Source organism: Oleiagrimonas sp. C23AA (genome assembly GCF_011759385.1).
GTDB lineage: Bacteria > Pseudomonadota > Gammaproteobacteria > Xanthomonadales > Rhodanobacteraceae > Oleiagrimonas.
The window spans coordinates 1-57,671 of sequence record NZ_JAARLY010000002.1; the positions used below are offsets into that span (position 1 = coordinate 1).

Consider the following 57,671-nt stretch of genomic DNA (forward strand, 5'->3'; position numbering starts at 1 on the left):
CAGCAGTGAAACGTGTCCGCGCCGATGGTAGTGTGGCTCAAGCCATGCAAGAGTAGGTCACCGCCAGGGACCTTTTAAAGCAACACCCCCAAGCTCACGCTTGGGGGTGTTTTGCTATGCGCCAAGGGAAAACTCCCCCACCAGGTCACCGTGGCCCCGGCCGGCCACCGGTGGCCGTCACAGGCCAATGGTTTGGATCGCGGTGCATCCTTCGAGCCGAATCGTCTGACGGATGTTTGTTGGCGCCAGGGTGAGTGGTTGCGGGAGACGCCTCTCTAACGCCTTGAAAGATCGCCTAACAAGCCTTCATCGGCGGTCAATGTGTCGCCTTTGAGTTGCGAAAAGCCCTCAAAAGTGATTTCCCGCCCTGGCGCTGCGTCCCGCGGCAATGCGCTTCCGCGCGATGCACTACAAAGGCCGAACCCGTCCGTTGATGGGCGGCGACATCGCCGGGCCTGACGCTGCGGTGGGGCTCGTCTTGTGCTTGGATGATCGACGCGTCTCAATGTGTCGGCACCCGGCATGAGCCCGGGAGGTCGATACCGCACTTACAGCGTATTCGTCTACCCGCCTGCAGTCGTATAAGCGTCGACTACAACTCAGCGAGTTCGATAACCTCGGCTGTCGAGGTTTTGGCCAATGAGGCTGCTGACGCACCACTTTTCGATATGGCTCGATCTGCCAGCCAGGTGCCCACCCGATAGGCGACCCAACGCCTGCCATCCGGATGATGGAACAACCAAGGGCGGTAGTTGGTTGAGGCCGGCTGCGCGGCAAGTTCACCGAACCAGTTCTCGATTGCCACGTCTTGATAGACGCCCCACGCTGACGTTCGTCCACCGAAGTCGCGTTCGAAGACGGTCGCCAGACCTTCGGCTACCGCAACATCGAGCAGCGACTGGGGCCTGATACCACCTTGATGCACCCAGCCTCGCACAAGGTGGTGGCACTCGTGGCATAGCGTGGGAAACAGGTGCTTGCTGGCGACCCCGCAAAGGTCCATATCTGCCGCCCCGGACACCGTCCACCGGATGGTCGAGGTGCTCAGGGCTGAGCCATGCTCTGCGGAAGGAAGCGCCACGACGTCGGCGCGCATGACATGCAGCTCCACCTCAGATGGCAGTGCGGGAAGCTGTGCCCGTATGCGTGAAATCGAGCTCTGAGCCTAACCCAGAATCACTTGCCGCTGATCATCGTCGAAGCGTGTCGCCGGTTGGGTATCGAGAAACAGCACCGAAAGCATGGGCGAGGTCCCTGGTGGTCTGCTGCCACGGTAGCCCGTTGCTGGCGATCTTCCCAGCTGAATGGCTGGAAAGGCTTCACGCAGCTCGCATGGCCTGCGCTGCTAGGATGAAACGCATGCACGCGAACGCCCACATCGACCGCCATGCGTGATGGCTGGACACTTAGGGCATTGCCGCCCTTGCTCGCCTGCGTTGCTGGCAGCGTGGATGCCTCGACCTACATCAATCTGGGCAAGGTGTTTCCGGCCAACATGACCGGCAATACGGTGCTCATCGGCCTCGCCCTTGGCGCGGGGCATCTGCATGATCTGTGGCGAGGACTGGCGGCGCTGTTGGGCTTTGCCGTCGGCGTAATGTTGGCAGCGTTGTATCTGCGCCGACCGACGCCCGGCTGGGACCGTCGTCTCCGACATGGCTTTGTGGTCGAAACGCTGGTTCTGCTCGCCTTGTATCTGGGCGCGCCGCTGTATATGCATGAAGGCCACTGGGCGAAGCTTTTGGCCGGCAGCCTGGCCGCCATGGCCATGGGGCTGCAGGCCGCGTTGGTGCGGCATCTGCGCATGGGCCATCTGCGTACCACTTTCATTACCGGGCCGCTGGTGGAAGCGCTGGCGGTGCCGTTCGATCCGGCCGAGCGCAAGCGCGGCGCCGAGTCCCAATGGGGCGGCGAATACGTCTTGGTATTTCTGGCCTATGCCGCCGCCGCCGCCGTGGCAGCCTGGCTGGCACACACCCGCGGCGCTCTGGCGATGGCCATTCCCGCTGGCCTGATGCTGGCAACCTTGGTGGTGGTGTCGGTGCCTGATCCGGGGCGTGACGCGCAGCGCTGACAAATCCGGCCCGGCCCGGTGATTTCCTGACGGAGGCAAGCATGACCGAAGTGGACATTCTGGTCGTTGGCGGTGGCATCAACGGCGTGGGTATCGCGCGTGATGCGGCCGGCCGGGGGCTTTCCGTGTGCCTTTGCGAGCAGCACGATCTGGCCTCGCACACCTCCAGCGCCAGCACCAAGCTGATTCATGGCGGGCTGCGATATCTGGAGCAGTATGAGTTCGCGCTGGTCGGCAAGGCGCTCAGCGAGCGGCGCATTTTGCTCGAAGCGGTGCCTCACATCGCCTGGCCGCTGCGCTTCGTGTTGCCACATCAGCCGCACCTGCGTCCGGCCTGGATGATCCGGCTGGGCCTGTTTCTCTACGATCACCTGAGTCGTCAGCGCTCGTTGCCGGGCTCGCGTCGGATTTCATTGAAGGATGGCTGCATCGGCGCACCGCTGCGCAAGGACTACCCGGTCGGTTTCGTCTATTCCGATGCCTGGGTGCAGGACTCGCGGCTGGTGGTGCTCAACGCCATGGATGCCCAGCGTCGTGGCGCCAGCATCCTGACCCGCACGCGCTGTATCCAGGCCACCCGGGGCGATCAGCATTGGACGGCAACGCTGGCGCCGGAAAATGGCGCGCCAATCGACGTCAAAGCCCGAGCGCTGGTCAACGCGAGTGGTCCGTGGGCCACGCAGTTTCTGGACGAGGTGGCTCACGCCAAACATCAGCACAATCTGCGTTTGATCAAGGGCAGCCATATTGTGGTGCCGGCGCTGTTCGAGCACGATCATGCCTACATCTTCCAGCAGCCGGATCGACGCATCGTGTTCGCCATTCCGTACGAGGGCAAGTACACGCTGATCGGCACCACCGATGTGGAATTTCACGATGACCCCAGCGACCCGAAGATCAGCGACGACGAACTCGATTACCTGTGCGAGGCGGCCAATCGCTATTTCGAGAAACAGATTTCACCGGCTGACGTGGTCTGGAGTTACAGCGGCGTGCGCCCGCTGGTGGGCGATGAACATGGCAACGCCTCGGACGTGACGCGCGACTACCACTTGAGCGTGGATCGCCGTGGCGCGCTGCTACTGAACGTCTTCGGCGGCAAGCTGACCACCTTCCGGCGTCTGGGCGAAGACGCCATGGATCGGTTGGCGCCAGCGCTGGGATCGCAGGTCAAGGCCTGGACGGGCAAGGGCCACCCACTGCCGGGCGGCGAGCGCACCGATATTGCCGCGCTGATCGAGGAAGTGCATCAACGCTACGCCTTTTTGCCCGAGGCCACCGTGCGCCGGCTGGTGCGCGCCTATGGCACGTTGACCTTCGAGGTGCTGGGAGACGCCGGCAACATGCAGGCGCTGGGCGAGCATTTCGGCGCCGACCTTTATGCCCGCGAAGTGGATTATCTGCATCGTGCCGAATGGGCGCGCTACACCGAAGACATTCTCTGGCGGCGCAGCAAGCTGGGCCTGGCCTTCAATGAAGAACAGACGCAGGGTTTGGCCGCCTATCTGAAAACACTGTCCGCCTGAAGGCCCGTCGCCAGCGACGGAATTCCAAACGGAGGTTTGCATGGACAAGAAATACATTCTCGCCATCGACCAGGGCACCACCAGCTCGCGCGCCATCGTGTTCGATCGTGACGGTGCCATCGTCGCCTCCGCGCAGCGCGAGTTCGAGCAGGTGTTCCCCAGACCCGGCTGGGTCGAACACAAGCCGCGCGACATTCTCACCAGCGTGCTGGTCAGCATCAGCCAGGTGATGAACCAGGCCGACATCGACCCGGCCGCCGTGGCCGGCATCGGCATCACCAACCAGCGCGAAACCACCATCGTCTGGGACAAGGAAACCGGCGAGCCGGTGCACAACGCCATCGTCTGGCAGTCGCGCCATTCGGCGAGCGTCTGCGAGAAACTCAAGCAGGCCGGCCACGAGGACATGGTGCGCAAGAAGTCCGGCCTGTTGATCGATGCCTACTTCTCCGGCACCAAGCTCAAATGGTTGTTCGAGAACGTCGAGGGCGTGCACGAGCGCGCCAAGCGCGGTGAGCTGCTGTTCGGCACCGTGGACACCTGGCTGATCTGGAACCTCACCGGCGGCAAGGTGCATGTCACCGACATCACCAACGCCAGCCGCACCATGATGTTCAACATCCACGAGCACGACTGGGACGATGAACTGCTGAAGATGCTCGAGGTGCCGCGGGAGATGCTGCCCGAGGTGAAATCGTGCAGCGAGGTCTACGGACATATTTTGCCCAAGCACTTCATGAGCCAGTCGGACGTACCCATCTGCGGTATCGCCGGTGACCAGCATGCGGCGCTGTTTGGGCAAACCTGCTTCGAACCGGGCATGGCCAAGAGCACCTACGGCACCGGCTGCTTCGTGCTGATGCACACCGGTGAAAAGGCGGTCGCGTCCAAGCACGGCCTGCTCAGCACGGTGGCCTGGCAGCTGGGCGACACGGTCGAGTACGCGCTGGAAGGCTCCATCTTTGTCGCGGGTTCGGTGGTGCAGTGGCTGCGCGATGGGCTGCGCATGTTCGGCAAGTCGTCCGATTCGCAGGCCTATGCCGAGCGCGCCAAGGACAGCGATGGCGTCTATCTGGTGCCGGCCTTCACCGGGCTGGGCGCGCCGTACTGGGAGAGTGATGTGCGTGGGGCCATGTTTGGACTCTCGCGTGGCACCACCAAGGAACACTTCATCCGCGCGGCGCTGGAGTCGATGGCCTATCAGACCCGCGACGTGCTCGACGCCATGCAGGGCGATGCCGATATCGCGCTCAAGGAACTGCGTGCCGACGGCGGCGCCATTGCCAATGACTTCATGGCGCAATTTCAGGCCGACATTCTGGATGTGGCCGTGGAGCGGCCGACCATCAACGAGACCACGGCGCTGGGTGCGGCCTATCTGGCGGGCCTGGCGGTGGGCATGTGGGACGATCGTCAGGCACTGTCCAAACTGTGGACGCTGGACCAGCGTTTTGATCCGCAGATGGATGACAAGCACCGCCAGCGCCTGTACGCCGGCTGGCAAAAGGCGGTGGAAGCGACCATGGCCTACCGCGTCGATCATGATGACACCGACGACGACACCGATTGAGCACGCCGCCGATGCGCCGTTGCCTTTGACGCTTTAGGCCATGAAAAAGGGCGCCCGAAGGCGCCCTTTCTTTCAATCCGGCATCACGCTATGGATCAGTCCAGCGCGTAGCCGAACTGCTCTTCGAACTGGCTTGCGAACGTGGCGTAGTCAAAGCGCTGGTTCTGCGTGCCTGGATGCTCCACCTTCAGCGCCCCCATCAGCGAGGCCATGCGGCCAATGGTCGGCCAGTCCTTGCCGTTCATGATGCCGAAGATCAGGCCGGCGCGGTAAGCATCGCCGCAACCGGTCGGATCAACGGTCTGGCGTTCCCTGGCCGGCGGTACCTGCACCGCTTCGCCCCCAGTGTGGATGATCGAGCCGCGCGGACCCTGGGTGACGATATAGGCGTGAACGCGCGAGGCGATGTCGGCCGCGCTCCAGCCGGTGCGCTGCTGCAGCAGCTGCGACTCGTAGTCGTTGACGATGACGTAGGTGGCTTTCTCGATCATGGCGCGGAATTCCTCGCCATTGAACAGCGGCATGGCCTGGCCCGGATCGAAGATGAAGGGCACGCCGCGGGCGGCAAACTCTTCGGTGTGCTGCAGCATCGCCTCGCGGCTGTCGGGCGCGACGATGGCGAAGCTGATGTCATCGATGTCCTTCACATGCGTCTGGTGCGCGCTGGACATCGCGCCCGGATGGAAGGCGGTGATCTGGTTGTTGTCCAGATCGGTGGTGATGAAGCACTGCGGCGTGAACTGGTCGTCGTACACGCGCACGTGGTCCAGGCGGATGCCGAATGACTCCAGGTGCTCACGATAAGGCGCAAAGTCCTGGCCCACCGCGGCCACCGGGTAGGGATCGGCACCCAGCAGCTTCAGGTTGTAGGCGATGTTGCCGGCACAGCCGCCAAATTCGCGACGCATGCCCGGCACCAGGAACGAAACGTTCAGGATGTGCACCTGATCGGGCAGGATGTGATTCTTGAACTGATCCTGGAACACCATGATGGTGTCGTACGCCAGCGAACCGCAGACCAATGCAGACATGCGAAGTAACCCTTGTCGATCCGGTAATGAATGAAGACGCCTGGGCGCCAAACGGAGCCGCCGACCCGCCGTGCCTGCGACAAAACCCGTGAATGTTAGCGCGTCCGGCGTCGCCGCGCGAGTCGGGCGTGGCGATAATAGGGCATGGCCGACGGCCGCCAGTGCAGCGCATCCCCAAGCGAAACAAAGGCTTTCTTAACGTCGTTTCGCTTGCGCCGCCGGACCCCCCTCACTAGACTGACGCGCTCACTTATCCGTTTATCTGCACACGGCGTATCGCCACATGTTCAAGAAAGTTCGCGGGCTTTTCTCCAACGATATCTCAATCGATCTCGGTACGGCCAACACGCTGATTTACGTGCGTGGTCAGGGCATCGTGCTCAACGAACCCTCGGTGGTGGCGATCCGTCAGGAGCGCGGCCCGGGTGGCCCGCGAGCCGTGGCCGCCGTCGGTGGCGAGGCCAAGCGCATGCTGGGCCGTACGCCGGGCAACATCGTCACAGTGCGTCCGATGAAGGACGGCGTCATCGCCGACTTCACCATGACCGAGGCGATGCTGCAGCACTTCATCAAGCAGGTGCACAAGTCGCGCATGCTGCGCCCCAGCCCGCGTGTGCTGGTGTGCGTGCCGTGCGGCTCGACCCAGGTCGAGCGCCGCGCCATCAAGGAATCGGCCGAAGGTGCCGGTGCCCGCGACGTGTTCCTGATCGAAGAGCCGATGGCCGCCGCGATCGGCGCCGGCATTCCGGTACACGAGGCGCGTGGCTCGATGGTGCTGGACATTGGCGGCGGCACCTCGGAAGTGGCGGTGATCTCGCTCAACGGCATCGTCTACTCGCAGTCGGTGCGCGTCGGTGGCGACCGTTTCGACGAGTCCATCATCAACTACGTGCGCCGCAATCACGGCACGCTGATTGGTGAATCGACCGCCGAGCGCATCAAGCTGGAAATCGGCTGCGCGTATCCGCAGAGCGAAGTGCGCGAGATCGAGATCTCTGGCCGCAACCTGGCCGAGGGCGTGCCGCGCATGTTCACCATCAACTCCAACGAGGTGCTCGAGGCGCTGCACGAGCCGCTGTCGGGCATCTGCGCGGCGGTCAAGTCGGCGCTGGAGCAGACCCCGCCGGAGTTGTGCTCGGACGTGGCCGAGCGTGGCATCGTGCTGACCGGTGGTGGCGCGCTGCTGCGCGATCTGGATCGCCTGATCTCCGAGGAAACCGGCCTGCACGTGCAGGTGGCCGACGATCCGCTGACCTGCGTGGCGCGCGGTGGCGGCAAGGCCCTGGAACTGATCGACCAGCACGGTAGCGACTTCTTCTCCGGCGAGTGAGGCAGGTAGTGGCGTCTGGACCCACTCAGGGCACCGGCGCCGCGGAGTGGGCATGGCGCTGAACCGTGACGGGTCCTCGACGCTGTTTTCGGCCTCCATGGCCGGAACCCTGCGCCTTATCGTGTACCTGGCGCTGGCCTGCGTGCTGATGGTGATCGACCATCGCAACGGCTGGCTGGCCAAGGCGCGCTACGGCGCCAGTGTCGTCATCGAACCCTTGTACCGCCTGGCCGGCCTGCCGGCCGAGGGCGTGGATGCCGCGCGCGTGGCATTTGCCGATCGCACCAAGCTCAGCGACGAGAACCAGCGTCTGCGCGAGGCGCTGCTGCTGGCCAATGCGCGGCTCAATCGCATGCGTGCCGTGGCGCAGCAGAACGCGCGCCTGAAGCAATTGCTCGATACCCAGCACTCGCTGGGCATGAATGTGCAGTTGGCGCGGTTGATCGACGTGGACCTGGGTCCGTATCGCAACCGCGTAGTGCTCAACGTCGGCCAGCGCGAGGGCGTCAAGGCCGGGCAGGTGGTGATCGATGCGCACGGCGTGATGGGGCAGGTAATCCAGGTGATGCCGCATACCTGTGTGGCTATGCTGATCACCGATCCCAACAGTGCGGTGCCGGTCACTGTCGAGCGCACCGGTTTGCGCACCGTGGCCTACGGCACGCGTGGCGGCAGCGAGCTGTCGCTGCCGACCATTCCGGTGACTGCCGATGTGAAGGTGGGCGACAAGCTGGTCACCTCCGGCCTGGGTGGCGGTTTTCCGCAGGGCTTTCCGGTAGGCACGGTGCGTCGCGTGTCGCCGGATCTTTCCGGCATGTTCCTGTCCGCCCGCGCCGCACCGGCCGCGGCGTTGGAGCGCAGTGGCGATGTGCTGCTGCTGCGTGACCTGGCGCCGCCCATGGGGCCGCCGGCACCAGCGCCACAAGTCGGGCCGCCGGCCGATCTGGCGCCCGGTGCCGACACCAACGATGCGCACAAGCAGGGGGCAAGCCATTGAACCGTCAACGCGCACGCGCCCTGATGTTCTGGGCCACGCTGATACTGGCCCTGCTGCTGATGTTGCTGCCGCTGCCGGCGGCGATCGCGCCGTTCAAGCCGTACTGGCCGGCGCTGGTGCTGATCTACTGGGCGCTGGAGTCGGGCGACCGTGTCAACCTTGGATTGGCCTTCATGATCGGCCTGGGCGCCGACGTGGTCGACGGCGTGCTGCTGGGTGAGCAGGCGCTGCGCCTGACCGCGCTGGTATTCATCGTGCTCAGGTTCCGCTCGCGCCTGCGTTTCTTCCCGATGTGGCAGCAGGCCCTGGCGGTGCTGGCCCTGCTGCTGAACGATCGCATCCTGCAACTGGCGGTACGCGCCTTCGCCAGCGAGCCGCTGCCCACGTGGGGCTACTGGATTTCGCCGCTGGTCGGTGCCTTGCTGTGGCCGTTCGTGTTTCTGGTGCTGGATAACCTGCGCGCTCGCTGGCGCCTGCACGAAACATGAGCATGTCCCCGCCGCCGGCCCGCCGGCGTCGCGCTCGGCAGGCCTGAACCATGCCGCTGCGACGTCGCGCCATCAAGGACAACCGCCGCGAGGCGCATCTTTTCCGGGTGCGCGCCTACACCGGCTTTGCGCTGATTCTGCTCGGGCTGCTGGTGCTGGTCGGGCGTTTTTTCTACCTGCAGGTGATGCGCCATGACGAGTACGCGGTGCGCTCGGAGCAGAACCGTGTGCATTTGCGCCGCCTGCCGCCGGCGCGCGGACTGATCTACGACCGCAACGGCACCCTGCTGGCCGACAACGTGCCGGCGTTCCGGCTGGATGTGATCCCCGAGCGCGTCAAGCACATGGAGCGGATGCTCAAGCGCCTGGACACGGTGGTGCCTCTCTCAGCTGACGACCTGAAGGATTTTCATCGCCAGCTCAAGCAGCATCGCTCGTTCCAGAGCGTGCCGCTGAAACTGCACCTGACCGAGGACGAGATCGACCGTTTCGCGGTCAACCGCTGGCGTTTCCCTGGCGTGGACGTGGTGCCCTACCTGACCCGCCACTATCCGATGGGCGACATATTCGCGCATGTAGTCGGCTATGTCGGGCGCATCAATCAGCGCGAGCTTCAGCAGGTCAACCCCGAGCGGTACGACGGCACCACGCATATCGGCAAGACCGGCATCGAGAAGTACTACGAGAACAAACTGCACGGCGAGCCCGGCTATCAGGTGGTCGAGGTCAATGCCGACCAGCGTGTGCAGCGCATCCTGGAAACGCACCCGCCGACGCCGGGCGAAAACCTGTATCTGTCCATCGACGCCAACCTGCAGAAGGCCGCCTACAAGGCCTTCGCCGGACGCGCCGGTGCCGCGGTGGCGATCGACCCACGCAACGGCCAGGTGCTGGCCATGGTCAGCGTGCCGACCTACGACCCCAATTTGTTCGTCAATGGCATCAGCCAGACCGACTACGATGCGCTGCTGAACAATCCGCATCATCCGCTCCTGGATCGCGCCGCGGTCGGGCGCTATCCGCCGGGCTCCACCGTGAAGCCGTTCATCGGACTGGGCGGCCTTGAGCTGGGCCTGCGCACGCCGCAGGACACGGTCAACTCCACCGGCGTGTTCTACATTCCGGGGCAGTCGCGCGGCTATCGCGATGACCAGCGCGGCGGCGCCGGCATCACCGATCTTCGCAAGGCCATCGCGCAGTCGGTCAACACCTACTTCTACAAGCTGGCCCTGGACATGGGCATCGATCGCTTCAGCCACTGGATGGCGCGCTTCGGTTTTGGTCAGGAGCCGGGCATCGATCTGCCGCGCCAGGGCGAGGGCGTGCTGCCGTCTCGCGAATGGAAGCGCGGGCAGACGCATCAGCCGTGGTATCCGGGCGAGACGGTGATCGCCGGCATCGGCCAGGGCTACTGGGTGATCACGCCGCTGCAGCTGGCACACGCGTTGGCCACCCTGGCCGACAAGGGCGTGCCGCATACGCCGCGCCTGCTGATGGCTACGCAGGATGGCGTCGACGCCAAGGTCAAGCCAGTGTCGCCGCCGCCGGCCGGCGCCTCGGTCATCAAGAATCCGGCCGACTGGCAGGCCGTGGTCAACGGCATGATTGACGTGGTCAATGGCGGCCCCGGGACTACCGCGCGCGGGCTGGGCAAGGGCTTTCCCTATGTAATCGCCGGCAAGACCGGCACCGCCGAGCGCTACTCGCGCAAGACCAAGGCCTACACCAACCACTCGGACCTGGCTGCGCTGGCCAAGCTTCATCGCGCGCTGTTCGAGGCGTTCACGCCGGCCGAGAATCCGCGTATCGCGGTGGCGGTGGTGCTGGAAGAGGGCGCCTGGGGCGGCAGTTCAGCCGGCCCGATCGCGCGCAAGATTCTCGATGCCTGGGCCAAGGAGCAGGGACTGCCCGACGACACCAGCGACGAACCGAAGGACATGGCGCCATGATCGCTGCCTATCGACATCGCCTTGGTCGTCTCGTGCGCCGTCTCTGGTCACGGCCGCGCCTGGACCTGCCGCTGCTGGGCGCACTCACCGCGCTGGCCATGGTCGGTCTGGCCACGCTCTACAGCGCCGGTGACGAGAGCCTCTCGCTGGTCGGTAGCCAGGCCGGGCGCTTCGTGCTGGGCGCGATCATGCTGGTGCTGGTGTCGCGCATTTCGCCCACGCTGCTGCGTACCTGGACGCCGTGGTTGTATGCCTTTTCCACCGCGCTGCTGGTGGTGGTGGCGGTGATCGGCGAGGGCAAGGGCGCCTATCGCTGGCTGGATTTGGGCGTGGTGCGTTTCCAGCCTTCGGAGTTGTGCAAACTGACCATGCCGATGATGGTGGCCTGGTATCTGCACCCGCGCCAGCTGCCGCCGCGCTGGAAGGACATTTTCGCCGTCGGCATCCTGATCGCGGTGCCGGCCGCCCTGATCGCCGAGCAGCCGGACCTGGGCACCGCGCTGCTGGTGGCCGGCTCCGGAGCGTTCGCGCTGTTCCTGTCGGGCATGAGCTGGCGCCGCATTGCGCTGCTGCTGGGGCTGGTGGTGGCCGCCTTGCCGGTGGCCTGGCATTTCATGCACGGCTACCAGCGACAGCGCGTGATGACCTTCATCAATCCCGAATCCGATCCGCTGGGCACCGGCTGGCACATCATCCAGTCCAAGATCGCGGTGGGCTCGGGCGGCATTTTCGGCAAGGGCTGGCATCACGGCACGCAGTCGCGGCTGGAGTTTCTGCCCGAGCACACCACCGACTTCATCTTCGCCGTGTTTGGCGAGGAATTCGGCCTGGTCGGCGCCATCGTTTTGATTGCGCTGTACGCCTTCATCATCGGCCGCAGCCTGTGGATTGCGATGGAAGCGCGCGATACCTATTCGCGTCTGCTCACCGGCGCGATCGCGATGAGCTTTTTCGTCTATGTCATCGTCAACGGCGGCATGATCACCGGCCTGTTGCCGGTGGTCGGCGTGCCGTTGCCGCTGGTCAGCTACGGCGGCACCTCGGCGGTGAGTCTTCTCACCGGCTTTGGCGTGCTGATGTCGGTGCACGCGCACCGCAAGCTGCTGGAGTAGCGCGCACCGCTGCTGTTAGGCTCACCCGACGTATTACCTGCCTGCCAAGATTGCCGCCGATGTCGCTTCGCAACCGTTTGATCTCCCTGCTGGTGCCGGCCGTGGCGCTGGCCATGCCCATGGCCCACGCGCAGACCCACCCGGGCGAGGCCGCACTGGTGCGCGAGGTGGCCGCCGATACCGGCAAGGATCCGGCCAAGCTGACTGCCTTGCTCGATGGCGCGAGCAAGCAGCAAAGCATTCTCGACGCCATCAGCCGCCCGGCCGAGGGCAAGGACTGGGCGCAGTACCGGCCCATCTTCCTCACCGACAAGCGCATCAACGCCGGTATCGCCTTTTACCGTGAGCATCAGGCGGAACTGGAGCGCATCGGTCGCGAGTACGGCGTCGATCCGTATTACGTGGTCGCCATTATTGGCGTGGAAACCTTCTACGGTCGCATCACCGGGCACTACCGGGTGATCGACGCGCTGTCGACGCTGGCCTTTTACTATCCGCCGCGCGCCACGTTCTTCCGCAAGGAATTGAAAACCCTGCTGGAACTTCCCGACAACAAGCTGGCCGGGCCGATCGATACGCTGACCGGCTCCTATGCCGGCGCGCAGGGCTGGGGCCAGTTCATGCCCTCCAGCATCAAGGCCTACGCCGTCGATGAAGATCACGATGGCCACATCAACCTGCATGGCGGCTCCATGCCGGACCTGTTCGCCAGCGTGGCCAATTATTTCCGAGCCCATGGCTGGCAGCCCGGTGCGCCGGTGGCTGGCCGCGTGCAGGCCGATGCCGGCGCGCATCCATTCACGGCGAAAGATTCCAAGCCGGTGGAGCCGCTGGAGCAGTTCGAGGCCTGGGGCTATGCGCCATTCAAGCACTTTGGTCCGGGGCGTATGAGCACCCTGCTGACGCTCAAAGGGTCCGACGGTCCCGAACGCTGGCTCACCTTCCAGAATTTCTACGTGATCACGCGCTACAACCGCAGCCCGAAATACGCCATGGCGGTGCATCAGCTGGCCGATGCCATCCGTGCCGGCGTGAGCACGGCCGAGTCACATCCGTGAGTGCTGCGGTGCGTGTGCTGGCGCTGCTGCTGGCAGTGCTGATGCTCAGTGCCTGCGCCGGCCACCGTACGCGGCCGGCCTCGCGTCATGTGCCCGGCGTGGCACCGGATGTACCCGGCAAGCCGGCGGGCTCTCGCGGGCCCAGCGATGACCTCAATCTGCCGCAGAGCGAGCGCTACCGGCAGTCACACGACAGCGGCCCGGATGGCAAGCACGTGGATGTGTTCAAGCTGCCGGTGCCCGTGCCGCATGCCGAGCCGCGCTCGCGCTACGGCAACAAGTCGCCGTACACGGTGCTGGGCCACACCTATCGGGTGCTGAGAAGTGCCCGTGGTTATGACGAGAAGGGCATCGCCTCCTGGTACGGCAACAAGTTCCACGGCTACATGACCTCCAGTCTGGAGCCGTATGACATGTACAAGTTCACCGCCGCCAGCAAGGTGCTGCCGCTGCCGACCTGGGCGCGCGTGACCAATCTGGCCAACGGCAAGAGCATTATTGTGCGCGTCAACGATCGCGGACCGTTCGTGGCCAATCGCCTGATCGACTTGAGCTACGCCGCCGCCGTGCGCATCGGTATCTGGCCCAAGGGCACTGGGCTGGTCGAGGTGCAGGCGCTCGATCCCAGACACCCGAAGGAACTGCCGGCGCCCGAGGCGGTCACACACACCGCTGCGGCGCATCCCATCTGGTTGCAGGTGGGGGCGTTCTCCAACCGTGCCAATGCCGAGCGCGTGGCGGCCCAGTTGCGTTCGGCGCGGCTGGCGCCGGTGCAGGTAAGCACGGTGTCCGTGCACGGGCGCACCGTGACCCGCGTGCGCTTGGGGCCGCTGGCCGATGTCGATGCCGCCGACCATGTCAGCGCCGAAGTGGTCAAGCTGGGTCTGCCCGAGCCACAGGTGGCGGTAGACTAGTAAGCTGGTAGCCATATCGACACCATATGGCCTTGTCGCCCGCTGCCGGAGCGGGCCGATTGTGCCTTTAAGATTGCCTTGTAACCCTTGAATACCGGAACTGCATCGAAGATGACCGTAATCCGCCGTTTCCTAAGCGTGCTCGCCGCCTCCTCGCTCGTTGTCGGCGTGGCCATGGCCCAGCAGACTCCGACGCCGCAGCCGGATATGCCCACGCCCGATGCCAAGCCGACGCCGAGCATGCCGGACGTGCCGGTGCCGCCGCCGCCCGAGTTCAACGCCCGTGCCTGGGTGTTGATGGATTACGATTCCGGCCGCCTGCTGGTCTCGCACAATCCGGACCAGCGCGAAACACCGGCCTCGCTGACCAAGCTGGTCAACGCCTACGTGGTCGGTTCGGCGCTCAAGGCCGGCAAGGTCAAGTGGGATCAGCCGGTATTTGTGTCCACGCACGCCTGGAAGAAGGGCGGCGGTGGCACCGACGGTTCCACCAGCTTCCTGAAAGTGCACTCCAAGGTGCCACTGGATGATTTGCTCAAGGGCATGCTGGTGCAGTCGGGCAACGATGCGGCCATTGCCCTGGCCGAGGCGGTGGGCGGCAGCGAGCAGGGTTTCGCCTCGCTGATGAACGCCTACGCCCAGCGCATCGGCATGACCGGCAGCCACTTCACCGATGCCTCGGGTTATCCATCGCCGGATCATTATTCCACCGCGCACGATATCGCCCGCGTCACGCGCGCGCTGATCCGCGATTTCCCTCGCATCTACGCCATCGCCAAGCTCAAGAGCTTCACCTGGAACGGCATCAAGCAGGGCAACCGCAACCTGCTGCTGTGGCGCGATCCCACCGTGGACGGTGCCAAGACCGGTCATACCGCTGATGCCGGTTATTGCCTGGACGCCTCGGCCAAGCGCGATGGCATGCGCCTGATCGCCGTGGTCATGGGGTCGCCCAGCGAGCAGGCCCGCGCCAGCGATGCCGAGGCCCTGCTCAACTACGGTTTCAGCTTCTTCACTCATCACACGCTGTACAAGGCCGGCAAGCCACTGGCCACGCCGCGTCTTTGGAAGGGCCAGGACAACAAGTTGCCGATCGGCGTGACCGATGACGTGCAGGTCACCATCAAGCGTGGTGACTACAAGAACCTGAAGGCCACCGTGGACATCCCCGGCACCCTGGTGGCGCCGTACAAGAAAGGCCAAAAGGTCGGCACGCTGCACGTCACGCTGGATGGCAAGCCGCTGCTGGATCGCCCGCTGGTGGCGCTCTCTGATGCGCCGCAGGGCGGCTTCTTCAAACGCCTGTGGGATGCCATCGTGCTGTGGTTCCACCATCTGGGCGGGTCCAAGCACTGATGCGTGACGTCGACGACATCCAGCCGCAGTACGAGGGCCAGGGTTTCCAGTTTCCCGGCACCTTCACCATTGTCGCCATGGGCAACGCCGGCGCCAGCCTGGACAAGCGCGTGCCGGCGCTGCTGTCGGACATCGGCCTTGGCATCGTGCCCGAGACGCTGGAGCTGCGCGCCTCGCGCACCGGCAAGTACGTGTCGGTGCATGTGCAGTTCACCTGTCCCACCCGCGACAAGTACGACGCGGCACATGCCGTGCTTCGGGCCGACCCGGATATCCGCTACACGCTGTAGCGACATCGCGGGTGCTCGGATACCCAGGGGCGGCTTCCGGCATGTTGAGATTGCCGGGCGCCGCCCTCATGCTTTGCTGACGGTCCGTCGCGCCAGCGCGCCACACCGTTATTCCCGACCACCGGAAACTTCGCCATGTCCCGTGACCTCACCGTGCGCCGCCTGGGCAGGCAGCCCTACGAGCCGATCTGGCAGGCCATGAAGGCCTATACCGACGCGCGCGGCAAGGACACGCCCGACGAGCTGTGGTTGCTCGAACACGACCCGGTGTTCACGCTGGGGCAGGCCGGCAAGATGGAGCACGTGCTGATGCCGGGCGACATTCCGGTGGTGCCGGTCGATCGCGGCGGTCAGGTTACCTATCACGGTCCGGGCCAGATCGTGGCCTATCCCATGTTCGACCTGCGCCGGCTGGGCGTGGGTGTGCGCGAGCTGGTCAATCGCATCGAACAGGCGCTGATCGACACCCTGGCCGAATGGAACATCGAGGCCGTGCGCCGCGAGGGTGCGCCGGGCGTGTATGTGGCCGATGCCAAGGTCGGTGCGCTGGGGCTGCGCGTGCGTCGTGGCTGCTCGTTCCATGGCCTGGCCTTCAACGTGAACATGGACCTGGAGCCGTTTCACCGCATCAACCCTTGTGGCTACAAGGGCTTGGCCGTCACGCAGGTGTTAGACTTGGGTGGCCCGTCGCGGCTGGCCGACGTGGAGCAGGTGCTGGTCGAGAAGTTGTGCCAGCAGTTTGGCTTCACCGCGCGCCCGGCCGCTCCCGTTCTTCCCGAACTGGCCGTCCCGGCGGCGGCCTCCGCGTAGGCAGTTATGAGTACCACCCCCGATTCCAAGACCATCCCCATTTCCGTGGTCGACAAGCAGGTGGCAGGCGACAAGATTGCCCGCAACCGCGCCGGTTTCGATGCCTCGGCGCCGACCCTGCGCAAGCCGTCCTGGATCCGCGTGCGTCTGCCGCAGGGCAACGCCGTGCAGAACCTGAAATCCAAGCTGCGCAAGAACGCGCTGGTCACGGTTTGCGAAGAGGCCACCTGCCCGAACATCCACGAGTGCTTCTCCAAGGGCACGGCCACGTTCATGATTCTGGGCGAGGTGTGCACGCGACGCTGCTCGTTCTGCGACGTGGCCCACGGCCGCCCGGCGCCGCCCGATCCGCTGGAACCGGCGCGCCTGGCCGAAACCATCCGCGACATGGGCCTGCGCTACGTGGTGATCACCTCGGTCGACCGCGACGACCTGCGCGATGGCGGCGCGGCCCACTTTGCCGCCTGCATCCGCGCCGTGCGCCATGCCAGCCCGAGCACGCAGATCGAAATCCTGACGCCGGACTTCCGCGGCAAGGGCCGCATGGAGCGCGCGCTGGAGGCGATGGCCGAGTTCCCGCCGGATGTGTTCAACCACAACCTGGAAACCGTGCCGCACCTGTATCGCGAAGTGCGCCCGGGCGCCGATTACGCCTGGTCGCTGGACCTGCTCAAGCGCTTCAAGGCGCAGCACCCGGATGTGCCGACCAAGTCGGGCATCATGCTGGGCCTGGGCGAAACCGAGGAACAGGTGCTGGAAACGCTGCGCGACCTGCGCGCGCACGACGTGGACATGATCACCATTGGCCAGTACCTGCAGCCTTCGGCGCATCACCATCCGGTGCTGCGTTACTGGACACCAGAAGAATTCGACGCCCTGCGCGATGCTGGCATGGAGATGGGCTTCAACCACATCGCCTCCGGTCCGCTGGTGCGTTCGTCCTATCACGCCGACGTGCAGGCACATGCCGCCGGCCTCGTCGAGGTAGCCTGAATGAAGCTTCGCCCCGTGCTCGTCCTGCTGATGGCCCTTGCGGTCACCGGCACGGTCCATGCTGACGACACCACATCGTCCGGTGCGGCCTGCCCGTCGCCGGCTTCGGCCACGCCCGACATCAACACCGACAAGGCGCCGGTCACGCTCAAGCCGACCACCAACGAGGCCGAGGCCGCGTTGCTGTCGGCGCGCTTTTTGACCAAGTTCCATTACCAGCCCAAGCCGCTGGACGACGCCATGTCGGAGAAAATCTTCGACAAGTACGTCAAGTCGCTGGACAGCGAGAAGGTGTTCTTCACCCAGGCCGACATGGATCACTTCAAGTCGCTGCGCACGGGCCTGGACGACGCCATCTGGAACGAGGACCTGTCCGGCCCGTTCGCCATGTTCAACCTGTACGTGCGTCGCGCCACCGATCGCATGAACTACGCCATCGGCCTGCTCGGCAAAGGCTTTGACTTCAGCAAGAAGGAAAGCTACGAGTACGACCGCGACAAGGCGGCATGGCCGAAGGACCAGGCCGCGCTCAACGACCTGTGGCGCAAGCGCGTCAAGAACGACTGGCTGCGCCTGAAGCTGGCCGGCCAGAAGCCGGAGAAGATCCGCCAGACCCTGAGCAAGCGCTACAAGGGCTACATCAGCCGGCTGCAGCAGCTGGACTCGCAGGACGCGTTCCAGACCTTCATGAACGCATATGCCGAAACCACCGATCCGCATACCGACTACTTCGGTCCGCGCGCGGCGGAGAATTTCGACATCGCCATGCGCCTGTCGCTGGAAGGCATCGGCGCGGTGCTGCAGGCACGCGATGAATACACCCAGATCCGCGAGGTGGTGCCGGGCGGCCCGGCCGCCAAGTCGGGCCAGCTGCACGTCGGCGACCGCATCGTGGCGGTCGGCCAGGGCGAGCACTGCCCGATGGAAGACGTGGTCGGCTGGCGCCTGGACGACGTGGTCGACAAGATCCGCGGCAAGAAGAACACCACCGTGCGTCTGGAAGTGATTCCGGCCGCGGCGGGCCTGGATGGCAAGCACAAGACTGTCACCCTGGTGCGCAAGAAGGTCTCCATCGAGGAGCAGGCAGCCAAGAAGAAGCTGATCAAGGTCAAGGAGGGTGATGTCACCCGCAAGATCGGCATCATCGATCTGCCCACCTTCTATCAGGACTTCGATGCCCGTCGTCGTGGCGATCCTAACTACAAGAGCGCCAGCCGCGATGTGGCCAAGCTGATCGGCGAACTCAAGGCCGATGGTGTGGACGGCATCATTGTCGACTTGCGCAATAACGGTGGTGGCTCGCTGAGCGAGGCGGTGGCGCTGACCGGCCTGTTCATCCATACCGGTCCTGTGGTTCAGGTGCGCTCGTCCAACGGCAACGTCGACGAGGAAAAGGACGACAATCCGGGCATCGTCTGGAAGGGTCCGCTGGCCGTACTGGTCAACCGCGGTTCGGCCTCTGCCTCGGAGATCTTCACCGCCGCGATCAAGGATTACGGTCGCGGCCTGATCATCGGCGACCCGACCTTTGGCAAGGGCACGGTGCAGAACCTGGTCAACCTGGATCGCTTTGCCAACTCGGGCAACGAGAAGCCCTCGTTCGGCGAGCTGAAGATGACCATCGCCCAGTTCTTCCGCATCAACGGCGGCTCCACGCAGCTGCGCGGTGTGAAGCCGGACATCCAGTTCCCCAAGAACGGCGATGAGAAGGATTTCGGCGAGTCGACCTACGACAATGCGCTGCCGTGGACGCACATCTCGCCGTCGCCGGGTTACAAGCCGCTGGCCGATGTGAAGCCGCTGGTGCCGCTGCTGGAGAAAAAGCACGAGCAGCGTGTGACCACTTCCAAGAGCTGGAAGCTGATGCTCGACGAACTGGCCGAGTACAAGAAGAACCGTGCCAAGACCGAGCTGTCGCTCAACTACGCCACGCGCGAGGCCGAGCGCAAGCACTACGAGGCCCTGCAGAAGGAGTTCAAGGCGCGTCACAAGGCCATCGACGGTGATGCCGACGATACGCTGGAAGTGAATCTGGACGACGGCCTGCAGCCGGGCGAGCGCAGCCTGAAGCAGGAGCTGAAGGACGAGAAGGAAGCCAAGTCCGCCAAGGATGTGTATCTGGACGAAGCGGCGCACATCCTTGCCGACGAGGTGGGCCTGATCAAGGACAACACCAAGCTGGCCGCCGAAGTGCTGCCCTATGGCGAGCACTTCGACAAGAAGGCCTTCGACGCCATCAGCAAGCCGGCCAAGCAGCCCGGCACCAAGCCGGCGGCCTCGCACTGACGGCTGGCGTCCATCAAGGTCAAAGAAAAAGCCCGGCTGCGAAGCCGGGCTTTTTTGTAGCCAAAGGCCCGCCGCCTCAGGCGGGGGGCGCTGCTCAGGCCATCAGGCCGCGTAGCGCTGCTTCAGGAAGGCAAAGAACGCACGCAGGCTCTGCGCCTCGCCACCGCGCGGGCGGCCCGGACGATCGGCGTCGTTCCAGGCGTACACGTCCACGTGAATCCACGGCGTGGCCTCGGGCACGAAGCGCTCCAGATACAACGCCGCGGTAATGGCGCCGGCGTGGCGTGAGCCGCCAGAGTTGGCGAAGTCGGCCAGGTAGGAATCGAGCATGCGTCGGTACGGCTGCCACAGCGGTAGCGGCCAGATCGGATCGTGCACGCCACGCGCGGCGCCCATCGCCGCCTCGCTGAGCTCATCGCGGTTGGTGAACAGCACCGGCAGATCCGGCCCCAGCGCCACGCGTGCGGCGCCGGTCAGCGTGGCGAAGTCCAGCATCAGGTCCGGCTGGGACTCGCCACCGTAGGCCAGCGCGTCGCAAAGGATCAGGCGACCCTCGGCGTCGGTGTTGTCCACTTCCACGGTGTGACCGGCGCGCGTGCGGATCACGTCGCCCGGACGCATGGCGGCACCGGCCACCGAGTTTTCCACGGTGGGAATCAGCAGCGTCAGGCGTACCGGCAGGCCGGCACTCATCACCAGGCGGGCCAGGCCCATGGCGTGCGCCGCGCCGCCCATGTCCTTTTTCATCCAGCGCATGCCGGCGCTGGGCTTCAGGTCCAGGCCGCCGGTGTCAAAGCACACGCCCTTGCCGACCAGGGTCAGCCTGGGGTCGCTTTCCTTGCCCCAGCTGAGCTCGACCAGGCGCGGCGCGCGATGGCTGGCACGGCCGACGGCATGGATGGTGGGGAAGTTGTTTTCCAGCAGTTCGTCACCGACCCACTGGCGCACATCGGCGCCAAATTCCTTGCCCATGGCCTGGATGGCGTCGGCGACCTGCTCGGGACCCATGTCCTCGGCTGGCGTGTTGACCAGGTCGCGCACCTGCGCGGCGGCGGCGGCCAGCGGCGTGACCTCTTCATGCACCGAGGCGTCGACGATCAGCTTGGCGACTTCGCGCTCGGAGGGCGCGCGATAACGGGTGAAGCGGTAGCTGCCCAGCGCCCACCCCAGCGCGGCGAGCGTCGGGTCCAGCTTCAACGGGCCGTCGGCCAGTGCATAGTTGCCGGCCGGCAGCTGCCAGGGCAGGGCTGACAGCGCCCACACCGGTTCAGCTGTATCGATGGCTACCAGCGCGGCGGCCAGCGTGCCGTCGTCGCCGGGCAGCAGCGCGGTGCGGCCCGGCTGCGGCTCGAAGCCGCTGGCGCTCAGCCAGCTTTGCTGCGAAGCAGTCAGGCGCTCGCGTACGGTATCGAAATGGGCGGTGTCGACCAGAATCAGGGGAGTGCCGCGATCGGCATCGGATCGGGTGATCAAAGCGTTCATGGGACCTCGCGCGTGAAGTGGGCTGGCCTTGTAGACATCCATTGGTGTGACGCCGGAAGGCGCCTGGCCGGCCAGCCCGAAGCAAATCAGTTGACTAGGATAACGCCGTGGCGCAACGGATGCTCGTGGGCAGGCATGTGCACGCACGGCCTTTGGGATAGCGGTCGCGGGCGGCAGGTTCCCTCAGGGCGCCGATGACGATGCTCGATGTTCGATCAAATCGGCCAGCGCGGTGAGGTCGGTCAGCTCCAGATCGGCGCGTGGCTGGGTGGGCCAGTCGGTGCCTTCGCGATTGATCCAGGCGGTGCGGAAACCGGCCTCGCGCGCGCCGGCAACGTCGCTTACCGGATCATCGCCCACGTGCAAAATCTCGCTCGCCGGCAGGTCCAGGTGCGCGCGCACGGCTTCGAAAATGTCCGGATGCGGCTTGGCCACGCCCACTTCGCGCGCGCTGAAACGCGCCTGGAACAGGTGATCCAGACCGATCAGCGCCAGGTCCGCGTTGCCGTTGCTCAGGCTTACCAGCGGCACGTGCCGGGCCATGCGCGTCAGTGCCTGCACACTGTCGGCATAGGGCTCAACCTGGTTGCGGGCGGCGAAATACACCGCAAAAGCCTCTTCCACCGGCGCGCAGTCACGGCCGCAGCGCTCGAAGGCGCGGGTCAGCGTCAGCCGCCGCTGGGCACTGAAATCGTGCGCCAGGTCGTCACGTTCGGCGGCAATCTCCTCGCGCAAGGCGCGCATGGCCTGCACCGGATAGCGCTGGGCCACCTCTGGATGGTGCGTGTTGAGCCATGCATCCAGTTTCGCCTCGGCCAGCGCCAGGGCCGGCAGTACCGGCCACAGCGTGTCGTCCAGATCCAGCGAAATGGCGCGGATGCGCATTAGTTGGCTTGCAGCTTGAGCGTTTGGCCGGCCTTGAGCGTGTCCGATTTCAGGTGATTCCAGTGACGCAGGTCGGTCACGCTGACGTGGTGGTCGTGCGCGATGCCCCACAGCGTATCGCCGGACTTGACCGTGTAGGTGCTGGCCTGCGCGGGCGTCGCGGCCTTCTGCTGCATGGCCTTTTCCTGGGCCTCGCGCTGACGGCGTGCGGCCAGTCGCTGACGTGCCTGCAGCGTGCGCTCGGACGTGGGGGCATTGGCCACGCCGGCGGCATAGGTCGCGCCCGGCGCCGCGGTCGGTCCGTTGTGTGCCATGCGACCCACCTCATTGGCCACGCGTGCGTCACGGGCGTCGGCCATGGAGGCCAAGCCGGTGCCATCGGCATAGGGCAGCAGCAGGTGCTGGCGCAGGATCGATTGCGCCTTGGGCGAGCCGAAGTAGTCGATGAACTGCTTGACCTCGGCGGCCTTCGGGTCGGCCGGGTTGCTGGTCAGGTACAGCGGCGTGTACAGCGGGTAGCTGCCATCGGCGACATTGGCCGGCGAGGGCTTCACGCCATCGATGGACAGCATCTTCAGCTTCTTGTCGGCATGTGCGCCAGAAAGCGTGCTGACGCCCAGGCCCTGCGGATCGAGCGTGACGGCCTCTTCCAGCTTGCTCACATTGACATAAAGGCGCGGCGCCGCCACCGGCTGGTTGCCGCGACCGAACAGCAGGCGGCGCAGGCTGAACTCCACGCCATCGCCGGGGCTGACCACCGAATACAGGTGGATCGGCTGGTTCTTGCCGCCCAGCTGCTGCCAGTTGGTGATCTTGCCGTAATAGATATCGTGCAGCTGCTTGAGCGTGATGTTCTGCGCCGGGTTGTGGTGATTGGTCACCATGACCAGCGCATCCCAGGCCACCGGCGTGAAGGTAAGGGCCTTTTCGCGGGCCTTGAAACGCGAGGCGTCGCGTGCGCTGCCGCCGACATCGGCGTTGCCGTCCAGCACGGCGTCGATGCCCGAGGCGGTGTTGAACGGTTCGACCACTACCGCACCGTGGCCCGAGCGGGTCCAGGCGTGGGCCACATCGGTGACCATGCCGCGTGCGGTGGTGACATCGCCGCGCCAGGTCAGGCTGGGCTGCTTGGAGGCGCTGTGGTGCGAAGTAGCCGCCACGGCGGACAGCGACACCACCAGCAGGGACAGGGAAGCAAAGCGAAGCGAACGAAGCATCATGGACCGGCGCTGGAAAAATGAAGGCACGATTATGGCCGTGGCTCCGACGCGGTGCACCTCGGTACAGTCACCACCTGTTCATGCTTTCGTCATACTGGCGGGCCTGTCGGTGCAGGCCCGCCACTCGGGGGCTCAGTGCAGCATCAGGTAATACATCTGCTGGTCGCGCAGAATGGTCAGCATCAGCTGGCGCGGGTGCCCGCGCGAGAACAGGCGCTTGAGATCGGCGACCGCCGTCACCCGGCGCTGGTTCACTGCCAGAATCACATCACCCTGGTCCAGACCCTGCTGCGCCGCGTCGCTGCGCGCGTCGATGGCATGCACCTCGACGCCGGCCACACCCTGACTGCGCAGCGCCTTGGGCAGATCACGCAGATTCACGCCGGCCAGGCGCGGGTCCAGTTGCTGGCCTTGCAGCGTGGCCAGGTGTTCGGGCTCGATGCGTGTGCTCAAGGTGTGCGAGTGACCGTTGCGCAGCACCGTCAGCGTGGCCTGGCTGCCTACCGGCAACAGGCCTTCGGCGTTGCGCAGATCGTGTGGATCGTCCATGGGGCGGCCGTTGAGCTGGGTGATCACGTCGCCCGGCTCGACGCCGGCGCGTGCGGCAGGCGAGCCTTGCTCCACCTGCGTCACCACCACCCCCTTGCCGGCGCTGACATTGAGCGCCTTGGCCATGCGCGGGGTCAGCGCCTGCGTATCCAGGCCCAGCGTGCCGCGGCGCACTTTTCCGTACTTCAAAAGCTGCTGCATGATCTCTTGGGCCAGATCACTGGGAATGGCAAAGCCGATGCCGGCGCTGGCGCCCGAGGGCGAGTAGATCATCGAGTTGATGCCCACCAGCTCGCCTTTCAGGTTGACCAGCGCGCCGCCGGAATTGCCCGGGTTGATCGAGGCATCGGTCTGGATGAAGTTCTGGTAGGTGTGGCCCAGGCCCGTGCGTCCCTTGGCCGAGACAATGCCCGAGGTCACCGTCTGCCCCAGCCCGAACGGATCACCCACCGCGACCACGAAATCGCCCACCTGCAGTTTTTTCGAATCGGCCAGCGGCAATGCCGTCAGGTGCTGGGCGGGAATCTGCACCACGGCAATGTCGGTATCCGGGTCGGTGCCGACCAGCTTGGCCTTGAAGGCGCGCCCGTCCTTCAGCGTGACGGTAATGTCGTCGGCACCGGCGATCACGTGGTTGTTGGTCAGCACATAGCCCTTCTGCGCGTTGACGATCACGCCCGACCCCAGGCTTTGCTCGGTCTGTTCCGGTGCCTGCCTACCACCGAAGAACTGACGCAGCACCGGGTCGGAAAAGTACGGATCGCGCGAGCGCACGTGGCTTTTGGAAGCGATGTTCACTACCGCCGGCGTCACGCCTTTCAGCATCGGTGCCAGAGACGGCACCGCCTGTCCGTTCACTGCCGCTGGAATGGTCGCCTGCGCCACGCCGGTGGCTCCCAGCACCAGAAAAAGCGCGCTCAGCCAAGTGAAAAGGCGACCTTCGGCGGCCGTCCGCGCGGTCCTCATGCGTGCGTGCATCGCTAACTCCTTGGTACTTAAAACGGTGCTTGGACTGGTCAATTTAGTGAAGGTTTCATAGGCCCCAAGTCAAGCCCCAAAGACGAAAAAAACGCCTTTACATCGTCCCATGCCGGCAGTACCGTAAAACCTCGCTTCAAGCACAACATCTTGTGTCTGCGTAGGGCGGAGGGCCCCAGGCCATGGGGCTGCGCAGACGCTCCAAAAGCCTTGAAAGGCGGGAGAAACTAAGGTGTCGCAAGCGTTTTCCATACTTGGGAGCTCCGCCTCGTCGTGCGCCTGCGGGTGCCGCGGCGGAGTGTCCGTCAGCGGCTCCGCGCCCGTCATGCGTACCACCTGATAGGGTCGTGCGATGCCGGGCCGGAACCTGTTTTGTTTTGAACCCGAAAAATTTCTGATGTGAGGTCGTCCAATCCATGAGCACGGTGCCTATGCAAGCCGTCAAGCGCGATGCCGCGGATATTCCCCTGCAGCCTGCCTCGCAGGACATATGGGACAAGAAATATCGCCTCAAGGCCAAGTCCGGGGATCCGGTCGATGTGGCCGTGGACGACACCTACAAGCGTGTCGCGCGCGCGCTGGCCGACGTGGAAGGCACCCAGGCCCTGAAGGACCAGTGGTACGAGAAGTTCCTGTGGGCGCTGCGCCATGGCGCCATTCCCGCCGGCCGCATTACCTCCAACGCCGGCGCGCAGGCGCACAAGCCCAAGACCTCGACCATCAACTGCACCGTCTCGGGCACCATCCACGACTCCATGGACGACATCCTGGAGAAGGTGCACGAGGCTGGCCTGACGCTTAAAGCCGGCTGCGGCATCGGTTACGAGTTCTCCACGCTGCGTCCGCGCGGTGCGTACGTGTCCGGCGCCGGCGCCTACACCTCCGGCCCGCTGTCGTTCATGGATATCTACGACAAGATGTGCTTCACCGTGTCCTCGGCCGGCGGCCGTCGCGGCGCGCAGATGGGCACTTTCGACGTGGCCCATCCGGACGTGCGCGAGTTCATCCGCGCCAAGCGCGAGGACGCGCGTCTGCGCCAGTTCAACTTGAGCCTGCTGATCACCGACCAGTTCATGCAGGCGGTCGAGGGCGATACCGACTGGCCGCTGGTGTTCCCGGTGCACATCAAGGAACAGAACGAAGTCGACCTGGACAACGCCGAGCAGGTCATCTGGCGCGAATGGCCGACCACGCACAACTACGTCAGCCGCGATGACGGCCTGGTCGCGTGCAAGGTCTATGGCCACGTGCGCGCGCGTCATCTGTGGGACATGATCATGGTGTCCACCTACGACTACGCCGAGCCGGGCTTCATCCTCATCGACCGCGTCAACGAGATGAACAACAACTGGTGGTGCGAGCACATCCGCGCCACCAACCCCTGCGGCGAGCAGCCGCTGCCGCCGTACGGCTCGTGCCTGCTGGGCTCGGTGAACCTGACCAAGTTCGTGCGCGACGCGTTCGGCCCCAAGGCGCGTTTCGACTGGGACGAGTACCGCGAGGTGGTGAAAATCTTCACCCGCATGCTCGACAACGTGGTCGAGATCAACGGTCTGCCGCTGGAGCAGCAGCGCAACGAGATCATGTCCAAGCGCCGCCACGGCATGGGCTTTTTGGGCCTGGGCTCCACGCTGACCATGATCAAGAAGCGCTACGGCACCGCCGAAGCGGTGGAATTCACCGAGCGGGTGGCGCGCGAAATGGCGCTGGCGGGCTGGGAAGTGGCGCTGGAACTGGCCGAGGAAAAGGGCGCCGCGCCGGTGCTGGCAGCCGAATACACCGTCGATGCCGAAATGCTGCGCAAGCGCCCGGAAATGGTCACCGATGGCTGGAAGGCCGGCCAGACGATCCGTGGCAGCGTGCTGCACGCCAAGTACAGCCGCTACATGCAGCGCGTGGCCGAGGTCGCCCCTGATCTGGTCGAAAAGCTGGCCGAAAAGGGCGCGCGCTTCACCCACCACAGCTCCATCGCGCCGACCGGCACCATCAGCCTGAGCCTGGCCAACAATGCCTCCAACGGCATCGAGCCCAGCTTTGCGCACCACTATTCGCGCAACGTCATCCGCGAAGGCCGCAAGAGCAAGGAAAAGGTCGAGGTCTACTCCTTCGAGCTGTTGGCCTACCGCGCGCTGATCAACGCCGATGCCATGCCGTATTCGGATGAGCCCAAGGCCAAGCTGCCCGAGTACTTCGTGGCCGCCGACGACATTACGCCGGTCGAGCACGTGGACATGCAGGCGGCGGCGCAAAAGTGGGTGGACTCGTCCATCTCCAAGACCGCCAACGTGCCCACCGAATACCCGTACGAAGACTTCAAGGACATCTACGTCTACGCCTACAAGCAGGGCCTGAAGGGTTGCACCACCTTCCGCTTCAACCCGGCCGCCTTCCAGGGCGTGCTGGTCAAGGAAACCGACCTTGCCAACACCACCTACCGCTTCGAGCTGGAAGATGGCAGCACGGTGGAGCTGAAAGGCAACGAGGAAGTCGAATACGACGGCGAAACCCACACCGCCGCCAACCTGTTCGATGCCCTGAAGGAAGGCTATTACGGCAAGTTCTGATCGCCACCGGCCCGGCGGCGCGCGCCCGAGCAAGGCGCGCGCCACCCCGGTGCCGATGACGGCCAAGGGGCGCCATGCGCAATGGGCTTCACGTTCACTCAAGCGCCCCCACCGATAACGTTTCAACGCCTGCGCCGCGCATGCGCATCGGCCCGATCGGCGGCCCGCCGCCGGTTATCGTCCAGCTAGGGAGCTGTTCCATGGCCATTGAACCGTCCGTCATCAGCACCGGCCCCGAGGACCACGGCATACCCGTGGCCGGCACCCGGCCGAAAAAGGCCAAGGCCGTAAAGAAGGCCGCGAGCAAGAAGCCGGCCGGCAAGAAAGCCACGGCCAAGAAAGCCACGGCCAAGAAAGCCACGGCCAAGAAAGCCACGGCCAAGAAAGCCACGGCCAAGAAAGCCACGGCCAAGAAAGCCACGGCCAAGAAAGCCACGGCCAAGAAAGCCACGGCCAAGGCGGCGGTAAAAAAGGCTCCGGCAAAGAAAACCAGTGTCAAGCAGGCCGCCAAGCGCACGCAAGCGGCCAAACAGGCCAAGGCTGCATCCAGACAGAAACACGTTGCCAAGGCGGCCGCACGAACACCCAGCGAACCGGGCGCCCTGGCCAGTCGCGCCAAGGCCAGTTCCCGGCGCAAGAAATAACCCGATCAACCCTTTATCACACCCCGTGCAGGCGCGCCCTTGGCCGCCCAAAGCCAAAAGCGCAGCTCCACGGGAGCGGAGATACCCAGGCATGAGCACCAAAATCGACAAGAAGATCACCGGCTACCAGGTCGTCAAGGCCGAGGACGCCAAGCCGGCACCGGCTGCCACCGCGCCGGTGGAAGAGGCCAAGAGCGGCGCCGAGGTCATCCAGATGCACGAAAGCGTCGAGCGCCCGGACACGCTCATCGGCAACACCTACAAGATCAAGTCGCCGCTGTTCGAGCACGCCCTGTACGTCACCGTGAACGACATCGTGCTCAACGAAGGCACCGCCCACGAGCAGCGCCGCCCGTTCGAGATCTTCATCAACTCCAAGAACATGGACCACTTCCAGTGGATCGTGGCGCTCACCCGCATCATGTCCGCCGTGTTCCGCAAGGGCGGTGACGTCACCTTCCTGGTCGAGGAAATGAAAGCCGTGTTCGATCCGCGCGGCGGTTACTTCAAGGCCGGTGGCGTCTACATGCCGTCCATCGTCGCCGAGATCGGCGCCGCGCTGGAACAGCACATGAAGATGATCGGCCTGATCCACGATCCGGAACTGAGCGAATCGCAAAAAGCCCTTATCGCCGAAAAGCGCGCCGCCTACGAGGCCCAGGCCGCCGGCACCACCGCCCCGGCCAGCAGCGAAGCCGCCGCTGACAACGCCGAGACGGAAGCCTCCCCGTTCCCCGCCAGCGCCAGCATGTGCAACAAATGCAACACCAAGGCCCTGGTGCTGATGGACGGCTGTCAGACGTGCTTGAACTGCGGGTATTCGAAGTGCGGTTGATCTACGGGAATTGAAAACCCCCGTGTCGGCGGTTCGATTCAGTCCCCGGCCACCAAGAATATCAAGGGCTTGCAGGCGACTGCGAGCCCTTTCTTTTTTCTGGGCTCCTGACGGTGCCCCTTTAGGAATCGGTACCCGTCGCGGTGTCCGCTTGCGGCCACACGCTCACGCAGCGAGCTTGGTGTTCACCCATTGGCTGACCTCAGAGTCGGACCAGATGGCAAGCCGAGGCACAGCTTTCGACCTGCTGGAAACTCTCCGCGCTGGATCATGGCGTACAGGGTTGAGCGGCTGACGCCGACGCGCGACAGGACTTCGGGAACGCGAATCAATCGTGGTGCATTCATGAGCATGGTCGGTCTCGACTACGTTTTGGTATGTCTCGGGGCAGGCATGCAACTCCTTGAGATGGCAGCTAGTAGCTGCCCGCTATGCCAGACCCTTTTCGGTATGGGTAGCGTGCCCGCGCAGCTGCTGCATGGCATGATTTGAGCTTTGGAGCTGGAGTAGCCATGGGCATGAAGATCGCTTGGCAGGATGGATACACCGACCTGATTCCGCGCGCACTCATCGCTCAAACTGGCGCCTTGGGCGGAGCACAGCATGAAGTCATAGGCCCCAAGGGGGGCAGCTTCTGGGCTACATGTGACGTGCTCGGGTCAGGTCCAGTTGTGGATCTCGACTACACGAATTACCCGGGCAATGCCCGCAATTTCCCTCTAGGGGAGCTGAGACTCACCTTTGAGAGCGCGGAGCGCACCGGTACTCCTCGCGTCGAGTGGCGCGAGGATGGCTCCAAGAAGTTCGAGGAATTCGAGACTTCCGTTGTGGTGACACAGGAGTCTCATGAAGAACTAGTCGAACTTTTTGATAGCGATGGTGAGCCAGTCCGCTCACGCTTCTCAGTTGTGGAGGCCAAAGGCTGCTTCAGGGTCATCCTTGAGTCTCGGGGAGGGTGGATAGGGGGCTCCAATGAACGAAATTCCGGTTATTCGAGCGGCCTGAGGGTGCTTCTGAAGCGCCTCGCCTCCCGAAAATACAACCTAACGGACGCTTTGCTTGCGGCCAGAGTACGGCCAGAGAAGATGCGGACTCCAGAGGAGAGGCGGATACACCCAGAGGGTTATGTCCTGCCGCTGGAACTGTCTCCTGGCATGGACACGGATGGCTTAGCAGGGGCGATCCAGAGGGCCCTAGCCCGGGTCGCTACCAGTAGTTCTACGGGGCGTGGCAATTCCACTAGAAGGCTCGAACTGATCGTGCGGGATGGCGCGCCAGATCTGTCACGACCAGGTTTGCAGTTGTTGCTCAGCCGCGGTTCGTCGCGATTCCCGATCACGGAGTCAGAGCTTGATGGGGCTGTCGACGGTGCCTTTGATCCGAGCAATGTCGTAGATGCGAGGACCAAGGTTATGACCGCGCTGGCCGTGCGTCGCGGGCAGCAGAAATTTCGCACGTCGCTCAGAGAAGCTTACCGCGATAGCTGTCCAGTTACTGGATGTGATGTCGTCGAGGTACTGGAGGCCGCACACATCATTGGCTATCAGGGTGAGGACACAAATCATGTCCAGAACGGTTTGCTGCTGCGCGCAGACATACACACCCTGTTTGACCTCGGGAAGTTGGGGATCGACCCACAAACTTGGTCCGTTGTGGTTCACGATGACCTACGTTTAGGGCCCTACGCGCACCTGCATGGCAAGCCGGTGACCCTGCCTGAAGATGCTAGCTGCCGACCGAGCGAAGAGGCACTGATGAACCACTTGGAATCCTGCCAACTCGTGCCTCGCTAGTGGACGTATCCCCTTGGCTGTCACCCTCATGCTCCCGTGACCGTGTGCCGGGGGGCACAAGGGGGGCAGCCACCGATTCGTCCCTCGAGGGGGCTCGGAAATTTTTGTCCAAATTGAGCGGCCTCTGGGCGGTGGGTTGTCCGATGATCCGGGGCAGTCGCTAGCTCATCTAGCCAATGTCGAGGACTTGAAATCGGGGAGCAGGTCAACCGGATTGCTCAATCAGCGCACGGCTCAATTAGAGCCCCTCTCGGTTGCGGTACTTATCAGGTGAGCGAGCGCGGCACGGCATTTGTTCCGATCTAGTCTCCCTGCCGAAAATCTTCAGACATGGACCAATGTGTTCCGTGATTGAAAATCCCCGTGTCGGCGGTTCGATTCCGTCCCCGTCCACCATAAATTCAAAGACTTAGCCCGCCCTAACCTGGCGGGCTTTTTCGTATGTAAGGCATGTGTAAGGTTGGACGGCTGCGTCAGCCCTTCGCTCGAAATTCGGACAGATGGGCTTTCAGGAAGTCTTGCATGTCGTTCAACTTGGCCTTCACTTCCTCGGTGAACGGGTTTTCTACGTCGGTGAACTCTGTCGAGCCGAACACGATGTCGTCGTTCTTGCGGATCGCTTCATTTTGGTATGGCCTGCGTCCGCTGCCGTCTCCGTACTGCCTTAGCCGACTTTCCATACCGATACGGAGTTTGCTTACGCAGTAGATCAGCGCGTCAACTCTGCGCTTGGCCTCCTCGCCCCATAGAACTTCGGCCTCCAATCCGATCGTCTGCAGTTCCACCGCCGCGTCCCGTAACTGGGAAAACCGATTGTTGAAGACGTGCCCCCAAGCCGCTGCCTCCTCCTCATCAGTGTGATTTGCCGCATCGTAGTCTTTTGGGAATTCTGCGGCCAATGTGACTACGGCACGCGCGTCGTTAATCGCATTGCGGTACTTGTTTGTGGCGCGTGCGAGTTGCCGGGCGACCTCAAATTGGACCTTGCCGGTTTGTTCTTGCTTCCAACGATTCAATCCCCGCCAAGCGATCGTCGCGGAGAACACGGCCGCACCAGATACGGCCAAGTCACGTACTACATCGGCGACAGTCGTCCAGGCGGTTAGATCCGATGTGCTCATGTCCCCCCTCCATGTCTCGTGGTCGTTCAAAGAGCATACCGAACGGGTGGCGGCTGGCTGGAATTCAATCCCACTCCCCGCCATCCGGGCGTGGCTTAGGAGCGCTGACGCGTGAGGCGTCGGCCGGGGGCATGCCCAGCTTCGCCGGCAGCATCCCCATCCGCGCCAGCTTTGCCGAGTGGAACTCCCCGGGCGCTTGCCGAAACTGCACGAACAGGGGCGCCGCAACCTCCAGATACGCGCAGTCGCGGTCGCGTAACGTGCCCTCGGGGGGTATTAAGATGGGGTCAGATGCACTTTCCTTGCATGCTAAATATCTAGCCCTCCGGCCTTACCCCGGCTAACGGCTCGAAATTTAAGCCTGTGAAACACGCCCCACCAGATTACGAATGCCCATTCTGCGCGATAGCGCAGACGCTTCCTGCGCCGGACCCGATGTCGGCGGTGGTGTTGGTGGATGCGTGTGTGTTTGCCGTGGGTTCCCACGCACCACTACGGCGGCATTATGGGTCATTGTCTGGTGATACCCCGGCGTCACTACGAGAACGTGCTGGATATCCCCGACGAGCTGGGTAGTGACTTTTTCCGTGCCGCGCGTCGGCTGGCGCATGCCATGCGGGACGTCTTTGGTTGTGATGGGATATCGACTCGCCAGCACAACGGCCCGGCCGGCAACCAGGATGTGTGGCACTACCACCTGCACGTGTTTCCCCGCTTTACCGGCGACGGCTTGTATGGTGGACCGAAGCTGGCCTACGACCCCGAGGAACGCATGGCGCTGGCGGCCCGACTTCGCGCCGCGTTGCTTAGCTTGATGCGATGATCGTTGCACCGTCGGTTGGGCGGTCAGGGGTTGGGGACGTGTTGTCATCACGCGGATCATCAGCGCTGACGGGGCCACGTATTGACCGAGGCAGAGCCGCCGCCACCATGAACCGCCCGAACTTCCACGTCATCACCGGCGCCTCCGGCGCAGGCAAATCGACGCTGATTGCGGCCTTGCGTGATGCTGGGTACGCGACGGTGCCCGAGGCGGCGCTGGCTGTGATGCGGGCGCAGGGGCGCCAGCGCGGTACCTTGATTGCGCCGGCCGAACGCGGTGCGTTTATGGAAGCGGTGGTCGAACGCAGCCTTGCCGACTACCGAACGGCGCAGAGCATGCAGGCGCCGGTGTTCTTTGATCGCGCGATGCCGGAGTGGCTGCGCTTCCTGGGCCCGGACACCGGTACTCATTATCAGGTGGCCACTGGCTGCACATACGCGCCCACGGTGTTTGTGGCCGAGCCGTGGCCGGAAATCTACATCAACACCGATGAGCGCGTGGCCAGCTTCACGCGGGCCGCGCGTTCCTACGAGCCCACCGTGGAGGCGTATGTGGCGGCGGGCTACACGACGTGCGTGATTCCCAAGCGGTCGGTGGCCGAGCGCATGGCGTTTGTGCTGGCGCACGTGGGCGCCAGCGTGGGATAGCGGACCCGGTCTCTGTGAGCGGCAGTCGGCCTATGACCGCCGAGGCGCGTGTCGCACTGGCGGCGTTTGCCTTCACGCCGCATTGCCTTGGCGTGGCGCGGCGTTTGGATGGGAAATCCATGTTCAGGTCATCGGACCTGAATTCTCGCTGTTTGGGCATGAAAAGCGGTGCTGGATGTAGAGCGCCCTGCGGCTGATGGGTGCCTGCGCGGAATGCGCCGTGGGGGGTCACGCTTCGGGGCTTTTCTGCGCCATCTCGACGAAGGCTCGCATGGCGCTGGAGACGTAGGCGTCATGTCGCTGTATCAATACGGTCTGCACCTGGGCATGCTCCGGCGGCAGCTCGTGCACGGCGATCCGGCCTTCCTGCCAGGCGCGGGCGACCACGCCTCTGGGTAGCAAGGTCACGCCAACGCCAGCGGCCACGCAACTGAGAATGGCATCCAGTGAGCCAAATTCCAGCGGCTCGCAGGTCAGGATGCCCATGTCGGTGAGGATGTATTCGAGCCGCTGGCGATAGGAACAGCCCGACTGGAATACGATGCTTTTCAGATCCCGGACCATGGCCAGATCGGCGGCCGTGCGGATGGTGCGTGGGGTGACCAGCACCATGTCTTCCTGGAAGGCGGCATGTTGGCGCAGCGCTGGATGATGAACGGGGCCAGCGACGAACGCGCATTCCAGGCGGCCTTCGATGACGTCCTCCAGCAGCTTGCGGGTGGTGCCGGTGCGCACGATCAGGTGCACGTCCGGGAAGGCCTGGGCAAATCGGCCCAGAAAAGGGGACAGGCGGATCGCCGTGGTGGTTTCCAGGCTGCCGACCACCAGATTGCCGTGTGGTGCGCCGTCATCGCGGGCGGCGGCCTTGGCATCGGCCATCAGCTTCTGGAGGCGGCCGATGTAGGGCTGCATCCGCTCGCCGGCGGGTGTCGTGGTCACCCCGCGGGCATGGCGCTGGAAAAGCTTGACGCCCAGTTCGTCCTCCAGACTGCGGATGCGCGCGGTGACGTTGGATTGCACGGTGTGCAGCTCGGCGGCGGCGCGGTTCATGCGCCCATGGCGCGAGACCGCCTCGAAGACCATCAAGTCTTTGATGTCCATGACATTGATCTATTTATAAGATATGCAAATCATATATCAAACGGTCAGACTGATGCCTTTGCTCTGCCGAGACGCCGACTCACATGGCGGGGCGGTTTGATGCCCGCTGATAACTTGCTACAAATAAAACAATATCAATGACTTGAATTTATCTTCTTCACCGATCAGAAGCCGGGGATGCCATCTAGATATCTCAACGACAGATATCACTATCTTAAATAATCGCTTTTTGAGATAGATATCCGAAATTAGCATCATCTTTAAAGATACCTAAGGACATGCTCATGACGGTGGCTTCTCCGCGTTCGAACGCTAATCCAGGCCCCCAAGTGAAGGCATGGCGCAGCATTCTTTCAGCGTTCTGTGCCAGCCTGATCGGCATTGGCCTGGCCCGTTTCGGCTATACGCCTATATTGCCCGCAATCATCGATGCCCATTGGTTCAGCTCATCGGCGGCTGCCTACCTGGGGGCGGCGAATCTGGCCGGTTATCTCATCGGTGCCCTGGCGGGGCGTCCCATGGCGGCGCGGCTGAGCGTCGTGGCGACGTTGCGATGGATGATGCTGTTGGCGACGATCTCGTTTTTCGCCTGTGCTTACCCCGTCCATTTTGCCTGGTACTTCGTCTGGCGATTTGCTTCGGGCATGGCCGGAGGCGTGTTGATGGTATTGGCCGCGCCTACGGTGCTGCCGCATATACCGGCGTCGCGGCGTGGATTGGCAGGCGGAGTGATCTTCATGGGCGTGGGTGCCGGCGTCGCCGCATCGGGTACTTTGGTACCGCTGCTGTTGGCCCAGGGGCTGCGGCAGACCTGGTGGGGCCTGGGCGCGTTGTCGCTGGTGCTGACCATGGTGGCCTGGCGCGGTTGGCCTGGCGACAAGGTGCCGGTACCGGAGGCCCACAACACGCACAGGGCCGCACCGAAGTCGTCGCGACTGCGGGCGCTGTATGCCGAATACGCGCTCAATGCCGCCGGCTGGGTGCCGCACATGATTTTTCTGGTCGATTACGTCGCCCATGGGCTTGGCGAGGGTATTCAGGTCGGCGCGCAGTATTGGGTCTTGTTCGGGCTGGGCGCCACCTTCGGGCCCGTGCTGGCCGGCCATCTGGCCGACCGGGCGGGGTTCGCCGCTGCGTTGCGGCTGGCATTCCTGGTTGAAGCGGCGGCCGTGGCGATACCGGCGTTCGGGCTGGGCACGGGGTGGCTGATCGTTTCCAGCGTGGTGGTGGGGGCATTCGTCACCGGCACGGTACCGCTCGTGCTGGGTCGCATCGGTGAGCTGCTGCCCCATCATCCGGTACAGCAAAAACGCGCCTGGAGCATGGCGACGGTCGGCTTTGCCCTGTGTCAGGCAGCGGCCGCCTACGCGCTGTCGTTCGTGTTCGGCGCCAGTGGCAACGACTACCGCCTGCTATTCGTCATCGGTACGGTGGCCATGTTGCTGGCCTTGGCGATCGACCTGGTGGCGGCCGTGACGGCCAAGAGCCCGGACGCTTCCGATTCGCGTGTTCGCAAGGCTGTATCCATGTCGCACGCCGCATCCAGCAAGAGTGCGAGGAGGCAGGCACCATGACTCTTCCTTCGCCTGAGTCCATCAACGGCAACAAAATCGCTGTGAGCGACGCTGGCATGGCCTTTTCGCGCCACCCATGGGTTCATGCGCATCAATCAATGCTGCCGGCATAACCTTGGAAACCCTCTGTGCGAGACGTCGGTTTCCACCGCTCGCGGGACTGCGACGATATCGTGGCAGCGCAAATATAGGGCGGGGCGGAGGCGTACCTACCCACCCACGGTGGCGCTGATGCTTTGCTGCATCGCCATACCATCGTCCGCGTGGCTGATGGTCGAGAGAGGCTCGCTCACCCCCTGCTTCAGGGCCGTGTGAGTCGCAGCATGTGGCCGAAAGCGGGTGGTGGCTTTTCTGGAGACACATCATGAATGACTTGCACATATCGTCCCGTTTGCTCGATTGGCTGGGCATCGATTGGCCAATCATCCAGGCACCCATGGCCGGTGTATCAACGCCAGCCATGGCCGCCGCGGTCGCCGAGGCCGGCGGGCTTGGCTCGCTCGGTATCGGTGCAATGACACCGGAGGTGGCCGGTGAGGCGATCCAGGCAGTTGGTGCTTTGACGCAGCGATCGCTCAACGTGAATGTTTTCTGCCATCCCCCTGCGCAGGCGAATGCCGCGCGCGAAGCGGCGTGGTTGCGGCATCTTGGCCCCGAGTTCGAGCGCGTGGGCGCGCAGCCACCGGCACAACTACGCGAGATCTATCGTAGCTTCGTCGAAGATGCGCCCATGCTCGAATTACTATTGTCGAGTCGGCCGCGGGCGGTGAGCTTCCATTTTGGCCTGCCCGGAGCCGACGCCATTCGCGCTTTGCGTGAGGCCGGCATCATTCTTTTGGCGACAGCAACCAGTCTTGATGAGGCGCGCGCCGCCGTCGAGGCAGGCATCCATGCCGTCATCGCCCAAGGCTACGAAGCGGGAGGCCATCGCGGGATGTTCGATCCGGACGCGCCCGACGACCAGATGAGCACGCTGGCGCTCACGCGTTGTCTGGTGACCTCCATCGACGCGCCAGTCATCGCCGCGGGTGGCATGATGGACGGTGCGGGGATCGCCGCGGCGCTGCAATTGGGGGCGAGTGCCGTGCAGCTGGGGACGGCATTCGTCGCCTGCGACGAGTCGGCCGCGGACGAGAGCTTTCGTGCCTCCTTGTTCAGCGATGCGGCCCATCACACGGTGATGACGCGAGCCGTCTCCGGGCGACCGGCGCGCTGCCTTGCCAACCGCTTCACCGCCCTTGGCGCGCCGCTGCAGCCTGGCGAAATTCCCGACTACCCCATCGCCTACGACGCGGGCAAAGCCCTGAACGCTGCAGCGAAGCGGGCGGGAGATACCGGTTATGGTGCGCACTGGGCCGGCCAGGGAGCCCCGCTGGCAAGGGCGCTTCCGGTGCGCGTGTTGATGTCTGCGCTGATCGAGGAGCTGACCGCATGCATGGCGCCAGAATCGTTTCAGAAGATGGCTCGTCGCTCACCATCTCAAGGCGGTCGCACCTGAGCATCCGGGTAGGTCGTTGCGCGCGTATGGATGCGGGTGAAACAGCGCTCAATGGGTGGCTCTGTCGGGTGCAGCTCACGCAACTTGCGAGCTGCGTGGCGCAAACCTGCGGGGCGTCTACCCATCGCGGTGTTGCTCCGCTGCCAAACCTGGTCAGCAGGCCAGAAGCCCACGTCACCACCTATGAATGCAGGGCGTTTGTGCTGGCGCAGGTGGGCGCCAGCATTGCATGGCTCGACCGGCGTCTTCTGCCTCACCGCTTTGGTTGTCGGCCATCGCGCCCGGTGTCACACGGGCTCAGCGCGAAGCCACCGTAGTCGCGCCGTGTGACTGGCATTCGTCCAAGTGGTCGGAGTGCTGATCGCTGTAAGGCGCCAATTGAGGCACCTGTGCCACCAGTGTCTGGCGTTGCTGCTGCAACTGGCCCAGCGCGCTGCAGAAGTCGGGCGTAAAGATGGCCGCCTTGGCGCGTGCTTCCTCGCGGTCGCCGGCACTCTCGGCGCCGTGGAAGACCAAGTCGAACAGTACGTGCGGAATGGCGTAACGCACCACATGGGTGGCGCTGTCCAGCGACAGGTCGACCACGTGCATGGCGACCTTGCGATAGGCGAGCGTCGCGGCGCGTTGCTGCGCAGTAAGTGGCAGCGGTTTCTTGTCGATGATGACGCTGCCATCGACGGCGATGCTGGCGTGCGTCTTGCCGTGTTCGGCGCTCAATTGCAGCGGCGAGTGGTGCGCGTCCACCCTGGCCTGCTGCATTTGGCGCGTGGTGGATGGCATGCAGCCGGACAACAGTGTCGCGGCGAGCAGGCAGGCGCCGCCTGCCAGGAGGTTCCTGATCGATAGCATGGTCTGACAGCTCCTTCGTGGTCCTGCGCTGACCGGGTGTGAGCCGGATCGTTGAACCGTGTGTGTTGCATATATAGCACACCAATGCACATGAGCAAGCATGCCGAAGGGCATGGGCGCGTGTGGTACGCGTTGGTCGTGTGCTCGCGTCTCTGCTCGCGCCGCGCGTCATGGGCGGGCAATATCGGCAGGTGACAATGCGCGTTTACGCCTTTGGCGGGTGCGGGACGACAACTGATGAAACGCCTTTTGACGCGGTATCTGTGGGCCGGTGCGATGCTGGGAGTGGGTGGCACGTTGCTGTCGGCGCCGGCGGCGGCGCAGGTGCATCTGATCGCCCAGGGGCGGCTGGCTTCCGGCGGTGGCGACAAGGCTGCCAACACCGCGGCGCCGCTGGAAAATGGCGTGGCCGGCAACCGCCTGGGCGGGCTGGGTTCGGCGCTGGCCTACGCCGGCTGCGATACGTTTCTGGCGTTGCCGGACCGGGGTCCCAATGCCAAGGCCTGGAATGCGGCGCTGGACAACACCGACTCCTATATCACCCGCTTCCAGACCCTGCGCCTGACCTTGCATGCCACGCCGCATGACGCGCACTGGCCGTTCCGGCTGCAGCCGGCGTTGCGACAAACCACGCTGCTGTGGTCGTCCAGTGCGCTGGTCTACGGTCCCGGCGCCGCGCCGGTACTCAACCGTGCCGGGCATGACTATTTCACCGGGCGCTCGGATGGCTTCAGCGCGGACCACGCCAGTGACTGGCCTGCCGATGCACGCCTGGACCCGGAAAGCCTGCGTATCTCCAACGACGGGCGCACGCTCTACATCGGCGACGAGTACGGGCCGCATCTTTATCGCTTCGACCGGCAAACCGGGCGCCGCCTGGGTGTCATCAAGCTGCCCGCATGGTTGGCGGTGGCGCATCCGGCGCCGACCGGCCATGCCGAAACCCATCACAACCGTCAGGGGCGCGTCGGCAATCACGGCCTGGAGGGGCTGGCCATCTCGCCGGATGGAACCGTGCTGTTCGGCGCCATGCAGGGCGCGCTGATTCAGGATGGCGGCAACCATGGCGCCTATGCGCGGCTGCTTCGCATCGACCTGCGCAGCGGCCGGGTGCAAAGTTTTGCCTATCCACTGACCCGCACCTCGGGTCGGCACGGCCATGCCCGCTACAGTGGCATCAGCGAGATCGTGGCGGTGAACGATCACCAGTTGCTGGTCGACGAACGCGATGGTGGAGGCCTGGGCGGTAAGCATCCGGCGCGCGTCAAGCGCATCTATGAAGTCGACCTGGCCGGCGCCACGCCGCTGGGTCAGGCCCATGGGCAAGCCGCGCTGGGCCGGCATGCGCTTGGCAAGCACCTGTTTGTCGACCTGGTGAAGCGGCTGGGCGCGCATGGAGTGACGCCGGCGCAGGTGCCGGAAAAGATCGAGGGCATGGCGTTTGGCCCGGATGTGCGCTGGCAGGGCAAGGCCTGGCACACGCTGTATGTCAGTACCGACAACGATTTCCTGGATCGCGTCGATGGCAAGCCCAACCCTGATCGGTTCTTCGTGCTGGCCTTCGCGCCCTCGGACTTGCCCGGATATCGCGCTCAGCAGCGCGCCGCTGCTTGCCGGCGCGGTTCCTGAGTGGCGGTATCGATCGTTTCGCGGTGGCGGGTCGGCAAGCGGGCGAAAACCAGGCTGACACTCAAGCCCGGCTGGTTGTCTTCCAGCACCAGCCGCGCACCGTGCAGTTCGGCCACCGAACGCACCAGGGCCAGGCCCAGTCCGTTGCCGGCGGTACGCCGGCTGCCGTCCAGTCGCAGGAATGGTTGCAGCACGTCCTCGCGATGCTCGGCGGGCACGCCCGGACCGTTGTCGCGCACCGACAGCCTGGCAGCGTGCGTATCGGCGCCAAGTTCCACGGTGATGCGGGTACCGCGTGGGGTGTGACGAATGGCGTTTTCCACCAGGTTGACCAGGGCCTGCATCAGTACCTCGCGGTCGCCCCGGATGCAGATGCCGGGTGTTGTCTGCAGCGCCATGCGGTGGCCCTCGCTTTCGGCGACCACGGCGTAGGCCTCGAACAGCTCCTGCAGCAGCGCGGAAAGATCCAGCGTGCGCAGCTGCTGGACCATTTCGCCGGACTCGACGCGAGCGATGCGCAGCAGCGCCTGGAACACGTTGAGCAATTCGTCGATGTCGGCCAGTGCGCGTTCCAGCGCCGTCTGCAGTGCCTCGGGGTCGTCCGGCGGATGGCGTTGCAGGCGTTCCAGGCGCTGCCGCAACCGGGTCAGCGGCGTGCGCAGATCGTGCGCGATGTCGGCGCCGACGCGGCGCACGTCGTCCAGCAGGGTGGCGATGCGATCGAGCATGCCGTTGATGGTGGCGCCGATCAGGTCCAGTTCGTCGCCGTTGTGCCGGCGTGGCATGCGCCGCTCCAGCTGACCGTCGCTGATCGCTTCGGCCGCCTGCGACATGGCCCGCACCCGCGCCGACAACCGTCGCCCCACCAGCGCGCCCACCAGCAGCGAGACTAGAATCACGAACAACAGCGACACCGCGAAGATGCGGCCGGCGACGCCGCGCATGTGCCGCAGATAGAACGCATCGCGACCGACTACCAGCCAGCCGTGCTGGGCGGTGCGGGTGGCGAACAGTGTCAGCGTGTGTGCCTGCGGTTGCGGCGCGCGCCGCGTCGCGCGGGGCCGGAACTGCAGGCGTTGCCAGCCTGCGCGCGTGGGCATGTGGTCCAGGTTGCCGGCCAGCTTGATGCCGTTGGACGCGTACAGCGCGTACCAGCGCGGCAGACCGGCGCTGAGAATGACGCGCTCTTCGATCTCGGTGCTGAGTGCATCCAGTCCGCGCTGGTAGGACAGCAGCACCAGGTCGCGGGCGTCGGCGCGGATGGCGCGGTGCTGTTCCTCCCGTGCTTCATGGGCGGTGCCGATCCACAGCACGGCCGCCGTCAGCAACGAGAACAGCGTGAACAGGCAGGCCAGCAGCAGTGCCAGCCGGAACGCACTGGTGGGTCGACGTCGCATCCGGTCGTTACCGCAGCCGGTAGCCGTAGCCGCGCACCGTCTCGATAAGGCTTTCACTGGCGCCGCGACGCACCTTGCTGCGCAGGCGCGACATGTGGGTCTCGACGACGCCGGTGCGCGGGTTGAAGTTGAAGTGCCATACCTGCTCCAGCAGCATCGAGCGCGTAACCACGCGACCGGCGTGGCGCATCAATACCTCCAGCAGGCGGTATTCGGTCGGGGTCAGGTCCAGCACGTCGCCGTCCAGGCTGGCTTCGTGGCGCACCAGGTCCAGCCGCAGCGGGCCGGCCTCGAAGCAGGTCTGCACGTCGGCCAGCGCCGGGCGCCGCGCCACCGCGCGCAGTCGCGCCAACAGTTCGGCCAGCGAGAACGGCTTGCCCAGGTAATCGTCCGCCCCCGCGTCCAGGCCCTCGATGCGCTGGCTGGTGTCGCTGAGCGCGGTCAGCATGATGATCGGCGCGCGCACGCCGGCGGCACGCGCCGCGCGCACCAGTCCGATGCCGTCCAGGCCGGGCAGGCGCCGGTCCACGATCAGCGCATCAAACGACTCACCGATGGCCGCGGTCAGGCCATGTCGGCCCGTGCCCACCGCGCGCGTGTTGTAGCCTTCCTCGTGCAGACCGGTGGCCACCCACTCGCGTGTTTCGGCATCGTCCTCGACGATCAGTACACGCAAGACATCCTCCTTTTCCCCGGACGTGGCCGCTGCAGGGTGCCCGTCCGCAGGCGCCGCGCTCATGGCGGCGCCTCCAGACCATGGACACTAGGTGGCAAAGATGACGGCACGGTGAAAACGGCGCCTGTCAGTGCCGTGCCAGGTGCGTCCAGGCCACCCCCGGAAGCAGCGGGGTGAATTGCTGGCGCACCGCCTGCAGGGCATCGGGGTTCAGCCCCAGTGCCTCAAGCAGGGTAGGCGCCACCGAGGTGGTCGACACCGGCGTGCGCAGGCGCCAGCCCGGGTGCGGCAGCATGGGGCCGGACAGCAGCAGCGCCACATGCGTGTCGTCGTCGCTGAAACCGCCATGCTCGGCGCGCTTGCTGGCGCTGGCGTCGTCATAGATGACGCCCGGGTGAGGAATCACCACAATGTCCGGGGCACGGTTGTCGTGCTCGGCGGAGGGAAACAGCAGCGCCAGACGACGGCCCCAGAGCACGTTCTGGATGCCCAGTTGGGCGCGATCGGCCAGCAGCGTGCGCGCCACGGTGCCGGTGTTGCGCGCATCGTGCAGCCACAGCAGGGCGACCTGATCGGTGGTCAGCTGCGCCGGTTCGTCACGGGCGGCGTCGGCGACAACGGCCTTAAGGCGCGCCTTGTCCACATGGGTGATCTGCGCCGGGTCGATGGGTCCGTTGCCGTGCTTGGCGGTGATGATCAACAACGTGCTGGCGGCCAGGTGCTGCTTGACCAAGGTGGCCTGCAGCTCGCCGATCAGGCTGTCGACATGGCCCAACGCCGCGTCCAGCGAGGGCGAGGGCATGCCTTCGGCGTTCTGGTAGCCGGCCAGCTTCTGCGCCACGTTGATGCTTTGCAGGTTAAGACCCAGCAGGGTGGGCACCGGGGCCCTGGCGTGGCCGCCGTGGCGGTGGCCCTGCAGCTCGTTGATCACCGCGCGCATCTTGCCGGTGTCGTAGGTCTCGGTGGCGGCGATGGATGCGGTGATCACATCGGTATCCATCTGGTCCTCGCCATCCTTGCCGATCTCCGGCGTGTAAAGGTCATCCACGCCGTGTCCCGAGGGTCCCTGCACGATGGCGTAGGCCGGGTGCTTGTCGGCCCAGGCGGTATAGCCGCCAGCCTGGTGCACTACGTTGAAGACGGTGTTGACCTTCAGGTATTGCCACGGATACACGCGCCGGCAGCCGTGCGCCGGGTCGCGCGGCAGCCTGGCCGGGTCGATACCGCTGCCGTCGGGCTTGTCGATGTGCTCGTTGTAGAGCACGTGTGCGCCGTCGGCGACGCATGGCCCTTGCGCCGGCGCCAGGCTACGGTCCCAACTGTTGTCGTAGTACACCCCGGTTACCGCCGGGGTGCCCCCGGTGACCAGCGCCAGCAAACCCGGAAACGAGTCGGCCGGTACCACCGTGTGCGCATCGGTATATTCAATGCCATGTGCGGCCAGCGCAGCCAGATGCGAATCGGGGTGGAAGCGAATGAAATAACGCAGGTCCAGGGCGTGCAGACCATCGATGCTGACCAGTACCACGTGGCGGACCGGCGAGGGGCGGGCGTGCAGCGAGGCAGCGGCCGGCCAGGCGCTGGCCGCCATCAGCAGCGCACAGCAGCGCGCAACAAAGCGTTTGTGCATGAATCGACTCCGGATGCGCCGTGCCGGCGCGCAGGAAAAAAGAGCGGTCCGCGCGGCACGGGTCGCCACGCGGACCGCATCCGCGGTGACTTAAAACACCGGGATATTGAAGCTCGCCATCAGGCTGCGGCCGGGCGTGGCATAGAACAGCGGAACGTTGCCGGCTGTGGTGCCACTCAAGACATTGAGCTTGCGGATGTCAGCCAGGTTGAACACCTGCAGGCTGAGACGGGAGCCGCGCGGCAGCACCGCCGCTTCGGGCAGTGTGTAGTGCACGGAAAGATTGGTGATGGTGTTGGGCTTGAAGCGATAGATGCCGATGTCCTGGCCGCTGGCGCTGGTGCCGTAGTCGCCGAAGTTGGCGCCGGTGTACTTGGCGGTGAGCACCGCGTTCCAGGCGCCATGGGTCCACATCAGTGCGGCCGAGCCCATGTAGCGGGGCGTCTGCTTGAGCTGCAGGCCGTCGGAGTTGCGCGTGGCCTTGTTGTAGGTGGCATTGGCGTACGCGGTCAGGCCGCCGCCGATCAGGTAGCTGCCTTCCACTTCCAGGCCGCGGTATTTGACGCCGCCCAGGTTCTGGAAATAGGTGACGCCGGCGATCTTCTTCTTGCTGACCATGTTGGAGAAGTCGATGTCGTAGGCATCCACCGTGAAGTTGGTACGGTCGCCCTGCCACACGGTGCCGATCTGGTAGTTGGTGGTCTGCTCGGGCTTGACGCTGGCCGCCGACGAGCCCGGGTCGGGCACGTAGTAGAGATTCTCGTTGGGCGCCAGGTAACCCTTGGCTGCCTGCACGTAGGCGGTCCAGCCATCGGCGATGCGGTAATGCGCGTCAATCGCCGGCAGCAGCTTGGACCAGGTCTGGCTGTAGTCCTGCGGACCGCCGATCTTTTCCTGCACCGAGGCGACATCGTGGCGCTTGAACCAGGCGTACTTGAGGCCGCCGGACACGGTCAGCGCGTCGGTAAGGTTCCAGTCGTATTGCAGATAGGGCTGGAAGGTCTGGAAGGTGCCGTCGATGCGGCGATCCTTGCTGCTGCCGTTGAAGGCATCGGCGCGGCTGGCGCCATTCCAGGCCCAGTGGTTGGTCGCGTCCTCGTCGATTTGATAGCGGTGATACAGCTGCTTGTTGTACCAGAGACCGTACTTGAGCTCGCCCGGCCCCAGCGACTGGTGCATGCGCAGGGTGTCGCCCCAGTTGCGGTACAGCATGTACATGTTCTGGCCCGGCACATTGGTGGCGCTGTAATAGGTGCCGTTGGGCGTGCCTGCGCCAGCGGGGAAGGTGCCGTCGCCGGTGGAGCCGGCCGGGCCGTTGCCGGTGCCGTAGTTCAGGTTGCCGCCGTTGGGGTCCAGCCCGTTCCAGCCGCGGTGGTAGTCCGACACCGTGTACAGGTTGTTGTCCACGTGCACGTCGCCCAGCCGCGTGGTCAGGCGGATGTACTCAAGATCGGTATTGACGGTGTCGAAGTTGTAGCAGGTGCAGGCCTGGCTGCTCGGGTCTCGGTTGAGGCCGTAGCGATCGCCGAACACCTGCATCTGTCCGGGCAGGTTGCTGCGCGTGGCGGTGTCGCCCTCGGGGGCCACATAGGGATAGCTGGTGGCGCCGACGATGGCCGAGTTGCTGCCGGTGCCGGTGTTGACCAGCGAGGCGAAGGTCAGCTCGGTGTCCTCACCCAGCGGCTTGACCGCCTTGAAGAAGAAATTGTGTCGCACCAGGTTGGCACCGCTCAGGTAGCCGTCGGTCTCCATCTGGCGGTAGTCCACGTAGGCGCGCAGGTCACCGGCCTGATGCAGGGTGCCGGTGTCCAGCGAGGCGCCCAGCATGTGCGTGTTGAAACTGCCCCAGGTACCGTACACGTGGGCGCCGGCAGTCCTGGCCGGGTCGCGGCTGTTCATCGACACGGTGCCGCCAAACGTGGCGTAGCCGATGGTCGAGGCATTGCCGGGTCCGCGGTCGACGCTGACGCTGCCGATATCCTGCGGCATGAAATAGTTCACCGAGTGATGGGTGAAGTCGTTGGCGTCGCCGAACGGGATGCCGTCCATCAGCAGGTTGAACTGGCCATCCTCGAAACCGCGGATCTTCAGGCCCTTGCTGTTGCCCATGCCGCTGCCATTGGGTTCGGCATCGTAGACACTGGGCGTCAGCGCGATGACATCGGTATAGGCGGCAATGGGCGACTGCATGGCGCGGATCGCCTTGCCGTCGATGACGGCGCGCGGCTGGGTGGCCGTCAGCGGGGTGATCGACGGCAGTTTCTGCGCCGAGATCGTGTCAGCCGTGACATTGACCGTCGACAGCTGCTGGCTGGGCGTGTCCTTGTGCTTGTTGTGGGCGAGGGGGGCCGTATCGGTGGTCGTCGTCCCGGCCAGTGCCGAGGCGGGGGCCAGGATGGCGGCGATGGCAAGAACGAGCGTCAGTCGGTGCGGAAGTCCGGTGCGCGGCGGCATGAGTGGTTTCCCGTGAGATGGATGACACGGGCATGATCGGAGCCGGATGCGGCGCTCGCTTTACCGCGGGCTGCCAAACGGGGCACGGCGCGCTTACAAAACCGCAAGGTTCATTGGCGCCACTGACGCCCATGGCGATACGTGCCGCGCCATGGGTGCAGGCCCGCGAGTGGCGCGCTGCGATGGTGAAGCATGGGGGCTTCCCTCGGGGCACGGGCCAGGCAGGCTCCGCTGCCGGCGCGGGTCAGGCACGTCCGGCGGTGAATGCGCCAGAGGTGTCTGTCGGCATCCGGCACGTGGCGCACAGGGAAACCCTGCCCGATGGCCCCGGCCGTTTTGCCGATCCCGTTGGTGCGTTGCGCGAGGCTTGCGCGGTGGTCAGTCCCCGCCGCCAAATTCCTCGAAGGCGCGCATCGCCTCGGCGGCGTACATCAGTGACGGACCACCGCCCATATAGACGGCCACGGCCAGGGTCTCGGTGAACTGCGCGCGGGGCACCTTAAGCCGTACCAGTGTCTTGACGTGGAAGCCGATGCAGCCGTCGCAGTGACCGGCCACGCCAATGGCCAGCGCAATCAGTTCCTTCTGGATGGCTGAAAGCTCACCCGGCGCCAGTGCTGCCTTGGCCATGGCCGAAAAGCCGGTCATGGTGTCGGGCTGGTCGGCGCGGAAGGTGGCCAGCGCCTGGTTCAGGTCGTCGGTAAGGGTTTTGAACGACAGATGTGACACGCGTCGGCTCCTTTGGCGCAAGGGCGTGGATGCGGACGCAAGCCGTCCACGCGACGATTTTGCGGGAGATCGGCCTGGTGCTTATGGATTTGGATCAATAACCGGCCCGGCGCACGTGGGCGCTTGCCAGCCGACCAAAGCCGCCGCTCCCGCCAAGCCGCAACCTTGATGCATGTCAATCCGGCGGGCGCGCGCGCGCCTACAGTGGCTATCGCCTTTCGCGGGTTCTACCGCCTCAAAGAGGACAGCCATCATGCGTTCATCCGCTATCGCCGTCATGTGTATTTCACTCGTCCTGGCATGGGGATCATCGGCCACGTTTGCACAGAAGCGCGGGGGCGGCGCACAGCGTTCGCATCCGCCTGCCAGCACCACGCGCGGTGACCGGCTGCAAACGCAGGACCGCATGAAGGACCGCGATCAACTGCACGACCAGGACCGCATGCGCGATCGCGACCGCATCCACGACCAGGACGGCCGGGCCATCTATGGCTATCAACTGATGACGCCGGCCGAACGTCGTACCTACATGAACCACATGCGCAGCCTGAAAACGGTGCAGGAGCGCAACGCGTATCGCATGGAACATCGCAACGAGATGCAGCAGCGCGCCCGCGAACGTGGCGTGGCCATGCCACCCGACAGCGGGCAGGGCACGCAGCGCCAGGGTGGCGATGGCGGCAACTGAACAAGGCGCCCGGGCGGCGCTTGCGGTCGCGGTGGCGGCAAGGCGTATATCGACGTTGCAGGCGAGGGCAGCGCTTGCTGGGGACCGTCGAGGCCTTGCCGCCGCCCTCTGCGGATGCGGGGTTCTTGCCGTGGCGGCGTGAAGTGTGGCGCCGTGCGTGAATGTGCCGGCGACCGACGCGCCGATGATGACTTCACGATCAGGCGGCGGCGCGGGAGCGGACGCGCCACCGCCGTGCGGATCAGACCGCCGCGGAGGCGTAGTCCATGCGCCTGAGATCGTCCAGCATGCCCGGTCCGGTGGGTTGCCATTTCAGCGTGTTTCGCGTCCAGGCGCTGGACGCCAGCAGATCCATGCCGGCGAAACCCGCCAGCCAGCCGAAGTAGTCCGGGGCCTGCTCGGCACCGATGGATTTCACCGGCATGCCAAGGCCCTCTCCCAGTACCTGGACGATGTCGCGCACGGCAATACCCTCCTCGGCCACTGCGTGGTAGCGCGAGCCGGCTTGCGCATGCGCCAGCGCCAGTACGTAAAGCCGTGCCACATCGTTGACGTGAGCGGCCGGCCAACGGTTCCGGCCCTCGCCCAGATACGCGCAATAACCCCTCTGGCGGGCGATGTCGATATAGGGGCTGACAAGTCCCTGCCTGGCGGTATCGTGCACCTGCGGTAGACGCATCACGGAAACAGCCAGGCCACGCTCCAGCAGATCCTGCGCGGCTTGCTCGGATGCCTTGCGCGGATTGGGATGATCGAAGTTGACCACATCCTCGCGTGCCGGTCCGCCGTCACCGGGGTCACCCAGGCCGGTGCCAGAGGTAACCAGCAACGGCCGATCGGAGCCGGCCAGTACCTCGCCCATGGCGAGGATCACACGACGATCCTTTTCGCAGTTGGCGACAAAGTTGGAAAAATTGTGATCGAACGCGGTGTGGATCACTGCGTCGGCCTGTTCGGCGCCGGCCTGCAGGCTGGCCGGGTCTTCCAGCGTGCCGCGATGCACCTCGGCGCCGGCCTGGGACAGCGCCTGGGCGCCGGCATCCGAACGCGTCAGGCCCAGCACCTGATGGCCGGCGCCGAGCAGCTCAGGCACGATCCTCGAGCCGATGAAGCCGGTGGCACCGGTAAGGAAAACACGCATGGCACTCTCTCCAGAAGGTGGAACGGAAGCCCAACGTGCCGCGTTTGTTCAACAGGTAAAAGTAGTGAAGTTATCCCGGTATAAGCGCCAACAGGCTCGGCGTCTGTCCAGGGATGTCCAATGCAAGCAGAGCAGGCGCTTTACTGCCCGCTCTGCTTGCATCACGGGGCATGATTTTCAGCGCTTGCCGTTGCCTGTGCCACGTGATGATCCGCCCGCCGGGTCGAGTTTCCGCGCGTAGGGGCATTGCCGCGTCCTTTGCCTGATGGTTTGCCCGGGTTCTTGCTTGGGCGTTGGGAACCGGTGATTTGGACATATGACCTCCGTGTTTAGTGGCCGCGCCCTCATGGCCAAGCCACGCCCAACATGGTGAGGTGGGATGTCCATTTGGTGACCACGGATGGCAGGGGGCGGGTACGGCGAAGGCAGGCCTATGGTCTCTCGGATTAAAGGGCTTCATCCTCGACGAATTGCTTCAGACGACCCAGCGCCTGGTCCCATTGCGCGGCGATGGCATCGAGCGCCTGACGGGCCTCGTCCAGGCGCGTCGGTTCGAAGGCCCAGCGGCGTTCGCGCCCGTGTTTGTCGTCATGGACCAGGCCGGCGTCGGCCAACACCTGCAAGTGCTTGGTGACTGCCTGGCGGCTAATGGCGGTGCCGGCAGTGAGCTGGGCGATCGACAACGCACCGCCCGCGCAAAGCATGGTGACCAGGCGCAGGCGGGTGGCATCACCGAGCGCGGCAAATACCAAGGCGGATGTTTCTACGCGCGCGTCGCGGCGTGCGGACTTAGTGCGCGTCGACATATCGCTGGATGTTGCTGATCTGTTTCTTCCAGCCACCACGGTTGGCGCGCAAGGCATTCTCACGGCGTGCGGCTGGCAGCGCGTCAAAACCCGACTCGGTGAGCCGAAGCAGCGTGCCATCGTAGGCTTCTTCCAGCTCGAAGCTGACCAGGGTAGTGGGCTCGTCGCTGTAGTCGACGGTGGTATCCACCGCATAGGGATGCCAGCGATAGGAAAACAGCCGCATTGGTTCGATGCGCTCGATCAGCAGCGTGATTGGCGTGCCGCGAAACTTCTCCTGCATCTTGGCCACTTCCGCATCGACCTGGGTCGGTTCAATGCGGCCACTTACCGGCTGGCCGGCGATGAACGGGCCATCGAACGCCATGCCGAACCACGCCCCGAACTGTGCCGGGTCGGTCAGCGCCCGCCATACGCGCTCGCGTGGCGCCTTGAGAAGTATCTGCCGTTCAATGTGATCGGTGCTGTTCATGCGCGGCTCCATATTTACGCAACCATTAAGTTGCATAATGCGCCAAGGCTGATCAAAAAAGCAACTAAAAGGTTGCGTTTACGCGTGGTCTGCCTGCCCCGCTCAGATCGAGAGTGAGGTAGCCTGTGCTGGCGTCGGCGCATCGCGATTGCCGCGCGCAGCGTAGCGGGTGGGTGCCATGCCTGCGTGGCGTGAGAAGGCGGCGCTGAAGGTGCTGGCCGAGCTGTAGCCGACGCGCTCGGCGATCTCGGTGATGCCTGCATCGCCGCGACGCAGCAGTTGCTTGGCCAGCGCCATGCGCCAGGCCAGCAGGTAGGCCATGGGTGCCATGCCGACGGCGCGGCTGAAGCGTTCGAAGAAGGTGGAGCGTGACAGCGCGGCGTGGCGCGCCAGTTCACCCATGCTCCAGCGTCGCGACGGGTCGCCATGCATCGCGCGTAGCGCCTGCGCCAGGCGCGCATCGGACAGGCCGCTGACCAGACCGGGCGACGCCTGGGTGGGCGTGTTCGAGCGCAGCGCTTCGATCAGCAGCACTTCCAGCAAGCGCGTCAGCACCATCTCACGCGCCGGACGCTGCGCGCGGGCTTCCTCGCCCACCAGCTTTACCAGCACGGCCAGTCGCCGGTCGCCGCGAATGTGCACACGGCGCGGCAGCAGCGATATCAGCAACGCCGCGTCGGGCGAGGCGAACTGGCAATGGCCAATCTGCATGCGCAGGTCGATGGGACCGTCCTGTTGACCGATGCGAAAGTGCCCGTCGCCCAGCGCCACTGGCTGGGTGTCGATGTGCGTGTCCACGTCTTCCAGACTGGCCATGGCGGTGCCATGCGAGGCGGGCATCAGCAGAAAGTCGCCGCTGCGCAGGGTGAGCGCTTCGTCGCCTTCGGTCAGCACGCGACAGCCACCTTCCAGCACCACGCAATAGAACGACTCGCTGGCATCGGGGCGGTGCACGCACCAGGGGCCGGCGCCCACCACCGATTTGGAAAAGCGTGCGCTGGGCTCCAGCAAGGTGACTACATCGGTCAGGGGATCAGTCATGTCGGACGCTCGCCAAAAATATATGGACGCTTGCACGCAGCGCGTACGGTCACCGCGGCCTATCGTGTCGCCAACCCACCCACGCTGCAAGGAGTTGTCTCATGCAAACCGTATTGATCACCGGCTGCTCGTCCGGTTTCGGGCTGGAAACCGCGCGCTATTTTCTGGCGCGCGACTGGCGTGTCATCGCCACTATGCGTACCCCCGACCCGGCCGTACTGCCGGAATCTGAAAACCTGCGTGTGCTGGCGCTGGACGTGACCGATGCCGACAGCATCCGTCGCGCCATCGACCAGGCCGGTCCCATCGATGCGCTGGTCAACAACGCCGGTGTTGGCGCCGCTGTGCCCTTTGAGCTGACCTCACCTGAGATCGCCCGAGCGCTGCTGGAAACCAACACTATCGGCACCATGGCCATGACGCAGGCGGTGCTACCGCAATTTCGCGAGCGCCAGGCCGGGGTGGTCGTGAATGTCACCTCCACCGTCACCCTGAAATCGCTGCCGCTGGTGTCGATGTACACCGCCAGCAAGGCAGCGGTGAATGCATTTACCGAGTGCATGGCGCTGGAGCTGGCGCCGTTCGGTGTGCGCGTGCGTCTGGTATTGCCGGGGCGCTCGCCGGAAACGCGCTTTGGCGACAACGCGCATCGCGCCGGGCTGGATCACCCGGCCTACGCCGGGATGGTTCAGCGTGTGGTGGCCGGCATGCGTGACACTTCCAGTCCGATGACCCATGCGCCGGATGTGGCCAAGGCTGTCTGGCGTGCGGTGACCGACCCTTCGGCGCCGGCGCGTCTGCCCGCCGGGGCTGATGCCGAGGCCTGGGCCGCGGGCGGCTGAGGCCCTGCCGCAGGGGCGCGCGGGCACCGCATGCCGCCCGCGCGAACCTGCTCTTGCCCTTGTCGGGCGGCCGCTCATGCGGACCGCTTGCCCGGGGCATGCCCGCTCGCGCCACGGTCCGATACCGCATGGGCCCCACCTGTGCCATTGACGCCCTGGTGTGGGCCGACGCTGCGCTGCGATCGGTGCGCGCGCGTCAGCGCAGAACGCCGGGTAGCCAGCGTGCCACGTCGCGCCGACGTGTCCGTGATGCCACGTACAAGCGACGCGCCCGCCACGATTGCCAGAGCACCAGCAGCGCCAGCACGATGACCATGAAGGGTGCCACCGCGTCAGGCCAGGGTGTTGGCACCTGTCCACGTGGCAGCAGGCGCACGCGCATCAGTCCGTCTTCGGTGTCGACGGCGGCGACGATCGCGTGGATCTGGAAGTCGCGCTCGTCCATGCGTTGCGCCAGCGCGTGCAGTGCCTTGCCGGGATGTTCGTCGAGCCATGCGATGATCTTGGCCGCAGGCAACGGATCGGCCGGCTCGGCGAGCTGCAGTTGCACGGCGCGGGCGCGTGTTTCCGGCGCCAGCGTCAGCGCTTCCCGCAGGCTATCGCCATAGACCGGTGCCAGCGCCGCCTCGATCAGCTCGGCCAGCAGCTGCGTATCGGCCCTGCCGAGCACGATGCTGTCGCTGCCCGACTGCGGTCGCCTGGCCTTGATCCTGAGCATGCGCAGCGCGCTTCGCAGGCGACGGCAGGCGCGATCGTGGCGACGCTCACACAGGTTGTAGGCGTCTTCGGTCAGTTGTGGGAAGTGCGCCAGGAAGTGATCGCCGCGAACCCGCTCCAGCGCTCGTTGCAGGGCCGAACGCGCCGGACTGCTGTCGCCTTGGTTGCGGCGCAGACGGCCGGCCTGGCGCTGCAGACGCCTGACGGTGGCGGGGATCTCGATGGCTCGGGGTGCCTGCGCCGCACCCCAGGTCAGGCGTGAACAATCGGCCAGCCAGGCCGGACCTCGCTCGGAGAATCTGGCACTCGCCTCGCGGGCGACGGCGCAGCGCGCGGTACCGGACGCAACCAGGCGGTCGCCCGGTACCGGAAGATGACGACGCAGCCCGGCGGCCGTATCGGCGTGGACGGTCGAGGGTCCGGTGACCAGATTCCAGGCCAGCGCCACCGACGTACCCAGCGGCGCGGCGATCCACCAGGCCACCATCAGCACCAGCGCCGCCAGTACCGCCAGGGTGGCGTGACGTCCCCAGTGCACCACCGGATAACGCTGGCGTTGCTGATAGATGCTCAGCTGGCCGTGTCGCACCACATGCCCCTGGGTGTCCATCTCCAGATCCATCGTGCCGCTGGGCAGGCGCGATTTCAGATGCTCGAACCACGAGGCCGGGTACTTCGCTTTCACCTCGCCCATGTAGATCGCGATGGAGCGGATGTTCTGTTCCTCGTAGGCATTGACCTCGGCGCGCAGGCTCAGCGGTCCGCGCATATGGCGCAACTGCGCGGGTCTGGTGAACAGTGGCCGGTTCGGTGCCGCGAGATAGCGCCACAGTCCAAGGATCAGTATCAAGGCGGGTGCCGCCACCAACGCCGGCATGGTCTGGGCGAAGGTCGCGCATATCAGCACTCCGGCCAGACCCAGCGCGATGCCTATGGCGCCAGCACTGCCGCGCGAGGCCGCATCCTGGCGCAGTTGCATTTCCTGCTCGCGCTCGTGACGGGTGCCGAGCAGGCGCGTCGGCGCGGGGCCGCCATCGCCGTCGTACGCGGACACAGCAGCCATGCCGTCTGCTGCCGGGGCTTGCCCGGCGGTCATGCCGCTGTCCAGGGTACCCAGATCGCCCGATGCAAGTCTCACGCGCGCCTGCTCTTTCCTTTGCTCGGCCTCGACTGCATCGGCCAGCGTGTAACCGTTCAGGCTCAGCACGATGACCTGCTTTTTGGCCAGCACCACCTCGGCATCGTTGATCGCCCCCAGACGGGTACGCAGTCCGGGATGCAGCTTGACCTCGATGTCATCGATCAGGTCGAACCACTCGCCCGCGCCATGGCGCCCCTTGATGCCGTGGCGGACATAGGCGCCACGGAGCCGGCGCACATCGTCGCCGCATGCACGCGGATGGAAGGTACGCTCGACCAGCGCACGTTCCTCGCCGCCCAGCGCGCGAATGGGTTGGCTGTCGCGGAACTGGCGAAGGGCCCGTTTCGATCGCCGTCGGCGGCGCATGTAGACCGTGGTGCTGTAGATGGAGATCAGCAGCAGCACGAGAAGAAGCAGAAGTTGTATGGAGCCCATCTGTTTCGAGACGTCCCTTGAGCGGTTGCACGCAAAGAGCCAGACGGTTGCAAGGTACTCGGGGCGAGTCAATGAACACGGCATGGGGACGTCGACGGGCGACGCCTGGTGCCGCATGCAAGTGGCCGACTCCACGAGAAGGTGAAGTGGCCGCGGTATGGTGTCGCGGGCTTTCGGCGTGCTGATCGTTGCATCGCTGCGCGGCAGCTCGGCTGCATACCCGCGCCATGGCGCGCTAAGCTGCGGTCGGTGGTTACCAAGAGTGCCTGGTATGCGTTGGATGGCTCCACTTGAATGGGTCGGGCGTGCGCTGGCGCGTTTCCTGGGCAAACCACGCCAGAGCGAGTGGCACTTCGGTACCTCCAGTTTCGAGCTCCTGGCCAAGACGCTGCGCAAGGGTGACGTGGTGCTGGTCGAGGGCAGCAGCCGTTTCAGCACGGCCATCAAATACCTGACCCAGTCGAGCTGGTCGCACGCAGCGCTGTTCATCGGCGAGGTGCCTGAGGCAGGCGGTCCGGCGGGATTCCTGCTGCTGGAGGCTGACGTTGAACATGGCGTGCGCGTGGTGCCGCTGGATACCTACGCCGGTCAGCACACACGCATCTGCCGTGCGGTGGGTCTGTGCCAAGAGGAGATCGACCGACTGGTGGCCCACGCCATGGCGCGCATCGGCCAGCGATACGATGTGCGCAACATCGTCGACCTGATGCGCTTCCTGCTGCCGACACCGCCGTTGCCCGGCCGCTGGCGCCGCCGCATGCTGGCGCTAGGCAGCGGTGACCCGACCCGTGCCATCTGCTCATCGCTGATCGCCGAAGCGTTCCAGAGCGTGCGATACCCGATTCTGCCGCGCGTCGAACGCAGCGCTCGCGGCAGTCGCGCGGCACGCCATGCGCGGCGGGAAATTCTGCACATTCGCAACTCGCGTCTGTTCACTCCGCGCGACTTCGACATTTCGCCGTACTTTCGCATCATCAAGCCACTGATCGAGCAGCGCTTCGACCCGCATCGACTGCGCTGGGCCAGGCCGGAAGATGGCACTACTATCCACAGTGATCATCGACGCGGATAAGAGCCGCATTGGCGTGACATCGGCCGACAGGGAGTGGATATATGAGCCGGGTATGGATCCTGTTGATGGCTGGCCTGTCATTTTTGGCCATCTATCTGTTGACACACCATCGTTCCAGGCATGTGCAGTCACCGGGACCGCGTCCCGACAACCAGGCGGCGCTGGCCTCGCCGCATCCGCTTGATCGGCATTTCAGTTGCGATGGTAGAAAGTACTGCAGTCAGATGCGCTCCAGAGCGGAGGCCGAGTTTTTCAACAGGAATTGTCCCGGTACTCGCATGGATGGCGATCATGACGGAGTGCCGTGCGAAAATGATTCCAGGTTCTGACTTCAGCTAGATGGATCACTGGAGTTGTGCAGTGAATCGGTTGGCGGACGCTTTACCTCGGTACCGGTCAACCGGCCCACCTTGACGTGACCGTGCAGTCCGGCAAATTCGCGATCGGCCTGACGCTGCACCTGGTCCAGCAATACCGATGCGGTGCTCAAGGGCATGCTGCTGCCCTTGCCGGGATTTTGCTGTGGCCCGGTGGGACTGATTCCGGCGAGGTAGGCCTGTCCACCCCAAAATGCGGCTTGGCGCAGCAGTTCGGTGCGGCGGTTGTAGCGCCGTTCGGCGCGCTTGCCGGCATGCGCATCGTCGTAGCGGGGCTTGAGCTGCTTGAACAAGGCATTGGCGCGCGCGGTTTGCGCCGCGCTCAGCCGGCTGCGCGCCAGTGCGTAGTCACGCATGTAGGTCCGGTTGCCACGCTCTACCGACAAGGCCAGCCATGCCGTGCCACGTGCTGGATCGGCGGGAAGTCCCAGGTCACCATGGAAATAGGCCAGGCCCAGCGCATACTGCGAAGCCTTGTCGCCCCAGTAGGCCGCCTCGCGAAGATCGGATACGGCCTTGCGCGCGTATTGGTGGCTGGCGTCGATGCGTGCCTGGCAGGCGTAGTACACGCCCGGCAGCAGGCTTTGCAATCCGGCATTGCATGAAAGCGTGCCAGCCGCATGGTGGGCAGGTTCCTTGGCGGTGACATAGGTGCTGGTGCACATCAGCGCTGCAGCCAGTGCCACGCCGGTCATCATTCGGTGAATCGCCACGGGCTCACTCCTGTGATATCCAAATAGGCGTCCTTCCGCAATCTACGCCGCCTGCCCGTGGTGCTCAACACGCCGGCGCGTGGCACAGTGCATCCACTTTAGGGAGAGATGAGGGCACGGCATGAGGGCTTGGATCGGCATGATGCTGAGCGTGGCGAGCGCATCGGTGATGGCCGCTACGCCGCCACGCTCGGCGACGACGGCGGCCAGCGCGCCGCAGCACAACGCCAGCTACATCGATAGCCACGGCACGGCGCATGTGTCTCGCCTCGTGCCGGTGCCCAAGACCATCAGCGCTCAGGCGCAGGCCTTTCTTGCGCAGCGCGCGTCCGATGCGCCCGATCACAGCAGCGTGGCCCAGCAGCGCCGCGCGGTGGACGCCTGGCAGGCCGGCGCCGCGAAGGACTTTCTGAAGCGTTATCCGGCCACCGTGCGCGCCGATCGCATGGCCGGTGTGCCTGTCCGTGTGGTGACGCCGATGCACCTGCCGGCGGCGCATCGTGACTACGTGCTGATGAACCTGCATGGCGGCGGGTTCGTGGTCGATTCCGGCTCGTTCACCGAATCGATCCCGCTGGCGCATCTGACGCGGACCAAGGTGGTGTCGGTACTGTATCCGCTGGCGCCCGAGCATCCGTTTCCGGCGGCCCTGGATGCCGCGGTGGCGGTCTACAAGCAGCTACTAAAGCGCTATCCCGCCCGTCATATCGTCATCTATGGATCATCGGCCGGCGCGGCACTGACCGGGGAGGTGGCTGCGGAGCTGAAGCGCCGGCACCTGCCGGAACCGGCCGCGCTGGGCATTTTTGCCGGCTTTGCGGACTTCTCGCATGCCGGTGACTCGCAGTCGTTGTTCGGGCTGAACGGCCTGTCTGGAACGCTCGACAAACCGAAGACGGGCCAGCCGCTGGCGGCCGAGTATGTGGGCAAAACCAACCCGCGCAATCCGCGCCTGTCACCACTGTTTTCCCATCTGTATGGCCTGCCGCCAACGCTGTTTCTGACCAGTACGCGTGACCTTCTGTTGAGCGGCACCACCATCATGGAGCGGGCGTTTCGCCACGCCGGGATCGACACGCGCCTGATCGTGTTCGAGGCGCTACCGCACACCTTCTGGAACAACCCGCAGTTGCCCGAATCGCAGCAGGCCTTCCGTGACATGGCGGCGTTCTTTACTTGCCATCTTTACGGCCATGCGGATATCGCACCAATGGCAAAGCGCTGATCACGCCATGGGTGGTGCGGCCAGGGCGCTCAGGTGGACATGCAGGGCGATGTAGACCAGATACAGCGCCAGCCCCTTGCGGCCGCCGCGGCACAGACCTTGGTGGAACAGCCAGAGCAGACCATCGGCCAGCACATTG

49 protein-coding genes and 1 pseudogene (1 of these 50 running past the window's edge) are annotated in these 57,671 nt (G+C 64.8%); 29 read left to right on the forward strand and 21 right to left on the reverse strand.

The window, feature by feature from the left end; genetic code table 11:
- Positions 1–592: 592 nt before the first annotated feature.
- Complete coding sequence (locus tag HBF24_RS03010) at positions 593–1,096, reverse strand: DUF2268 domain-containing putative Zn-dependent protease (protein WP_167168836.1); 504 nt, start codon at positions 1,094–1,096, stop codon at positions 593–595.
- A gap of 327 nt (positions 1,097–1,423) precedes the next feature.
- Here HBF24_RS03010 and HBF24_RS03015 point away from each other — a divergent pair, with 327 nt between their 5' ends.
- Genes HBF24_RS03015 through glpK form a run of 3 tightly spaced genes read left to right on the forward strand, consistent with a single transcriptional unit; the run spans position 1,424 to position 5,170 of the window.
- Positions 1,424–2,074 carry a YoaK family protein gene (locus HBF24_RS03015; protein ID WP_167168839.1) on the forward strand — a complete coding sequence of 217 codons (651 nt, stop codon included), beginning with the start codon at positions 1,424–1,426 and terminating at the stop codon, positions 2,072–2,074.
- A gap of 41 nt (positions 2,075–2,115) precedes the next feature.
- A complete protein-coding gene (glpD, locus tag HBF24_RS03020) occupies positions 2,116–3,600 on the forward strand; it encodes a glycerol-3-phosphate dehydrogenase (protein WP_167168842.1) in 1,485 nt (494 codons plus the stop codon).
- A gap of 40 nt (positions 3,601–3,640) precedes the next feature.
- Positions 3,641–5,170, forward strand: coding sequence for a glycerol kinase GlpK (glpK, locus tag HBF24_RS03025; protein WP_167168845.1), 1,530 nt, complete (start codon positions 3,641–3,643; stop codon positions 5,168–5,170).
- Positions 5,171–5,265: 95 nt separating this feature from the next.
- Here glpK and HBF24_RS03030 read toward each other — a convergent pair whose 3' ends face one another.
- A complete protein-coding gene (locus tag HBF24_RS03030) occupies positions 5,266–6,201 on the reverse strand; it encodes a carbohydrate kinase family protein (RefSeq protein ID WP_167168848.1) in 936 nt (311 codons plus the stop codon).
- Positions 6,202–6,484: 283 nt separating this feature from the next.
- On the opposite strand from HBF24_RS03030, the gene HBF24_RS03035 reads away from it, so the two are divergent.
- The 12 genes from HBF24_RS03035 to HBF24_RS03090 all read left to right on the forward strand — a co-directional run bounded on the left by HBF24_RS03035 (position 6,485) and on the right by HBF24_RS03090 (position 19,784).
- Positions 6,485–7,531: a rod shape-determining protein gene (locus tag HBF24_RS03035; RefSeq protein ID WP_167168851.1), complete on the forward strand. Its 1,047-nt coding sequence runs from the start codon at positions 6,485–6,487 to the stop codon at positions 7,529–7,531.
- A gap of 52 nt (positions 7,532–7,583) precedes the next feature.
- Complete coding sequence (mreC, locus tag HBF24_RS03040; protein WP_167168854.1) at positions 7,584–8,528, forward strand: rod shape-determining protein MreC; 945 nt, start codon at positions 7,584–7,586, stop codon at positions 8,526–8,528.
- Positions 8,525–9,016 carry a rod shape-determining protein MreD gene (mreD, locus tag HBF24_RS03045; RefSeq protein WP_277344494.1) on the forward strand — a complete coding sequence of 164 codons (492 nt, stop codon included), beginning with the start codon at positions 8,525–8,527 and terminating at the stop codon, positions 9,014–9,016. Before mreC ends, mreD begins: the two co-directional genes overlap by 4 nt.
- Before the next feature lie 50 nt (positions 9,017–9,066).
- The gene (gene mrdA / locus HBF24_RS03050) at positions 9,067–10,965 is read left to right on the forward strand and encodes a penicillin-binding protein 2 (protein ID WP_167168857.1); all 1,899 of its coding nucleotides are present in this window, start codon (positions 9,067–9,069) and stop codon (positions 10,963–10,965) included.
- Positions 10,962–12,077, forward strand: a complete 1,116-nt coding sequence (gene rodA / locus HBF24_RS03055) for a rod shape-determining protein RodA (RefSeq protein WP_167168859.1) — start codon at positions 10,962–10,964, stop codon at positions 12,075–12,077. Before mrdA ends, rodA begins: the two co-directional genes overlap by 4 nt.
- A 59-nt stretch (positions 12,078–12,136) precedes the next feature.
- Positions 12,137–13,135: a lytic murein transglycosylase B gene (mltB, locus tag HBF24_RS03060; protein WP_167168862.1), complete on the forward strand. Its 999-nt coding sequence runs from the start codon at positions 12,137–12,139 to the stop codon at positions 13,133–13,135.
- A complete protein-coding gene (locus HBF24_RS03065; protein WP_343162703.1) occupies positions 13,132–14,049 on the forward strand; it encodes a septal ring lytic transglycosylase RlpA family protein in 918 nt (305 codons plus the stop codon). Before mltB ends, HBF24_RS03065 begins: the two co-directional genes overlap by 4 nt.
- A 111-nt stretch (positions 14,050–14,160) precedes the next feature.
- Positions 14,161–15,405, forward strand: a complete 1,245-nt coding sequence (locus HBF24_RS03070) for a D-alanyl-D-alanine carboxypeptidase family protein (protein ID WP_167168864.1) — start codon at positions 14,161–14,163, stop codon at positions 15,403–15,405.
- Positions 15,405–15,695 (forward strand): DUF493 family protein, encoded by a 291-nt coding sequence (locus HBF24_RS03075; RefSeq protein ID WP_167168867.1) that lies wholly within the window; start codon positions 15,405–15,407, stop codon positions 15,693–15,695. Before HBF24_RS03070 ends, HBF24_RS03075 begins: the two co-directional genes overlap by 1 nt.
- 135 nt (positions 15,696–15,830) lie before the next feature.
- Positions 15,831–16,505 (forward strand): lipoyl(octanoyl) transferase LipB, encoded by a 675-nt coding sequence (lipB, locus tag HBF24_RS03080; RefSeq protein WP_167168870.1) that lies wholly within the window; start codon positions 15,831–15,833, stop codon positions 16,503–16,505.
- Between the two features lie 6 nt (positions 16,506–16,511).
- Positions 16,512–17,498, forward strand: coding sequence for a lipoyl synthase (gene lipA, locus HBF24_RS03085; protein WP_167168873.1), 987 nt, complete (start codon positions 16,512–16,514; stop codon positions 17,496–17,498).
- Positions 17,499–19,784: a carboxy terminal-processing peptidase gene (locus HBF24_RS03090; protein ID WP_167168876.1), complete on the forward strand. Its 2,286-nt coding sequence runs from the start codon at positions 17,499–17,501 to the stop codon at positions 19,782–19,784.
- A 102-nt stretch (positions 19,785–19,886) separates the two neighbouring features.
- Here the strand turns inward: HBF24_RS03090 and HBF24_RS03095 are convergent, their stop codons facing one another.
- The 4 genes from HBF24_RS03095 to HBF24_RS03110 form a co-directional block, all read right to left on the reverse strand.
- Entirely contained in the window at positions 19,887–21,266 is a 1,380-nt protein-coding gene (locus HBF24_RS03095; protein ID WP_167168878.1) for a leucyl aminopeptidase family protein, read from the reverse strand.
- Positions 21,267–21,449: 183 nt separating this feature from the next.
- The gene (locus tag HBF24_RS03100; protein ID WP_167168881.1) at positions 21,450–22,151 is read right to left on the reverse strand and encodes an HAD family hydrolase; all 702 of its coding nucleotides are present in this window, start codon (positions 22,149–22,151) and stop codon (positions 21,450–21,452) included.
- Complete coding sequence (locus HBF24_RS03105) at positions 22,151–23,371, reverse strand: substrate-binding domain-containing protein (RefSeq protein WP_167168884.1); 1,221 nt, start codon at positions 23,369–23,371, stop codon at positions 22,151–22,153. The genes HBF24_RS03100 and HBF24_RS03105 overlap by 1 nt, the downstream gene beginning before the upstream one ends.
- A gap of 132 nt (positions 23,372–23,503) precedes the next feature.
- Positions 23,504–24,898: a DegQ family serine endoprotease gene (locus HBF24_RS03110; protein WP_167168887.1), complete on the reverse strand. Its 1,395-nt coding sequence runs from the start codon at positions 24,896–24,898 to the stop codon at positions 23,504–23,506.
- Between the two features lie 416 nt (positions 24,899–25,314).
- Between HBF24_RS03110 and HBF24_RS03115 the strand changes: the two genes are divergently transcribed.
- The 4 genes from HBF24_RS03115 (at position 25,315) to HBF24_RS17275 (ending at position 30,734) form a co-directional block, all read left to right on the forward strand.
- A complete protein-coding gene (locus HBF24_RS03115) occupies positions 25,315–27,462 on the forward strand; it encodes an adenosylcobalamin-dependent ribonucleoside-diphosphate reductase (protein WP_167168890.1) in 2,148 nt (715 codons plus the stop codon).
- Positions 27,463–27,662: 200 nt separating this feature from the next.
- The gene (locus tag HBF24_RS17160) at positions 27,663–28,106 is read left to right on the forward strand and encodes a histone H1-like repetitive region-containing protein (RefSeq protein ID WP_206064160.1); all 444 of its coding nucleotides are present in this window, start codon (positions 27,663–27,665) and stop codon (positions 28,104–28,106) included.
- A gap of 91 nt (positions 28,107–28,197) precedes the next feature.
- On the forward strand, positions 28,198–28,941 hold the full coding sequence (locus tag HBF24_RS03125; RefSeq protein ID WP_167168893.1) for an NrdJb: 744 nt from the start codon (positions 28,198–28,200) through the stop codon (positions 28,939–28,941).
- A 512-nt stretch (positions 28,942–29,453) separates the two neighbouring features.
- Positions 29,454–30,734, forward strand: a complete 1,281-nt coding sequence (locus HBF24_RS17275) for an HNH endonuclease (RefSeq protein ID WP_167168895.1) — start codon at positions 29,454–29,456, stop codon at positions 30,732–30,734.
- Positions 30,735–31,207: 473 nt separating this feature from the next.
- On the opposite strand, the gene HBF24_RS03140 is transcribed toward HBF24_RS17275, so the two are convergent.
- The gene (locus tag HBF24_RS03140; RefSeq protein WP_167168898.1) at positions 31,208–31,855 is read right to left on the reverse strand and encodes a hypothetical protein; all 648 of its coding nucleotides are present in this window, start codon (positions 31,853–31,855) and stop codon (positions 31,208–31,210) included.
- A gap of 505 nt (positions 31,856–32,360) precedes the next feature.
- Between HBF24_RS03140 and HBF24_RS03145 the strand changes: the two genes are divergently transcribed.
- Complete coding sequence (locus HBF24_RS03145; RefSeq protein ID WP_240922171.1) at positions 32,361–32,678, forward strand: HIT domain-containing protein; 318 nt, start codon at positions 32,361–32,363, stop codon at positions 32,676–32,678.
- Positions 32,679–32,785: 107 nt separating this feature from the next.
- Positions 32,786–33,325: an AAA family ATPase gene (locus HBF24_RS03150; protein ID WP_167168901.1), complete on the forward strand. Its 540-nt coding sequence runs from the start codon at positions 32,786–32,788 to the stop codon at positions 33,323–33,325.
- 228 nt (positions 33,326–33,553) lie between these two features.
- Here HBF24_RS03150 and HBF24_RS03155 read toward each other — a convergent pair whose 3' ends face one another.
- Complete coding sequence (locus tag HBF24_RS03155; protein ID WP_167168904.1) at positions 33,554–34,426, reverse strand: LysR family transcriptional regulator; 873 nt, start codon at positions 34,424–34,426, stop codon at positions 33,554–33,556.
- A gap of 284 nt (positions 34,427–34,710) precedes the next feature.
- On the opposite strand from HBF24_RS03155, the gene HBF24_RS03160 reads away from it, so the two are divergent.
- Together HBF24_RS03160 and HBF24_RS03165 are read left to right on the forward strand one after the other, a co-directional pair.
- Positions 34,711–36,000: a YbfB/YjiJ family MFS transporter gene (locus tag HBF24_RS03160; RefSeq protein ID WP_167168907.1), complete on the forward strand. Its 1,290-nt coding sequence runs from the start codon at positions 34,711–34,713 to the stop codon at positions 35,998–36,000.
- Positions 36,001–36,364: 364 nt separating this feature from the next.
- Complete coding sequence (locus HBF24_RS03165; RefSeq protein WP_167168909.1) at positions 36,365–37,498, forward strand: nitronate monooxygenase; 1,134 nt, start codon at positions 36,365–36,367, stop codon at positions 37,496–37,498.
- Positions 37,499–37,795: 297 nt separating this feature from the next.
- On the opposite strand, the gene HBF24_RS03170 is transcribed toward HBF24_RS03165, so the two are convergent.
- Positions 37,796–38,347 (reverse strand): hypothetical protein, encoded by a 552-nt coding sequence (locus tag HBF24_RS03170; protein ID WP_167168911.1) that lies wholly within the window; start codon positions 38,345–38,347, stop codon positions 37,796–37,798.
- Between the two features lie 237 nt (positions 38,348–38,584).
- Here HBF24_RS03170 and HBF24_RS03175 point away from each other — a divergent pair, with 237 nt between their 5' ends.
- Positions 38,585–39,976 (forward strand): esterase-like activity of phytase family protein, encoded by a 1,392-nt coding sequence (locus tag HBF24_RS03175; protein ID WP_206064163.1) that lies wholly within the window; start codon positions 38,585–38,587, stop codon positions 39,974–39,976.
- Here HBF24_RS03175 and HBF24_RS03180 read toward each other — a convergent pair.
- The 5 genes from HBF24_RS03180 to HBF24_RS03200 all read right to left on the reverse strand — a co-directional run bounded on the left by HBF24_RS03180 (position 39,940) and on the right by HBF24_RS03200 (position 46,862).
- Positions 39,940–41,373, reverse strand: coding sequence for a HAMP domain-containing sensor histidine kinase (locus HBF24_RS03180; RefSeq protein ID WP_167168914.1), 1,434 nt, complete (start codon positions 41,371–41,373; stop codon positions 39,940–39,942). The genes HBF24_RS03175 and HBF24_RS03180 overlap by 37 nt on opposite strands.
- Before the next feature lie 7 nt (positions 41,374–41,380).
- On the reverse strand, positions 41,381–42,049 hold the full coding sequence (locus HBF24_RS03185; protein ID WP_206064164.1) for a response regulator transcription factor: 669 nt from the start codon (positions 42,047–42,049) through the stop codon (positions 41,381–41,383).
- Between the two features lie 127 nt (positions 42,050–42,176).
- Positions 42,177–43,679, reverse strand: coding sequence for an alkaline phosphatase family protein (locus HBF24_RS03190; protein ID WP_167168920.1), 1,503 nt, complete (start codon positions 43,677–43,679; stop codon positions 42,177–42,179).
- Positions 43,680–43,769: 90 nt separating this feature from the next.
- The gene (locus tag HBF24_RS03195; RefSeq protein WP_167168922.1) at positions 43,770–46,133 is read right to left on the reverse strand and encodes a TonB-dependent receptor; all 2,364 of its coding nucleotides are present in this window, start codon (positions 46,131–46,133) and stop codon (positions 43,770–43,772) included.
- A gap of 378 nt (positions 46,134–46,511) precedes the next feature.
- Positions 46,512–46,862, reverse strand: coding sequence for a carboxymuconolactone decarboxylase family protein (locus tag HBF24_RS03200; RefSeq protein WP_343162704.1), 351 nt, complete (start codon positions 46,860–46,862; stop codon positions 46,512–46,514).
- Positions 46,863–47,268: 406 nt separating this feature from the next.
- Between HBF24_RS03200 and HBF24_RS03205 the strand changes: the two genes are divergently transcribed.
- Positions 47,269–47,550, forward strand: a complete 282-nt coding sequence (locus HBF24_RS03205) for a hypothetical protein (protein ID WP_167168924.1) — start codon at positions 47,269–47,271, stop codon at positions 47,548–47,550.
- A 241-nt stretch (positions 47,551–47,791) separates the two neighbouring features.
- Here HBF24_RS03205 and HBF24_RS03210 read toward each other — a convergent pair whose 3' ends face one another.
- From HBF24_RS03210 to HBF24_RS03225, 4 genes are all read right to left on the reverse strand, one after another.
- On the reverse strand, positions 47,792–48,691 hold the full coding sequence (locus HBF24_RS03210; RefSeq protein WP_167168927.1) for an SDR family oxidoreductase: 900 nt from the start codon (positions 48,689–48,691) through the stop codon (positions 47,792–47,794).
- A 446-nt stretch (positions 48,692–49,137) separates the two neighbouring features.
- On the reverse strand, positions 49,138–49,497 hold the full coding sequence (locus HBF24_RS03215; RefSeq protein WP_167168930.1) for a metalloregulator ArsR/SmtB family transcription factor: 360 nt from the start codon (positions 49,495–49,497) through the stop codon (positions 49,138–49,140).
- On the reverse strand, positions 49,481–49,969 hold the full coding sequence (locus HBF24_RS03220; protein WP_167168933.1) for an SRPBCC family protein: 489 nt from the start codon (positions 49,967–49,969) through the stop codon (positions 49,481–49,483). Before HBF24_RS03220 ends, HBF24_RS03215 begins: the two co-directional genes overlap by 17 nt.
- A gap of 102 nt (positions 49,970–50,071) precedes the next feature.
- Complete coding sequence (locus tag HBF24_RS03225; RefSeq protein WP_167168935.1) at positions 50,072–51,010, reverse strand: AraC family transcriptional regulator; 939 nt, start codon at positions 51,008–51,010, stop codon at positions 50,072–50,074.
- Positions 51,011–51,111: 101 nt separating this feature from the next.
- Between HBF24_RS03225 and HBF24_RS03230 the strand changes: the two genes are divergently transcribed.
- On the forward strand, positions 51,112–51,852 hold the full coding sequence (locus HBF24_RS03230) for an SDR family oxidoreductase (protein WP_167168938.1): 741 nt from the start codon (positions 51,112–51,114) through the stop codon (positions 51,850–51,852).
- A gap of 196 nt (positions 51,853–52,048) precedes the next feature.
- Here the strand turns inward: HBF24_RS03230 and HBF24_RS03235 are convergent, their stop codons facing one another.
- Positions 52,049–54,115 (reverse strand): IgaA/UmoB family intracellular growth attenuator, encoded by a 2,067-nt coding sequence (locus tag HBF24_RS03235; RefSeq protein ID WP_167168941.1) that lies wholly within the window; start codon positions 54,113–54,115, stop codon positions 52,049–52,051.
- Between the two features lie 310 nt (positions 54,116–54,425).
- On the opposite strand from HBF24_RS03235, the gene HBF24_RS03240 reads away from it, so the two are divergent.
- Positions 54,426–55,217 (forward strand): YiiX/YebB-like N1pC/P60 family cysteine hydrolase, encoded by a 792-nt coding sequence (locus HBF24_RS03240; RefSeq protein WP_167168943.1) that lies wholly within the window; start codon positions 54,426–54,428, stop codon positions 55,215–55,217.
- A 191-nt stretch (positions 55,218–55,408) separates the two neighbouring features.
- Positions 55,409–55,546 (forward strand): annotated as a pseudogene (locus HBF24_RS17280) (excalibur calcium-binding domain-containing protein); the annotation flags it as partial.
- Positions 55,547–55,548: 2 nt separating this feature from the next.
- On the opposite strand, the gene HBF24_RS03250 reads toward HBF24_RS17280, so the two are convergent.
- Entirely contained in the window at positions 55,549–56,307 is a 759-nt protein-coding gene (locus tag HBF24_RS03250) for a sel1 repeat family protein (protein WP_167168949.1), read from the reverse strand.
- A 121-nt stretch (positions 56,308–56,428) separates the two neighbouring features.
- Between HBF24_RS03250 and HBF24_RS03255 the strand changes: the two genes are divergently transcribed.
- Positions 56,429–57,532, forward strand: coding sequence for an alpha/beta hydrolase (locus HBF24_RS03255; RefSeq protein WP_206064166.1), 1,104 nt, complete (start codon positions 56,429–56,431; stop codon positions 57,530–57,532).
- On the opposite strand, the gene HBF24_RS03260 is transcribed toward HBF24_RS03255, so the two are convergent.
- Positions 57,533–57,671: the end of a hypothetical protein gene (locus HBF24_RS03260; RefSeq protein ID WP_167168952.1), read on the reverse strand. 272 nt of this gene lie beyond the right edge of the window; the window shows 139 of its 411 coding nt (coding positions 273–411); its start codon lies off the right edge, out of view — the gene reads right to left on this strand; the stop codon is at positions 57,533–57,535. It abuts the gene before it with no gap.

Bases quoted from the DNA above. Each gene is read 5' to 3' on its own strand.
- HBF24_RS03010 (WP_167168836.1), bottom strand. From the start codon at position 1,096: ATGCGCGCCGACGTCGTGGCGCTTCCTTCCGCAGAGCATGGCTCAGCC.
- glpD (WP_167168842.1), top strand. From the start codon at position 2,116: ATGACCGAAGTGGACATTCTGGTCGTTGGCGGTGGCATCAACGGCGTG.
- glpK (WP_167168845.1), top strand. From the start codon at position 3,641: ATGGACAAGAAATACATTCTCGCCATCGACCAGGGCACCACCAGCTCG.
- HBF24_RS03030 (WP_167168848.1), bottom strand. From the start codon at position 6,201: ATGTCTGCATTGGTCTGCGGTTCGCTGGCGTACGACACCATCATGGTG.
- HBF24_RS03035 (WP_167168851.1), top strand. From the start codon at position 6,485: ATGTTCAAGAAAGTTCGCGGGCTTTTCTCCAACGATATCTCAATCGAT.
- mreC (WP_167168854.1), top strand. From the start codon at position 7,584: ATGGCGCTGAACCGTGACGGGTCCTCGACGCTGTTTTCGGCCTCCATG.
- mrdA (WP_167168857.1), top strand. From the start codon at position 9,067: ATGCCGCTGCGACGTCGCGCCATCAAGGACAACCGCCGCGAGGCGCAT.
- rodA (WP_167168859.1), top strand. From the start codon at position 10,962: ATGATCGCTGCCTATCGACATCGCCTTGGTCGTCTCGTGCGCCGTCTC.
- mltB (WP_167168862.1), top strand. From the start codon at position 12,137: ATGTCGCTTCGCAACCGTTTGATCTCCCTGCTGGTGCCGGCCGTGGCG.
- HBF24_RS03070 (WP_167168864.1), top strand. From the start codon at position 14,161: ATGACCGTAATCCGCCGTTTCCTAAGCGTGCTCGCCGCCTCCTCGCTC.
- HBF24_RS03075 (WP_167168867.1), top strand. From the start codon at position 15,405: ATGCGTGACGTCGACGACATCCAGCCGCAGTACGAGGGCCAGGGTTTC.
- lipB (WP_167168870.1), top strand. From the start codon at position 15,831: ATGTCCCGTGACCTCACCGTGCGCCGCCTGGGCAGGCAGCCCTACGAG.
- lipA (WP_167168873.1), top strand. From the start codon at position 16,512: ATGAGTACCACCCCCGATTCCAAGACCATCCCCATTTCCGTGGTCGAC.
- HBF24_RS03090 (WP_167168876.1), top strand. From the start codon at position 17,499: ATGAAGCTTCGCCCCGTGCTCGTCCTGCTGATGGCCCTTGCGGTCACC.
- HBF24_RS03095 (WP_167168878.1), bottom strand. From the start codon at position 21,266: ATGAACGCTTTGATCACCCGATCCGATGCCGATCGCGGCACTCCCCTG.
- HBF24_RS03100 (WP_167168881.1), bottom strand. From the start codon at position 22,151: ATGCGCATCCGCGCCATTTCGCTGGATCTGGACGACACGCTGTGGCCG.
- HBF24_RS03105 (WP_167168884.1), bottom strand. From the start codon at position 23,371: ATGATGCTTCGTTCGCTTCGCTTTGCTTCCCTGTCCCTGCTGGTGGTG.
- HBF24_RS03110 (WP_167168887.1), bottom strand. From the start codon at position 24,898: ATGCACGCACGCATGAGGACCGCGCGGACGGCCGCCGAAGGTCGCCTT.
- HBF24_RS03115 (WP_167168890.1), top strand. From the start codon at position 25,315: ATGAGCACGGTGCCTATGCAAGCCGTCAAGCGCGATGCCGCGGATATT.
- HBF24_RS17160 (WP_206064160.1), top strand. From the start codon at position 27,663: ATGGCCATTGAACCGTCCGTCATCAGCACCGGCCCCGAGGACCACGGC.
- HBF24_RS03125 (WP_167168893.1), top strand. From the start codon at position 28,198: ATGAGCACCAAAATCGACAAGAAGATCACCGGCTACCAGGTCGTCAAG.
- HBF24_RS17275 (WP_167168895.1), top strand. From the start codon at position 29,454: ATGGGCATGAAGATCGCTTGGCAGGATGGATACACCGACCTGATTCCG.
- HBF24_RS03140 (WP_167168898.1), bottom strand. From the start codon at position 31,855: ATGAGCACATCGGATCTAACCGCCTGGACGACTGTCGCCGATGTAGTA.
- HBF24_RS03145 (WP_240922171.1), top strand. From the start codon at position 32,361: ATGGGTCATTGTCTGGTGATACCCCGGCGTCACTACGAGAACGTGCTG.
- HBF24_RS03150 (WP_167168901.1), top strand. From the start codon at position 32,786: ATGAACCGCCCGAACTTCCACGTCATCACCGGCGCCTCCGGCGCAGGC.
- HBF24_RS03155 (WP_167168904.1), bottom strand. From the start codon at position 34,426: ATGGACATCAAAGACTTGATGGTCTTCGAGGCGGTCTCGCGCCATGGG.
- HBF24_RS03160 (WP_167168907.1), top strand. From the start codon at position 34,711: ATGACGGTGGCTTCTCCGCGTTCGAACGCTAATCCAGGCCCCCAAGTG.
- HBF24_RS03165 (WP_167168909.1), top strand. From the start codon at position 36,365: ATGAATGACTTGCACATATCGTCCCGTTTGCTCGATTGGCTGGGCATC.
- HBF24_RS03170 (WP_167168911.1), bottom strand. From the start codon at position 38,347: ATGCTATCGATCAGGAACCTCCTGGCAGGCGGCGCCTGCCTGCTCGCC.
- HBF24_RS03175 (WP_206064163.1), top strand. From the start codon at position 38,585: ATGAAACGCCTTTTGACGCGGTATCTGTGGGCCGGTGCGATGCTGGGA.
- HBF24_RS03180 (WP_167168914.1), bottom strand. From the start codon at position 41,373: ATGCGACGTCGACCCACCAGTGCGTTCCGGCTGGCACTGCTGCTGGCC.
- HBF24_RS03190 (WP_167168920.1), bottom strand. From the start codon at position 43,679: ATGCACAAACGCTTTGTTGCGCGCTGCTGTGCGCTGCTGATGGCGGCC.
- HBF24_RS03195 (WP_167168922.1), bottom strand. From the start codon at position 46,133: ATGCCGCCGCGCACCGGACTTCCGCACCGACTGACGCTCGTTCTTGCC.
- HBF24_RS03205 (WP_167168924.1), top strand. From the start codon at position 47,269: ATGAAGGACCGCGATCAACTGCACGACCAGGACCGCATGCGCGATCGC.
- HBF24_RS03210 (WP_167168927.1), bottom strand. From the start codon at position 48,691: ATGCGTGTTTTCCTTACCGGTGCCACCGGCTTCATCGGCTCGAGGATC.
- HBF24_RS03215 (WP_167168930.1), bottom strand. From the start codon at position 49,497: ATGTCGACGCGCACTAAGTCCGCACGCCGCGACGCGCGCGTAGAAACA.
- HBF24_RS03220 (WP_167168933.1), bottom strand. From the start codon at position 49,969: ATGAACAGCACCGATCACATTGAACGGCAGATACTTCTCAAGGCGCCA.
- HBF24_RS03225 (WP_167168935.1), bottom strand. From the start codon at position 51,010: ATGACTGATCCCCTGACCGATGTAGTCACCTTGCTGGAGCCCAGCGCA.
- HBF24_RS03230 (WP_167168938.1), top strand. From the start codon at position 51,112: ATGCAAACCGTATTGATCACCGGCTGCTCGTCCGGTTTCGGGCTGGAA.
- HBF24_RS03240 (WP_167168943.1), top strand. From the start codon at position 54,426: ATGGCTCCACTTGAATGGGTCGGGCGTGCGCTGGCGCGTTTCCTGGGC.
- HBF24_RS03255 (WP_206064166.1), top strand. From the start codon at position 56,429: ATGAGGGCTTGGATCGGCATGATGCTGAGCGTGGCGAGCGCATCGGTG.